Source organism: Celeribacter baekdonensis, from assembly GCF_003047105.1.
Lineage (GTDB): Bacteria > Pseudomonadota > Alphaproteobacteria > Rhodobacterales > Rhodobacteraceae > Celeribacter > Celeribacter baekdonensis_B.
The window spans coordinates 2443395-2501065 of the sequence record NZ_CP028475.1; the positions used below are offsets into that span (position 1 = coordinate 2443395).

At 57.0% G+C, this 57671-nt stretch carries 49 protein-coding genes and 3 pseudogenes (2 of these 52 cut by a window edge); 10 read left to right on the forward strand and 42 right to left on the reverse strand.

The window, feature by feature from the left end:
- From DA792_RS22865 to DA792_RS15730, 8 genes are all read right to left on the reverse strand, one after another.
- Positions 1 to 518, reverse strand: the 5' portion of a protein-coding gene (locus tag DA792_RS22865) for a polysaccharide biosynthesis protein (RefSeq protein ID WP_254679269.1). It extends 457 nt beyond the left edge of the window; 518 of the gene's 975 nt are visible here — the first part of the coding sequence; its start codon is at positions 516 to 518; its stop codon lies off the left edge, out of view.
- Positions 515 to 1417: a nucleoside-diphosphate sugar epimerase/dehydratase gene (locus tag DA792_RS22870; protein WP_254679270.1), complete on the reverse strand. Its 903-nt coding sequence runs from the start codon at positions 1415 to 1417 to the stop codon at positions 515 to 517. Before DA792_RS22870 ends, DA792_RS22865 begins: the two co-directional genes overlap by 4 nt.
- 134 nt (positions 1418 to 1551) lie before the next feature.
- Positions 1552 to 2163, reverse strand: coding sequence for a sugar transferase (locus DA792_RS15705; RefSeq protein ID WP_107720935.1), 612 nt, complete (start codon positions 2161 to 2163; stop codon positions 1552 to 1554).
- Positions 2160 to 3056 (reverse strand): NAD-dependent epimerase/dehydratase family protein, encoded by an 897-nt coding sequence (locus DA792_RS15710; protein ID WP_107720937.1) that lies wholly within the window; start codon positions 3054 to 3056, stop codon positions 2160 to 2162. The genes DA792_RS15705 and DA792_RS15710 overlap by 4 nt, the downstream gene beginning before the upstream one ends.
- Positions 3057 to 3138: 82 nt before the next feature.
- Positions 3139 to 5106, reverse strand: a complete 1968-nt coding sequence (locus DA792_RS15715; RefSeq protein WP_107720938.1) for a MacB family efflux pump subunit — start codon at positions 5104 to 5106, stop codon at positions 3139 to 3141.
- 1 nt (position 5107) lies between these two features.
- Positions 5108 to 6274: an efflux RND transporter periplasmic adaptor subunit gene (locus DA792_RS15720; protein WP_107720940.1), complete on the reverse strand. Its 1167-nt coding sequence runs from the start codon at positions 6272 to 6274 to the stop codon at positions 5108 to 5110.
- Positions 6275 to 6435: 161 nt separating this feature from the next.
- Complete coding sequence (locus tag DA792_RS15725; protein ID WP_107720942.1) at positions 6436 to 8352, reverse strand: elongation factor G; 1917 nt, start codon at positions 8350 to 8352, stop codon at positions 6436 to 6438.
- Between the two features lie 131 nt (positions 8353 to 8483).
- Positions 8484 to 9380, reverse strand: a complete 897-nt coding sequence (locus tag DA792_RS15730; RefSeq protein WP_107720944.1) for a LysR family transcriptional regulator — start codon at positions 9378 to 9380, stop codon at positions 8484 to 8486.
- Positions 9381 to 9541: 161 nt separating this feature from the next.
- Here DA792_RS15730 and ygiD point away from each other — a divergent pair, with 161 nt between their 5' ends.
- A complete protein-coding gene (gene ygiD, locus DA792_RS15735; RefSeq protein WP_107720946.1) occupies positions 9542 to 10360 on the forward strand; it encodes a 4,5-DOPA dioxygenase extradiol in 819 nt (272 codons plus the stop codon).
- A gap of 6 nt (positions 10361 to 10366) precedes the next feature.
- Here ygiD and DA792_RS15740 read toward each other — a convergent pair whose 3' ends face one another.
- From DA792_RS15740 to DA792_RS15755, 4 genes and pseudogenes are all read right to left on the reverse strand, one after another.
- Positions 10367 to 11251: a transglutaminase family protein gene (locus DA792_RS15740; protein WP_107720948.1), complete on the reverse strand. Its 885-nt coding sequence runs from the start codon at positions 11249 to 11251 to the stop codon at positions 10367 to 10369.
- 3 nt (positions 11252 to 11254) lie between these two features.
- The gene (locus tag DA792_RS15745; RefSeq protein WP_107720950.1) at positions 11255 to 13678 is read right to left on the reverse strand and encodes a circularly permuted type 2 ATP-grasp protein; all 2424 of its coding nucleotides are present in this window, start codon (positions 13676 to 13678) and stop codon (positions 11255 to 11257) included.
- Between the two features lie 84 nt (positions 13679 to 13762).
- Positions 13763 to 17205: pseudogene (locus DA792_RS15750) on the reverse strand (DUF2126 domain-containing protein).
- Between the two features lie 147 nt (positions 17206 to 17352).
- Positions 17353 to 18642, reverse strand: a complete 1290-nt coding sequence (locus tag DA792_RS15755) for an Nramp family divalent metal transporter (protein WP_107720951.1) — start codon at positions 18640 to 18642, stop codon at positions 17353 to 17355.
- A 187-nt stretch (positions 18643 to 18829) separates the two neighbouring features.
- Between DA792_RS15755 and mntR the strand changes: the two genes are divergently transcribed.
- On the forward strand, positions 18830 to 19279 hold the full coding sequence (mntR, locus tag DA792_RS15760; RefSeq protein WP_107720953.1) for a manganese-binding transcriptional regulator MntR: 450 nt from the start codon (positions 18830 to 18832) through the stop codon (positions 19277 to 19279).
- A 216-nt stretch (positions 19280 to 19495) separates the two neighbouring features.
- Positions 19496 to 19636 carry a hypothetical protein gene (locus DA792_RS22290; protein ID WP_159075293.1) on the forward strand — a complete coding sequence of 47 codons (141 nt, stop codon included), beginning with the start codon at positions 19496 to 19498 and terminating at the stop codon, positions 19634 to 19636.
- Between the two features lie 136 nt (positions 19637 to 19772).
- Here the strand turns inward: DA792_RS22290 and DA792_RS15765 are convergent, their stop codons facing one another.
- From DA792_RS15765 to DA792_RS15805, 9 genes are all read right to left on the reverse strand, one after another.
- Positions 19773 to 20084 (reverse strand): 2Fe-2S iron-sulfur cluster-binding protein, encoded by a 312-nt coding sequence (locus DA792_RS15765; protein WP_107720956.1) that lies wholly within the window; start codon positions 20082 to 20084, stop codon positions 19773 to 19775.
- 34 nt (positions 20085 to 20118) lie between these two features.
- Positions 20119 to 20829, reverse strand: coding sequence for a type 1 glutamine amidotransferase (locus DA792_RS15770; protein WP_107720958.1), 711 nt, complete (start codon positions 20827 to 20829; stop codon positions 20119 to 20121).
- A gap of 62 nt (positions 20830 to 20891) precedes the next feature.
- Positions 20892 to 21719: an ABC transporter permease gene (locus DA792_RS15775; RefSeq protein ID WP_107720960.1), complete on the reverse strand. Its 828-nt coding sequence runs from the start codon at positions 21717 to 21719 to the stop codon at positions 20892 to 20894.
- Between the two features lie 2 nt (positions 21720 to 21721).
- The gene (locus tag DA792_RS15780) at positions 21722 to 22588 is read right to left on the reverse strand and encodes an ABC transporter permease (protein ID WP_107720962.1); all 867 of its coding nucleotides are present in this window, start codon (positions 22586 to 22588) and stop codon (positions 21722 to 21724) included.
- A 2-nt stretch (positions 22589 to 22590) separates the two neighbouring features.
- Positions 22591 to 23682: an ABC transporter ATP-binding protein gene (locus DA792_RS15785; protein ID WP_107720964.1), complete on the reverse strand. Its 1092-nt coding sequence runs from the start codon at positions 23680 to 23682 to the stop codon at positions 22591 to 22593.
- Positions 23683 to 23749: 67 nt separating this feature from the next.
- Positions 23750 to 24787, reverse strand: a complete 1038-nt coding sequence (locus tag DA792_RS15790; protein ID WP_107720966.1) for an ABC transporter substrate-binding protein — start codon at positions 24785 to 24787, stop codon at positions 23750 to 23752.
- A 92-nt stretch (positions 24788 to 24879) separates the two neighbouring features.
- Complete coding sequence (locus tag DA792_RS15795) at positions 24880 to 26361, reverse strand: glutamine synthetase family protein (RefSeq protein WP_107720969.1); 1482 nt, start codon at positions 26359 to 26361, stop codon at positions 24880 to 24882.
- Positions 26362 to 26418: 57 nt separating this feature from the next.
- Positions 26419 to 27741: a glutamine synthetase gene (locus tag DA792_RS15800; protein WP_107720971.1), complete on the reverse strand. Its 1323-nt coding sequence runs from the start codon at positions 27739 to 27741 to the stop codon at positions 26419 to 26421.
- A 1-nt stretch (position 27742) separates the two neighbouring features.
- The gene (locus tag DA792_RS15805; protein WP_254679274.1) at positions 27743 to 28921 is read right to left on the reverse strand and encodes a cytochrome P450; all 1179 of its coding nucleotides are present in this window, start codon (positions 28919 to 28921) and stop codon (positions 27743 to 27745) included.
- A 147-nt stretch (positions 28922 to 29068) separates the two neighbouring features.
- On the opposite strand from DA792_RS15805, the gene DA792_RS15810 reads away from it, so the two are divergent.
- Complete coding sequence (locus tag DA792_RS15810; RefSeq protein WP_159075294.1) at positions 29069 to 29569, forward strand: Lrp/AsnC family transcriptional regulator; 501 nt, start codon at positions 29069 to 29071, stop codon at positions 29567 to 29569.
- A gap of 82 nt (positions 29570 to 29651) precedes the next feature.
- Here DA792_RS15810 and DA792_RS15815 read toward each other — a convergent pair whose 3' ends face one another.
- The 12 genes and pseudogenes from DA792_RS15815 to DA792_RS15870 all read right to left on the reverse strand — a co-directional run bounded on the left by DA792_RS15815 (position 29652) and on the right by DA792_RS15870 (position 42176).
- Positions 29652 to 30071 carry an acyl-CoA thioesterase gene (locus DA792_RS15815; RefSeq protein WP_159075295.1) on the reverse strand — a complete coding sequence of 140 codons (420 nt, stop codon included), beginning with the start codon at positions 30069 to 30071 and terminating at the stop codon, positions 29652 to 29654.
- Positions 30072 to 30138: 67 nt separating this feature from the next.
- A complete protein-coding gene (locus tag DA792_RS15820; RefSeq protein ID WP_107720978.1) occupies positions 30139 to 31314 on the reverse strand; it encodes an acetyl-CoA C-acyltransferase family protein in 1176 nt (391 codons plus the stop codon).
- Between the two features lie 57 nt (positions 31315 to 31371).
- Entirely contained in the window at positions 31372 to 33174 is a 1803-nt protein-coding gene (locus tag DA792_RS15825; RefSeq protein WP_107720980.1) for an acyl-CoA dehydrogenase, read from the reverse strand.
- Between the two features lie 12 nt (positions 33175 to 33186).
- A complete protein-coding gene (locus tag DA792_RS15830; protein WP_107720982.1) occupies positions 33187 to 34107 on the reverse strand; it encodes an electron transfer flavoprotein subunit alpha/FixB family protein in 921 nt (306 codons plus the stop codon).
- The gene (locus DA792_RS15835) at positions 34107 to 34859 is read right to left on the reverse strand and encodes an electron transfer flavoprotein subunit beta/FixA family protein (RefSeq protein ID WP_107720707.1); all 753 of its coding nucleotides are present in this window, start codon (positions 34857 to 34859) and stop codon (positions 34107 to 34109) included. The genes DA792_RS15830 and DA792_RS15835 overlap by 1 nt, the downstream gene beginning before the upstream one ends.
- Before the next feature lie 16 nt (positions 34860 to 34875).
- Entirely contained in the window at positions 34876 to 35757 is an 882-nt protein-coding gene (locus tag DA792_RS15840) for a 3-hydroxybutyryl-CoA dehydrogenase (RefSeq protein WP_107720984.1), read from the reverse strand.
- Between the two features lie 14 nt (positions 35758 to 35771).
- A complete protein-coding gene (locus DA792_RS15845) occupies positions 35772 to 36698 on the reverse strand; it encodes a branched-chain amino acid ABC transporter permease (protein ID WP_107720986.1) in 927 nt (308 codons plus the stop codon).
- Positions 36699 to 36709: 11 nt separating this feature from the next.
- On the reverse strand, positions 36710 to 37600 hold the full coding sequence (locus tag DA792_RS15850; protein ID WP_107720987.1) for a branched-chain amino acid ABC transporter permease: 891 nt from the start codon (positions 37598 to 37600) through the stop codon (positions 36710 to 36712).
- Between the two features lie 77 nt (positions 37601 to 37677).
- Positions 37678 to 38883 (reverse strand): ABC transporter substrate-binding protein, encoded by a 1206-nt coding sequence (locus DA792_RS15855; RefSeq protein ID WP_107720989.1) that lies wholly within the window; start codon positions 38881 to 38883, stop codon positions 37678 to 37680.
- A gap of 25 nt (positions 38884 to 38908) precedes the next feature.
- Positions 38909 to 39669 (reverse strand): annotated as a pseudogene (locus DA792_RS15860) (ABC transporter ATP-binding protein).
- The gene (locus DA792_RS15865) at positions 39666 to 40427 is read right to left on the reverse strand and encodes an ABC transporter ATP-binding protein (RefSeq protein WP_107720991.1); all 762 of its coding nucleotides are present in this window, start codon (positions 40425 to 40427) and stop codon (positions 39666 to 39668) included. Before DA792_RS15865 ends, DA792_RS15860 begins: the two are co-directional and overlap by 4 nt.
- Before the next feature lie 87 nt (positions 40428 to 40514).
- The gene (locus DA792_RS15870) at positions 40515 to 42176 is read right to left on the reverse strand and encodes an acyl-CoA synthetase (RefSeq protein WP_107720993.1); all 1662 of its coding nucleotides are present in this window, start codon (positions 42174 to 42176) and stop codon (positions 40515 to 40517) included.
- A 159-nt stretch (positions 42177 to 42335) separates the two neighbouring features.
- Between DA792_RS15870 and DA792_RS15875 the strand changes: the two genes are divergently transcribed.
- On the forward strand, positions 42336 to 44300 hold the full coding sequence (locus DA792_RS15875) for a PAS-domain containing protein (protein WP_159075296.1): 1965 nt from the start codon (positions 42336 to 42338) through the stop codon (positions 44298 to 44300).
- Positions 44297 to 45040 (forward strand): response regulator transcription factor, encoded by a 744-nt coding sequence (locus DA792_RS15880; RefSeq protein WP_107720998.1) that lies wholly within the window; start codon positions 44297 to 44299, stop codon positions 45038 to 45040. Before DA792_RS15875 ends, DA792_RS15880 begins: the two co-directional genes overlap by 4 nt.
- Before the next feature lie 113 nt (positions 45041 to 45153).
- Here DA792_RS15880 and DA792_RS15885 read toward each other — a convergent pair whose 3' ends face one another.
- From DA792_RS15885 to DA792_RS15900, 4 genes are read right to left on the reverse strand one after another with little or no spacing between them, the layout of a single operon-like run.
- Positions 45154 to 46176: an extracellular solute-binding protein gene (locus DA792_RS15885; protein WP_254679282.1), complete on the reverse strand. Its 1023-nt coding sequence runs from the start codon at positions 46174 to 46176 to the stop codon at positions 45154 to 45156.
- 38 nt (positions 46177 to 46214) lie between these two features.
- Complete coding sequence (locus DA792_RS15890) at positions 46215 to 47024, reverse strand: ABC transporter permease (RefSeq protein WP_107721002.1); 810 nt, start codon at positions 47022 to 47024, stop codon at positions 46215 to 46217.
- Positions 47017 to 47982, reverse strand: a complete 966-nt coding sequence (locus DA792_RS15895; protein ID WP_107721003.1) for an ABC transporter permease — start codon at positions 47980 to 47982, stop codon at positions 47017 to 47019. Before DA792_RS15895 ends, DA792_RS15890 begins: the two co-directional genes overlap by 8 nt.
- Positions 47979 to 49058 (reverse strand): ABC transporter ATP-binding protein, encoded by a 1080-nt coding sequence (locus DA792_RS15900; protein WP_107721005.1) that lies wholly within the window; start codon positions 49056 to 49058, stop codon positions 47979 to 47981. Before DA792_RS15900 ends, DA792_RS15895 begins: the two co-directional genes overlap by 4 nt.
- Before the next feature lie 112 nt (positions 49059 to 49170).
- Between DA792_RS15900 and DA792_RS15905 the strand changes: the two genes are divergently transcribed.
- Complete coding sequence (locus DA792_RS15905; RefSeq protein WP_107721007.1) at positions 49171 to 49881, forward strand: TetR/AcrR family transcriptional regulator; 711 nt, start codon at positions 49171 to 49173, stop codon at positions 49879 to 49881.
- Between the two features lie 60 nt (positions 49882 to 49941).
- Positions 49942 to 51549, forward strand: a complete 1608-nt coding sequence (locus DA792_RS15910; protein WP_254679283.1) for an amidohydrolase — start codon at positions 49942 to 49944, stop codon at positions 51547 to 51549.
- Between the two features lie 36 nt (positions 51550 to 51585).
- Here the strand turns inward: DA792_RS15910 and DA792_RS15915 are convergent, their stop codons facing one another.
- The 5 genes from DA792_RS15915 to DA792_RS15935 are packed head-to-tail and all read right to left on the reverse strand — an operon-like array spanning position 51586 to position 55763.
- Entirely contained in the window at positions 51586 to 52017 is a 432-nt protein-coding gene (locus DA792_RS15915) for a DUF3237 family protein (RefSeq protein ID WP_159075297.1), read from the reverse strand.
- Between the two features lie 29 nt (positions 52018 to 52046).
- Positions 52047 to 52745: a type 1 glutamine amidotransferase gene (locus tag DA792_RS15920; protein ID WP_107721013.1), complete on the reverse strand. Its 699-nt coding sequence runs from the start codon at positions 52743 to 52745 to the stop codon at positions 52047 to 52049.
- Entirely contained in the window at positions 52742 to 54127 is a 1386-nt protein-coding gene (locus tag DA792_RS15925; protein WP_199908079.1) for an aminotransferase class III-fold pyridoxal phosphate-dependent enzyme, read from the reverse strand. The genes DA792_RS15920 and DA792_RS15925 overlap by 4 nt, the downstream gene beginning before the upstream one ends.
- Positions 54128 to 54139: 12 nt before the next feature.
- The gene (locus DA792_RS15930) at positions 54140 to 54838 is read right to left on the reverse strand and encodes an aspartate/glutamate racemase family protein (RefSeq protein WP_107721015.1); all 699 of its coding nucleotides are present in this window, start codon (positions 54836 to 54838) and stop codon (positions 54140 to 54142) included.
- Positions 54831 to 55763 (reverse strand): 3-hydroxyacyl-CoA dehydrogenase NAD-binding domain-containing protein, encoded by a 933-nt coding sequence (locus DA792_RS15935; RefSeq protein WP_107721017.1) that lies wholly within the window; start codon positions 55761 to 55763, stop codon positions 54831 to 54833. Before DA792_RS15935 ends, DA792_RS15930 begins: the two co-directional genes overlap by 8 nt.
- 195 nt (positions 55764 to 55958) lie before the next feature.
- Between DA792_RS15935 and DA792_RS15940 the strand changes: the two genes are divergently transcribed.
- The gene (locus DA792_RS15940) at positions 55959 to 56717 is read left to right on the forward strand and encodes an SDR family NAD(P)-dependent oxidoreductase (protein ID WP_199908080.1); all 759 of its coding nucleotides are present in this window, start codon (positions 55959 to 55961) and stop codon (positions 56715 to 56717) included.
- A 118-nt stretch (positions 56718 to 56835) separates the two neighbouring features.
- Positions 56836 to 57671 (forward strand): annotated as a pseudogene (locus DA792_RS15945) (aldehyde dehydrogenase family protein); it runs 504 nt beyond the window's last position.

Genomic DNA, 57671 nt, shown 5'->3' on the forward strand with positions numbered 1-57671 from the left:
ACAGTCACGGGACCACCCGCCTCGATTTGCGACTGGAACAGCGGCAAGACAGACCCGGACGAGCCCAACACATTGCCAAACCGCACCATCGCAAATTTGGTCTCCGCTGCTCTGGTTTGAACATCCTGCACAATCAATTCCGCCAAACGCTTTGTCGCGCCCATCACGCTGGTCGGGCGGACAGCCTTATCTGTCGACACAAGGATAAACCGTTCTATGCCCGCAGCCACAGCGGCATCAGCCAATATTTTGGTCCCCAAAATATTATTTCGCGCGCCCTCAAGCTCATTTCCCTCAACCAAGGGCACATGTTTGTACGCAGCCGCATGAAGAATGATCTCAACCTTTTCGGCGTCAATCACTTGGCGCAACCGCACCGGGTCGGTCACGGACCCAAGGCGGGAACATATTTCAACAGAACCAACCTCAGTCCGTTTGATCAGATCAAGATCGGCCACGTAAAGATTGTATTCGCTTTGCTCAAACAAGACGATTTTGGCGGGGCGGCACGCAATCAATTGGCGGCACAATTCAGAGCCAATAGACCCCCCGCCCCAGTGACCATCACAACGCGTCCGGCGTAGCTTTTGGCCACCTCCGGGGTCTCAAGATCAACTTTATTGCGCCCAAGAATTTCATCAGGATCGACAGTGCGCAATCTTTCATTACCCCGGTCCAACAAATCAATGAAGGAGGGCAAAATTTGTACGTCAATATCGGCGCGAATACACATGTCGACAATCGCTTGCTGTCGCGCTTTGGCACTCTCAGGCAAGGCTATGATCAGCTTCGAAATTGATTGGCGAAACATATTGGCAATCAAATCTTTCGGCGGGCAAACAGGTATGCCGCCCATTTCCATCCCATGCATCGTGGGATTGTCATCGAAAAACGCAACGGGACGCATGTCAGACGACTGTCTCAACGCCGAAGCCAATTGAATCCCGGCGGGGCCCGCACCGAACACGGCAACCGTTTGGCGTTTGTGTAAATGTTCCCGAAGCCAACCAAACACTGAAACCGCAACAGCGCGCGCGCCCACCATCCCGGCAAAGGAAAACACCCCAAAAGTCAGGGAAAGAGCCAGCGCATGCGGCACCTCGAGACCAAAAGAAACGATCATCAGACACAGCATGATCGCGAGGTTGGCGCGAGCAATATTAAGCACGTCGCCGGAGCCTAACATCACAAGTTTGATCCGCTGAAGCCGGAAGGCCATGATCAGCGCAGACAGCCCCACAGTGAGGTAAAGCCAAAATATGCCAGGATAGGACACGGGGAAATCCACCCCAAAGAGCATGAAATGTGTTGCTGTGAGGGCAACGAATAAAACCCCGATGTCGTTTGCCATCAAAACGGAGCGCACAACACGCACAGGCAAGGAGGTCAGGCCAGTAATGAGTACTTTTTTGTACACGCGTTCACTCGCTTTAAAAGTGTATTCCCCCGCCTACCTCGCAAAAAGCATAGGCTTGGGAAAGAGCGCAAATCCACAAAAACAAAACTATATGCAAAAAAGTCCCAGATTGGGCGGCGAAGAACCGCCCAGGGTTATCGCCGACGCAGGACCGAAGCACAGGTCAGCACAAGGATTTTCATATCAAAACACACAGACTGGTGTGTTTGATAGATCATATCCAAACGCGCCTTTCGTGGCACGCACCGGCGCGCATAGACGTGGTCCGTTTGCTCTGCACTGACGCATTTGGACAAAAGGCTTTCCTCATGCGCGTGAAAATACAAACTCGCCAGCCCCGTCACGCCGGGGCGATTGTGTAGGACATTTGCGTAGAGATCGGGAAAGCGCTCAACATAGATTCTCAGCGGCGGCCGCGGACCGACAAAGGACATATCCCCGCGCAGAATGTTCCAAAGCTGCGGCAGCTCATCCATCCGGGTTTTTCTCAGAAAGCGGCCGGTCTTTGTCACGCGCGCTGTCTTATCGCCGCCGGATACTCCGCCGTCATTCTGCGCCACAGTCATGGTGCGAAATTTGATCAGTTGAAACCCGGTGTCTGCGGTTTTCATCCGTTCAGACGCATAAAAAATCGGTGCCCCGTCTTGGGTCAGGATCAAAAGCGCCACGACCACAAAGACAGGCCAAAGCAGAGCCGCCAAAACAAGTGCAAATATAATGTCAAAAAGCCGCTTTCGCCCTGTCATAACGCGCCTCTCACCCGCTGCCATTCGGCAACAATATCTGCCGCTGTGTCGGCCAGGGTGACCTGCGGGCAGATGTCAAAAAGAGCCGCACAATTCAAGGTGATGTTTTGATGCCCCGAGACTGGTACGGGCACAGCCGTCCATGGCACCCCGGCCGCCTCCAAAAGCGCATTCATCGCCACAGGATGACGCACTCCCAGGTTGAGAACAGGTGGCAAAGGCTGATCCATGGCAATCAGCCCGCAAAGCAAGCGAAACAGGCTTAGTGGTCCGATATAAGACCGGCGCGGGCCATCGCCATCGGGGAATATATCCAACCGCAACGGCACATCTTTTGTCGCGCGCGCCATAGCGTTGCCCAAAAGCATATCCGCGCCCGCGACATTGCCGATACGAAGGCAACAGATTTCAAGCCCTAAGGCATCCGCACGCCGGGCACACCGCGCCTCCATTTCCACCTTGGCCGCCCCATAGGCGTTGAGCGGGTGGAGCGCATCGGTTTCGACAAAAGGATGCCCCACCCCCGCACCGTAAACCGCAGAAGAGGACGCGACGATGAGTTTTGAAATCCCCGCAGACTGCGCCGCTGAGATTGCCGCATCCACGATCTTGACGTTGGCTTTCATCTCCGCCGGATTGTCTTTGCGCCCGGTTTGGGACACGCCAGCAAAGACCAAAAGCGCCTCCAGCCCGCCGCGCCGCGCGGCCTCATTGATCAAGGGCTGAGGGTCCGTGAGGTCAGACCAGTGAAAACCAATCTCCGGGTCAGGCGGAGGCGCGCGAAATTGCCATGTGATCTGTACATGCTCCGCGGGGTCCACCCGTGATGCCGCACGCAACAGTGCGCCGATCCGCCCAGAGGCCCCGATAAATGCGGCGCGGTGGTTTGGCATACTTGCGTGGTGTCCTGTTCAGATCTTTGATCGCCATGCTACCGAGCCGCGCGCCAAGGTGCCAGTCCCGAAAATCGCCGCCTCACTCACGGCTCAACGCGACAACCGGATCAAGACGCGCGGCATTGCGCGCCGGAAGAAAGCCAAAGGTGACGCCGATCAGGGTCGAGGACAGGAACGCCACGACAATGGCCGTGAGCGAAAAACTTAGCCGCACGCTGTCTACAAAGCGCTCCACCAAAACCCCGCCAACCAAGGCCCCCGCAATCCCAAGCACCCCACCGACAAGACAGACCATCACCGCCTCCAGCAAAAACTGGCTGACGATATCGGAGCGCCGCGCGCCAATGGCGATGCGTACACCGATCTCTTTGGTCCGCTCGGTGACGGAGACCAACATGATGTTCATCACGCCAATCCCGCCGACGATTAACGAAATCACCGCGATCATTGCCACAAGATAGGTCAGAGTTTCAGTCGTCGACGTGATGGTGGCGCGGATCGTGTCGGTGTTGGTGAGAAAGAAATCCTCGGTGCCGTGGCGTGCGGTCAAAAGCGTGGAAATCTGGATTTCGGCCTCGGCCATATCGAAATCATCAATGACCCGAATGCCAATGCTGTCGAGGTTGTTTTGCCCCGACACCCGCGCCATCGCCGTGGTGTAAGGCACCCAAACATTCAACGACGATGGACCAAACGTGGCCCCTGTCGAACGCACAATGCCGATCACCCGGACCGGCACATGGCCCAAGATCAACACCTGCCCTAAAGGATCGACCCCTGTGTCGAAAAACGTGTTTTGGGTGTCCTCATCAATCACCGCGACCTGCGTGTAACTCGTGACATCGCTGTCACTGAACACGGTGCCAGAGACGGTCTCATAGGCATGCACCTGAAAGTAATCGCCGCTCACCCCGCTGATCGTCGCGGAGGCTTCGGTGTTGCGATAGATCACCGAGGCCTGTGTGGAGACAGCGGGAGACACGCTATCAGCAAAGGACATCAAAGACAGGGCATCGGCATCTGAGGGCATCAGCGTTTCGATCCGTCCTGAATCGCGCGCACCAAAGCCCGAACCTGCGCGCACCGAGATCGTGTTGGTGCCCAAAGAGCTGATGCTTTCGAGCACCTTTTCCTGCGTGCCATTGCCAAGCGCCACCACCAGCACCACAGAGGCGATGCCGATGATGATGCCAAGCATGGTCAGAAAAGAGCGGGTGCGGTGCGCCAACATCGCCTTGAGCGAAATGTTGAACGCCTCCCCCAACCGCTGCAATGTCGCGCCGATATGGGCACTGGCAGGTGGGATTTGCGCTTTGTAGGCGGTCTTATTCTCGGGGGCTTTGCCGTCTTGTCGTTGATCCGAAATGATCCGGCCATCGCTGATCTCGATGATCCGATGGGCATGTTTGGCGACATTCGGGTCGTGTGTGACCATGACGATCGTGTGGCCCTTGGCGTTGAGATCACGCAAAAGCGCAATCAAATCATCGCCACTTTTGGTGTCCAGTGCGCCGGTCGGCTCATCAGCGAGGATCACCTCGCCCCCATTCATCAGGGCACGCGCCACCGAGACGCGTTGTTGTTGGCCGCCGGACAGTTCGGTGGGGCGATGATCAAAACGCGCCTCCAAGCCCAATTGGGTCAACAGCTCTTTGGCGTGTTCTCGCCGCGCACTCCGCCCGACCCCGGCATAAATCGCGGGCACCTCAACATTGCCAACCGCATCCAGATCGGACAGCAATTGATAGCGTTGGAAAATAAATCCGAAATGTTCACGCCGCAGCCGCGACAGTTCGTCAGGATCAAGATCCTCAACATCCTTGCCATCAAACATATAGGTCCCGGAACTGGCCCGATCGAGACAACCAAGAATGTTCATCAGGGTCGATTTACCCGAGCCAGATGTGCCGATAATGGCCACCATTTCGCCGGGATAAATGTCGATATCCACCTCGCGCAACACGGTGATGACCTCGTCCCCGGCAGGGAAACTACGGGTCAAACCGCGCGCGGAAATAAGCGGGTTTGGACGCGGGGCATCGGCCATATCAGAACCCCATCCCCGGACCCATGCGGCCAGAACTGCCTGTGGATGCCGCAACGGCTGCTCCGATCACAACCAAATCGCCCTCGTTGACACCAGAGAGGATTTCCGCCGTCACTTTGTCGTTCAGACCCACCTCAACCGGCTGCATTTTTTCTGCGCCGCTGATGGCGTCATACACCACGACAAACCTCTGTCCCTCTACACCCGTATTCAAAGCCGCAGCAGGCACGGTCAACACATCCAGCGCCTCATCCAAGACCACAGACACCTGTGTCGTCATCCCGATCCGCAACACATGATCCGGGTTATCAACCTCAAGAATACCGTTGTAATAAATCGCCTCATCAGTCGAAATCGTGTCGCTGTCCTCGATCTCCGAGGGGGCAGGTTCGATGTCGCGCACCGTGGCGGCAAAAGCGTTGTCGGGTTCACCAAGGATGGTAAAGCTGACCTTTTGCCCCGCCGCGACATGCACCACATCGGCCTCGGAAATTTCGGCTTTGACGAGCATTTTATCGAGATTGGCCAATTTCACCAAGGTCGGCGAAGTCGTGTTGGCATTCACCGTTTGTCCTTCGTCCACGACCACGGCCACAACTGTGCCGCTGATCGGCGCGGTCACCGTGGTCCGGTCCAGTGCGATTTTCGCGGTCGACACATTGACCTCAGCACTCGATTTTTGCGCCCTCAACGCCTCAAGTTCGGCCTCATAAACCGCCAGATCAGCAATCGCGCTTTCGACATCTTCTTGTGAGGCGTAATTTTGTTTGTTCAGTTCGTTCAACCGGTCCAAAGACAGCTGCGCCTTTTTCAAACTCGCATTTTTCGCTGCAATCTGCGCGTTGATATTCGCCAACTCCGCTTCGGCCTGAAGCACGTCATTGTGTTGGTCCTGACTGTCGATCTGTGCGATCAAATCCCCCGCCGACACGGCTTGTCCCAAAGTGACGGCCATGGTTTCGATCTGACCTGAAGTGCGTGCGCCGACGCTGATCAATTGCTTGGCTTCGATCGTACCTGAGGCCAGCACAGTCTCGGACACGCCCCCCCGCATAACACGCGCCGTTTGCGGCGGAGCTTGGTCGTCCTTGTTCGAATACTGGGTCCACCCCCAATAGCCCGCTCCACAGAGCAAAATGATAATCAAGAGGCGAAGGGGGGTTTTCATGTCGGACCTTTCAGATGCCGCGGCGCAGAGAGTTTGAACCTGTATTACGCAGGAGCGTCGGATTTCCGTCGCACTTATCTCGCTGAGGGGCCAAATTCAAAAAAAGCCGCCGAAGAGACCTCGGCGGCTCATATTTTGGTTTGCTGTGCGGGGGCGCTCAATCAGGTCGCCGGGGCCATCGTTGCGACCGCGCCATGGGCCTCTTCATAGTGATCCAGTTCCGCCTCATACCATGCTGTGCCGCGCGACGCGCTGCCCAAGGCTTGAAACAACTCCGCGTCAGATGCGGCAGGCAAAAGGGCCGAAAACACATCCCATCCGGCCACATCGCCTTCGGCCTCAAAGCCCAGAACCTGTCCCTTGAGCCCCGTCACCAAAGGCACCAATCCGCCTGAAAACGGGCTTGGCACATGGATGCTGATCCGGTGGATCGGTTGCAAAACGATGGGTTTCGCCTCCGCCATTGCGTCGCGCACGGCGCCTTTGGCAGCGGTGCGGAAGGCATGATCGGAGCTGTCCACCGCATGATGTTTGCCGTCTTTGAGTGTGACTTTGATGTCCACCACGGGCCAACCGTTTGGCCCCTCGACCAATGCATCGCGCACACCGGCCTCAACCGCCGACATGTAATTGCGCGGCACTGCCCCGCCTTTGACGGTCTCGGCAAAAACAAATCCTGCACCACGCGGCAGAGGTTCGATCTCCATCACCACATCGGCAAATTGCCCGGCACCACCGGATTGTTTGCGGTGGCGATGCTGGGTCTCAACCCGGCGCGTGATGGTTTCGAACAGCGCAGGCGGGATCGCCTCAAGTGTGACCGACACACCAAACACCTCATCGAGTTTTGCCACAACACGGCGTTGATGACGTTGGTCTTGGGTCGCCAAGATCGCCTTGCCGCTTTGGCCGTCCTGCTCAACGCTCAGACCCGGATCAATCTCGGCCAATTTCGTCAAAGCCAAGGACAAGCGTGCGTCATCGCGGTCATTGACGGGCGAGATCAAGCCTCTGTGCTTTGGCGCATGTGCCGTGGCCCAAACCGGCGTGTCAAACGTCTCACTTGCACCATAAACCGGGGTGCGCAGGGACAGGTGATCGGTTTTCACCGTCAATGCGAGCGCACCGGGCGCAAGATGGCCGACCGGCGTTTTGGCGTCGATATCGACGAGGCTGCCGATGCTGCCGCCCGCCACTTCTGTGCCCGCTGAAACCTCTGCGCCCACGGCGCGGATCAATACGGTTTTGCCAAGGTGTTTGACCTGATCGGCAAAAATCCCAACCGCGACGGGAGACGCGCCCAACCGATCCGAGAGCGCCTCAATCCCCGGCACCTCATGGCGCAGGCTTTTCATCAACCGCGTTAGGCCATTGCCCTTTGCTGCCGCGCCCAGAAAGGTTGGGATCAGGTCGTGATGTTGCAGCACTTTGGTCGAGACCTCATAGATTTCATCGCTCATCACCTTTTGGTCCTCGATCAACTCTTCCAAAAGCGCATCATCGAAATCGGCAAGATGTTCGAGCAGATCGGCACGGGCCTCTTGTTCGCGCGCCTGCATATCTTTTGGCACCTCCACCAAGGATGACCGCGCGCCGTCATGAAACGCCCAAGCCCGTTCAGAAATCAGATCCACCACCCCGGTGATTTCGCCATTTTCGCGGATCGGCACTTCGCGCAGCACAATCCCATGGGCCGAATAGGCCTGAAGGGCGGCAACCACATCGCTGGTGCGATCGGTTGCGACATCGAGCTTGTTGATGAAAATCAGCGTCGGCACATTGGACGCCTCCAACAGGCGCAGATAAGGCGCGGCCAAAACCGCAGCGTCCACATCTGCGGACACACACAGCACCGCCGCATCACTCGCGGCCAAAGACGATCCGGTGAGCGACAGGCCCTCAGCACCGCCCGGACAGTCCAGCACAGCCCAGTCCTCATCCAGATAGCGAAACATCGTGACCGCAGCCTCACCAAATAGGCTCAAAGAGCGGGATGTGCCCGCCTCAAGCCCAGCGAGCGCTTTGGCCAAGGTTGATTTGCCTGATTGAGATGGACCTAAAATGGTGACGGTTTTCATGCGGTAATCCTCCGGGTCATCGTCCTTTCACGCCCATTTCAAAAGGCGCGATTGGGGATGAGGCTACGCCCCGGCGCACCGCGTGACCTTGGTTCAGGTCAAACCGGAGCAGAATTATTGACGCCCCCGTGCTAGGCAATGGCAACCTGGCGCATGTCCCTGAGCGCAAAATCAATCAAGGCACGCACCTTTAAAGGCAAAGTGCGCCCTTCGAGGTAAACCGCGCTGATCGGGTGACCGGGGGCGGCAAACCCGTCCAGCAGCGACACCAAACGCCCGGCCTCAAGATCATCATCCAAAACAAAGCGAGGGCAAAAGGCAATCCCTTGCCCGGCCACGGCCAAATCCCGCGCCACCCGTGCGCTGTTGACCATGAACCGACTGGGCACGGTGACCGCATTCTCCTGCGCGCCCTCCACAAACACCCAATGCGCCGGACGTCGGCGGTTGGTGTCAATGATGCATCTGTGGTGCGCCAAATCTTCGGGTCGCTTTGGTGCGGGGTGCTCGGCGAGATAGGCCGGAGAGGCGACAAGTACACTGCGGATTTCGCCCAGCTTGCGCGCCTTCAAGGTTGGTTGATCCGGCGGGCCGATCCGAAACGCCAAATCGACCCCTTCGGCGGCCAAATCGACATAGCTGTCGTTGAGCCTTAGGTCGATGGTGAGGTCAGGGTGCGGGGCAGCGAAGCGTTGCATCAGGCCCTGAACATAGGTCTCGCCAAAGGTCACGGGTGCGGACACCCGCAATGTGCCGGAAAACCCGCGACTGTCCTCGGTCACCGCCGAGAGCATTGCGTCGAGTTCGTCCAAAAGCGCAGGCGCACGGGCCAAAAGTTCTTCGCCCGCCGAGGTGATGCCAACCTTGCGCGTGGTGCGTTGCAACACTCGCACGCCAAGGCGCTGTTCCAACTCGGCCACATATTTTGACGTCAGTCGATTGGACATGCCAAGCCGTTCCGCCGCCGCAGTAAACGACCCGGTTTGCGCCGTCGCGACAAAGGCTTTGAGACCGTCAATCAGGTCCATCGCGTGAACATTAAGAACATTTTATTCTGAGTCATTCCACATCTTCACCATTTCATTCCCTCATATCAAGCGCCATCTTTGGCTCAAGCCATTGGGGCAAAGGTCCCCGAACAGTATTCGCACAGTCTTCAGACAGTATTCGCACAGCAAAGGACATCACGATGAGCCTCTCACAAGACCTTCAGAACCTGAAAGACCGTCTCAAATCTTCGGACCGGATGCCGGTTGTGTTTTTGGGTCACGGCAGCCCGATGAACGCGATTGAGGACAACAGCTATTCGCGCAGTTGGGCCGAATTGGGGTCTTCTCTGCCGCGACCACAAGCGATTTTGGTGGTGTCAGCGCATTGGATGACGCGAGGGTCAACACTCGTGGACGTGTCGCGCTTGCCGAAAACCATCCATGATTTTTACGGCTTCCCACAGGAACTGTTTGCCCAACACTACCCTGCCCAAGGCGCGCCGGATGTGGCCAAAGAAGTCGTGTCACTCCTCGCCAGCCACCACGCGGAGGGCGATGACACTTGGGGGTTGGATCACGGCGCTTGGTCGGTTTTGAAATGGCTTTACCCGGAGGCGGATGTGCCGGTGTTTCAGCTGTCGATTGATATGACCAAAGACTTGCCACATCACCTTGAGATTGGTCAGGCGCTGTCTGAGCTGCGTCATCGCGGTGTGCTGATCCTCGGATCTGGCAACATCGTTCACAATCTGCGCACGATGAAATATGGGGCCGAACCCTATGACTGGGCGCTGGATTTTGACGGACTGTTTGCCGAACGTCTTATGGCACGCGACCATGCGGTGCTCTCGGACCGTGAGGGGCTTGGCCCCCTGTTAAAACTGGCCCATCCGTCGCTGGATCACTACCTTCCGGCGCTGACGATTGCCGGGGCCTCAGACGCCAAAGATGCGTTGATGTTTATGAACTCATCCATCGACATCGCCTCGGTGTCCATGCGCAGTTTCATCTATTATTGACCACGCTTAGGCGTCCTCAAGCGGGATCACATCCACCGCCTGACGGCTTTCTTGCCCGCCTGAGGTCCGCATCACCCCACGCACCGGGGCGACATCACCATAATCGCGCCCGTGGCCCACGGTGATGTAATCTGTTCCGGCAAATTGATCATTGGTCGGGTCAAATTCGATCCAACCCGCCTCCTGACCGACCCATGCGCGCACCCACGCATGCATGGCATCCGCCCCCTCAAGACGCGGCTGACCGGGCGGGGCAAAGGTGCGCAAAAACCCCGAAACATAGCCTGCCGGAATGCCGATCCCTCGCAGGGCCGCGATCATCACATGAGCGAAATCCTGACAGACACCATGGCGTTTCTCAAAGGCCTCCTCAGGCGGCGTGTTCACATCGGTTGCTTCCGGATCAAAGGCCATATCGCGGTGAAGCGCCCGACCCAGCGTTTCGACGACCTGCATCGCGGTCATCTCTGGCGTGACGAGATCGCGGGCATAGGCGGTCATCGCGGGGGACGGTGACACCAGCGGCGAGGCCGAGGCAAAGTGATGCGGAGCATTCGGACCAAGCCCATGCACCGCACTCAAATCCCGTGCGAACTCCGTCAGACGTGGCGAAAAATCAAGCGGCGCGGCTCTGTCAAACCGCTCGACCTTGGCCGTTAGGCTGAGAGAAATCGCATCAATCGGATGATGCCACGCCACCATGCTCATCGCATTGCCAAAAAAATCTACACCATCGCGGCGCTCATCGGGTCGGGGCGTGACCTGAAGCAGGCGTTGCCGAACCTGTTGAACGCCCGTGATATTGGAGGGCAACAGCCGCACCAAATTACGTGCCCGATCTGAACTGGCGGCGTAATTATATTCGATCGTCAGGCTCACATCATACAGCATCGCTCACCTCAAATAGGTCGCGGCGATCAGATCGGAAATCCGCGCCAAATCGGCCCTGATGGCCCTCAACCGCTCCGGCGTCATCTCGACCGGCATGGCACAGGCAATCCCGGTCTCAAGCGGCAAAATCGTGCGCAGCAACTCGGAGGGACGACCGTGCAGATGTGCGTTGGGCAAAGCCTCCGCATGTTGACGCAGGGCGCGGATCAAAAACAACAATGCGCGCGGATTGTCGGCATCCAAAGCCAAAAGATCCACCACGGTGTCACGACTGGTTTCGACCCGGTAGCGGCGCTGATGGGTGATGATCGAATCCCCCACTTCAACCGCCAAATCGAGCGCCCCTTCGGGCGCATCCTCGCCGGTGAAACGCGCCAAAAGCGAGGCCATCGCATCCGCCCGCTCCAAAGCCCGGCCAATGCTCAAAAACCGCCAACCGGCAAAGCGGTACATGTTTTCGTGCACAAGCCCGGTGATCCCGGCAATTTTGCGCACCAAAACCGACATCGCGCGCGCGCAATCATCGCCGGGCTGTGCCGTTTTGGTCATCCGCGTGGCGGTTTTCAACAAATCGCTCAGCGCCGAAATCCCATCCGTCGAAAACCGGTCGCGCACGTTGAACGCACAAGTCCGCGCCGTGAAAATGCGCGCGATCAACGCCTCAGGCACGGTTTGCGACAGATCGATTCCATATCCGGCCATGTAGCTGCGCAGCGCTTTCAAACGCGGATCATTGCGGTTGTCGGTGGCCGCCAAACGCAAATGATAGGCCCGGATCAAACGCGCCGCATCTTCGGTGCGCTCCACATAGCGACCAAGCCAAAACAGGTTATCGGCGGCCCGCGCAGGGAGAATACTGGGGGCGGCACGGCGAAAATTACCATCAGACGGGGCGACTGATTTTGTATGTGGCAAAGGCCGATCGGAGACCACCCAAACGTCCGCCACCGACCCGCCGCGTTGCATCGCGAGGGCGGTGACATCTTCGCTGCGACCAATACGGGCATAGCCACCCTTCATGAACTGCCAGCCCTCAGAGGTCCGTGCAGCAAAGACCCTTACGGTCATCGGGCGCGGCACAATCTGGCCACCGCCTGCGCCATCCGCCTGCCATGCGGGCGTGGTCGAAAGCGTCACCGCCTCTTGCCCAACAAGCCGATCACCTTCGCGTTCCAACCAATCCGCAATAGAGCCCATGGCGGTGCCGCGAAACTCACCGCCCAGCGCCGTGGTCGCCCCAAGATCAAACGGAAGATCCACCGCATCCGCCGGGCTGATCAGCATGTTTTGAGCGTTTTTTTGAACATAGGCCCGCTCTCGCGCGCCACCACACCACCATGTTGCGATGTTGGGCAACGCCAAAGCTTGCCCGGTGAGCACCTTTGACATCCGCGGTAAAAACGCCATCATCGCCCGCATCTCAAGCACACCAGATCCCAGTGCATTGGCCATGCCAAGGTGCCCGCCGCGCACCGCTTCCATCAGACCGGGCGTACCAATTTGGGATTTTGGATTGAACTCAATCGGATCGGCAAAAGCCGCATCAATCCTACGCCACAACATGCCTAGCGGCTGCAACCCCTCAATCGTGCGCACCATGGCTTGGGCGTTTTCGACCACGATATCTTCGCCCTCAAGCAACATCATCCCGAGGTAACGCGCGATGTAAGTGTGTTCGTAATAGGTGTCGTTGGACGGCCCCGGCGTCAGGATGCCGCTCACCCGATGGGGCTCCCCTCGTGGCGAGGCCAGGCGTTCCATCGCGTTGCGAAACGTGCCGAAAAAGCCCGACAGTTTGTGGATATGCGCGCGCGGAAAGCGTTCGGGGAAAATTCGCCCGGTCGCCATCCGGTTTTCAAGCGCAAACCCTGCGCCAGAGGGCGCTTGTGTCCGATCCCCCAGAACAAACCATGTGCCATCCGGCGAACGCCCAATCTCGAACGCAATGAAATGCAGGTAATGCCCACCGCGCGGCTCCACCCCGACCATTGGGCGCAGCCAGTGTGGCGATCGCGCGATCAAAGCCGCCGGGAGGTGATTGTCCGCCACCAAACGCGCCGGACCATACAGATCGGCCATGACCCGTTCCAAAAGATCGGCGCGCTGCGTCAGCCCGGCACAAATCGTGGACCACTCGTCTTCGTGCAAGATCACCGGAATGTGGCTCAGAGGCCAATCGCGTTCGGCCAAGGGATCGTTGGAATATTGGCGATAAAACACACCCGCGTCGCGCAGGTATTGATCACCGCGCTCAAACCGCGCCTCAATCTCGGCCGGGGTGAGACGCGCAAAGCGATCCACAAACCGCCGCCACACCGGGCGCATCTGGCCTTTGGCGTCAAACAACTCATCTGCCACGCCCGGGCGTTGCAGATAGGCGGAAAAGAAATCCGACGTCACGTCAGTGGGCCGAGCTGAATTGGGCATGATGTCCCTTGGGTATCCTCACCTTGCCTTTGCCTCTGGGGCATTTTGCGGGATTAGACTACCGCAAAACGCCCTAAACAAGGCTTAAAGCAGACCGATGGGCCTCCTGAGGTCAAGCGTCAAGGGAAATTCGGGATGCGGGACCTCTGTGACGGGGGTGTATGTGCCCGGCGCATGACCATAGGGTTCAAACCGCGCCAAACGCCGCGCTTCGGCCTCGTTGCCATTGACCGGGAAGGTGTCATAGCTGCGCCCGCCGGGGTGGGCAACGTGATAGGTACACCCGCCAAGCGCCCGACCCGTCCAATCATCATAGATGTCAAAGGTCAGCGGCGCATTGACTGGTAAGACCGGATGCAGCGCCTCCGGCGGTTGCCAAGCCTTGAACCGAACGCCGCCGACAGAGGTGCCGGAGGTGGCGGTGCGCGCCATCGGCACGGGACGTTGATTGCACATGATGCGGTAGCGATCTTGGTGCAGCGTGGTCATTTTGACCTGAAGCCGCTCGACCGAACTGTCGGTGTAGCGCACGGTGCCGCCAATCGCGCCAGTTTCACCCAACACATGCCATGGCTCAAGCGCCTGACGGATTTCCAAGTGGACGCCCTCGGCCTCAATCTGACCACAAAACGGAAAGCGGAACTCGGCCTGTGCAACATACCAGTCCGGGTCCAATTCGAACCCGTGCAGTTTGAGATCCGCCAAAAGCGATAAAAGGTCTTCCCACAAGAAATGCGGCAACATGAACCGATCATGCAGCACCGTGCCCCACCGCACCGGCTTGCCCTCAACCGGGGCGTTCCAACAGCGCGCAATGATCGCCCGCAGCAACACCTGTTGGGCAAGGCTCATGCGTGGATGCGGCGGCATTTCAAAGCCACGGAACTCGACCAAGCCAAGCCGCCCGGTGGGACCATCGGGGGAAAACAATTTGTCGATGCAAATCTCGGCGCGGTGAGTGTTGCCGGTCACATCGGTCAACATATTGCGCAACAAACGATCCACCAACCACGCGGGCGGCACAGCGCCTTCGGTTGGAGGCGTGATCTGCGATAGGGCGATTTCAAGCTCATAGAGCGTGTCGTGCCGCGCTTCGTCCATGCGTGGGGCTTGCGAGGTTGGGCCGATGAACAGCCCGGAGAACAGATAAGACAGCGCCGGGTGACGTTGCCAGATCAGGATCAGCGACTTGAGCAAATCCGGGCGGCGCAGAAACGGCGAATCCGCAGGTGTCGCCCCGCCGACAACAACGTGGTTGCCGCCGCCGGTGCCGGTATGACGCCCGTCGATCATGAATTTATCCGCGCCCAGACGCGACAGACGCGCCTCTGCATAGATCGCCTCCGTGGTGGCCACGCAATCGTCCCAACTGTGCGCCGGGTGAATGTTGACCTCGATCACGCCGGGATCGGGAGCAACCCGGATCACGTTGAGACGCGGGTCTTCGGGCGGGGAATAGCCTTCGACATGGATCGGCAGGCCAAGCTCCTCGGCGGTGTCTTCGGCGGCGGCCAACAGCTCAAGGTAATCTTCGAGCGCCTCACAGGGCGGCATGAACAGGCACAACCGACCGTCGCGCGGCTCAATCGCAATCGCGGTGCGCACTTCGCTTGTGGAGGGATCAATGCCCTGCGCGATCAAAGCCTGGCGTTCGGCCTCTGACGCTTTGGCTTGGCTCACAGGCTGGCTGTGGCCCACGGATTCCTCGGGCAAAAGATCAGCTTTTTCCTTGGCTTCCTGTGCCGCACGCGCCTCTTCCTCGGCGGCCAGTCGAGCGATTTCCGCCTCAACACCCTTACGCCGTTCGGACAGCTTTTCGTGGAAATCCGGCAATGGCCCGTGATCAATCATCGGGTCAGACGGATAGGAATAGGGGAAGTTCGCCGGCGGGATATGCGGCAAAGCCCCCAACGGCAGGCGGAAGCCCACAGGGCTATCACCGGGCACCAAAAACAAATGCCCGCGCCGGGTTTGCCACAGTTCCGAAATCCAATTCGACCCGGCTTTTGATTGCCATCTCTGGATCGGCAAGACGTACCCCGACGGCTCGGTTAACCCGCGTTCAAACACCCGCGCGTATCGGGCGCGGTCTTCGGGATTCTTCAGCTTGCTGTTCTCTGGATTCACGTTCGGCGGCAACAGGGATTCTTTCAAAATCCACTCCGCCGGGTCCTCAAAAGCGGGCTGAGCATTGACCGGATCGACCCCGAGGTTCTCTGCGAATTTCTTCATAAACGCCCCGGCCTCAGTGGCCCCCGCGGGCACAGGCACGTCTTCTTTGGCGATCAGGTCCGGGTTTTTCCAAACCGGTTTGCCATCGCGCCGCCAATAGAGCGAAAAGGTCCAACGTGGCAGGCTTTCACCCGGATACCATTTGCCCTGACCATAGTGCAGGAACCCACCCGGCGCGAACCGGGTTTGCAACCGCCGGATCAATTCATCCGCCAAGGCACGCTTTTGCGGCCCCACGGCCTCGGTGTTCCATTCTTCGCTTTCAAAATCATCAATCGACACAAAGGTCGGCTCGCCGCCCATGGTCAGGCGCACGTCGCCCTCCTCCAGAGCTTTGTCAACCTTATGCCCCAGCGCGTTGAGCCGATCCCATGCGTCATCGGAAAAGGGTTTGGTGATGCGCGGGTGTTCAGAGACGCGTTTGATCTCCATCTGGAAATCAAAGCTGACCTCAGGCGCACCGACCGACGTATAGCCACCCGAAATCGGCGCGGCGTTGCGGTAATGTGGGGTAGCGGCCAGCGGGATATGGCTTTCGCCGGTCAAAAGACCGGAGGTCGGATCGAGCCCAATCCAGCCCGCGCCAGGGATAAACACCTCGCACCAAGCATGAAGATCGGTAAAATCATGATCGGTGCCAGACGGACCATCCAACGCCTCAACATCGGGTTTGAGCTGAATAAGATAGCCGGAGACAAAGCGCGCCGCCAAACCCAAATGGCGCAACACCTGCACCAACAACCAACTGGAATCGCGACACGAACCGGAGCGTTTTTCAAGCGTCTCCTCGGGGTCTGCACCCCCGCTTCCATCCGAATGGTGTAGTTCACGAAATTGGCGATCTGGGCGTTGAGACCGACCAAAAAATCCACGGTCCGCATCTTTTTAAGATCCAGCGTGCCGATAAATTGCGCCAAAAGCGGGCCTTCGGGGTCCGGCGTGCGGTAGATCACAAGATCGTCTTTCAGGTCCGCCGGATACTCAAACGGCCATTCTTCGGCCTCTTCTTCGATGAAGAAATCGAACGGGTTATAGACGGTCATATCGGCGACAAGATCGACCTCGATTTTGAATTCCCGCACGGGTTCGGGGAAAACAAACCGGGTTTGCCAATTGCCATAGGGATCTTGTTGGCGATTGACGAAATGGTTGGCGGGCGAAACTTTGAGCGAATGCGAAATCACCCGCGTACGCGAATGCGGCGCCGGACGCAGGCGGATGATTTGCGGACCCAGCTCGACATTGCGGTCATATTTATAATGGGTGACGTGATGGATGGATGCGTAAATCGCCATGGTCTGTTCGCCCTTTGCCCGAATGCTCGATCCCTATCAGACTATAAGCGCTTGCCCGCGTCTTCACGGGCAAAACGCCTTAGGTCGAGATTTGGCGGGGAAAAATAGGGCAAACGATCATTTTTTTAGCAAACAGCGGGTGCGGTGCTATCCTGCGAGAAACGGCATGCTGAGGCCAAAGAACTCTGCCAAAAGCACGAAATTCAAGCCCAGCACAACAACAGCCCCTACCCCGGCCAAGATGCGCAACCCCGGATGGATCACAAACTCGCCCATAATCTCACGGCGCGATACGAATATGATCAGCGCGATCATCGGCACGGGCAGAGCGATAGAGAGCACAACCTGAGACATCACCAAAGCATCGGTGGCATTCACACCTGCGGCGACAACCGCAAAGGCCGGAACCATCGTCACCAAACGGCGAATCCAAATCGGCACGCGGAAATGCAAGAAGCCCTGCATGATCATCTGCCCCGCCATGGTGCCGACCACCGAACTGGAAATACCCGAGGCAATCAAAGAGGCCAAGAACATCCCTGCAGCAGCCGCGCCCAAAAGCGGCGTCAACGTATGATAGGCCGTTTCAATTTCGGCCACCTCAGAATGCCCCAAGTGAAAGGCGGAGGCCGCCATCATCACCATCGCCATATTGACCATGCCTGCCAACGCAAGCGCGACCACGACTTCGGTGTTGGAGAATTTCAACACTTTGCGCCGCTCGGCTGCGTTACGCACATTGGCGCGCGATTGCGTCAGACCCGAATGCAGGTAAATCGCATGGGGCATCACAGTGGCCCCGATGATGCCAACCGCGATGGTCAGGGCCGCCGCATCGGGCAACTCCGGCGTGATCATCCCCATGCCCGCCGCGCCCCAATCAATCGGCGCGATGATGATTTCGGCCAGGTAACACAGGCCGATGACGCCCACGAGCGCACCAATGATCAATTCCATCGGGCGAAAGCCTTTGCCCTCAAAAATCAGGATCGCATAGGTGATGATGGCGGTGATGATCATCCCGACCATCAAAGGCAGGTCAAACAGCAGGGCAAGCCCGATGGCACCGCCCAAAAACTCGGCCAAATCGGTCGCCATGGCCGCAACTTCGCTGATCGCCCACATGATCCACACCACCGGGCGGGGGAAATTGTCCCGCGACAGTTCGGCCAGATTTTTGCCCGTCACAATGCCCAACCGCGCCGAGAGCGCCTGAAACAGCATCGCAATCAGATTGGCCAGAAGCACAACCCACAGGAGCGTATAGCCATAGCCCGCACCGGCTTGGATGTTGGTCGCGTAATTGCCCGGATCCATATAGGCGACGGAGGCGATGATGGCGGGTCCGGCAAACAACAAGCGTGCGCGCCAGCCACCGCGCTCCCCTGCGAGAACAGAGGAAATACCTTGTTTTGTGCGATCGGTCAGGGAGGGCATGAAAACGCCTTACAAATAGGTTTCAAGCAGATTTATAGCCGACGCTATACTTATTGCAACAGTAAAACTGACCTGAACGACAGCCCTGTCCCCCGAACCCATGTCGTTGGCGCCCCCTGGTCTAAAACGCTGGTGAAAAAGTCACCCCTAGGCTATACAGCATTCCCAACAGAACAGGAGAGCCGTCATGGCCCCATCGCTTTCGCCCGCTCCCTCCCCGGAACACCCAAACACCACACAAGCGGATCGGTTCACCCGCGCCCGCGAGGTTCAGGCCGTGGCACTGTTGGAAGATTATGTTGAGATGATCGGCGATTTGATCGCAGAGCATGGCGAAGCCCGCGTGGCCGATATCGCCGAACGGATGGGCGTGGCGCAACCCACCGCGACCAAAGCCATTGCCCGGCTCAAACGCGAAGGGTTGGCAACGTCACGCCCCTATCGCGGGGTGTTTTTGACCGATGATGGCGCGGCTTTGGCCGATCGGGTTCGGGCGCGTCACCGGACGGTTGTGGCCTTGCTCATCGCCGTAGGTGTGCCCGAAGACACCGCGGAACTGGACGCCGAAGGGATCGAGCACCACGTCTCAGACGGCACTTTGGCGGCGTTTGAGGCCTATCTCGCACAGCAAAAATAGCGGAAAAATAGAGACACTGCGAAACTGCCGCAGGCCTCTTTAGGTCACCCCTATTGGACAACAGCGCAGAATTCCCAAGGCTTTCCTCAAAGGAAAGCAGTATGAAACTCAACGCATTGAAATACCTATTTATTGCAGGATTTATTGCAACCGGACCCGCACTGGCGCAGTCCCCCTATATGTAAGTTGTCGGCCTGTCGGAGGGGGACATATTAAATGTCCGCTCCGGTCCCGGTGCCTCCTATGCCGACATGGGCGATGATCGCCTTTGGCGATCACACTCCGGGGTCCGACCAAAACATCGGCCCCAACGGCGAGCCCGTGCCCGTGGTCCATCCTGCTCAGCGCACCCGATGAGGCCTGGGACATGCGGACCGTCTACGGCTGTTGTGCACTGCAATAAGGGAATTGACCCAATAAAGCCCCCCCCTCTCGCAAGGTTTTATCCTTTAGCGGAAGGGGACGGGGCAATCCCTGACGGATCTGTGGGTGCTTATTCCGGCGCCAGTTCAACCGTCAGCCCGTCAAGCTCGTCGTTAAAGGGGATCTGACAGGACAACCGGGAATTGTCGCGCAACCCGTCGGTCAAATCGAGCATATCCACCTCCGTGTCACTTTGCGCTTTCAGATGAGACAGCCATGTTTCTTCGACATAGACATGGCATGTCGCACAGGAGGCCGCGCCCCCACATTGGGCTTCGATCGCTAGCCCGGCATCGCGGATGATTTCCATGATCGACAGGCCAGAAGATGCATCGAGGTGATGTATGTGGCCGTCGCGATCTTTCACATGAATAAGCGCCATTTGGTGGTTCCTTTGACTTGGTATTGGATGGGGATCACGAGGGACCTCGTGTCCGAAAGACCCGCGCAAAATCTGCGGCAATGCCATCACAGTTCAGATCCGCTGTGAGATCAGGCAGTGCGGCATCCACAAGAGATGCTGGCACCGGATTGCCCCGCCACGCGGTCAGAAAGGCGTCGAAATACGGGGCGGTGAATTCAGGGTGGTATTGAACCGAGAGAGCAGGAAACGCATAGTCGATGCGCCCAATCGGACAACGTGCACTGCCAGACACCGACTTGGCGCTGTCTGGCGCGGTCAAAACTTGGTCTTGATGGACGGCAAAGGCGGATTTGCCCGCATAGGTCTCTTTGCCAACAACCCAGCCCTGATCAGATTTTCGAACCGTTGCGCCAAACGTGTCGGCTATGATTTGATGACCAAAGCAAACGCCACCGAACGGCAGACCGATGTCGCGTGCTTGACGCAGGAAATGTTGCAAATCTTCCTTCCACGCAATCGCGTCATAAACACCGTACCGGCACCCCGACAGCAGATAGCCATCATAGTCCGTCAGGCCCGGAAGACGCCCCGTTTGATCCAGCTTGATCCGCGAAAATTGAGCCTCCGGGAGCGTTGGAGACAGCCAGTTTTCGAACATGTCCCCATAATCCCCAAAGTCAGAAACATGTGGGTCAGACGGGCTGTCGAGTTCAAGAATACAGAGCTTCATGAGGTCAAACCGCCAAACTGGCGTGCCGCCCATCTGTGCACCCCGGCTCTTTGTGTCCGGCAGAAAATCTTAGCGATGTGAAACATGGGAAGGTCCTATTTGCGACGCGCCGTCGTGTCGCGCAGGGTGATGACCGCAGAGGCAATAATCAGAATGAGCGACATGAGAACGATCAATGAGCCGATCGCGTTGATTTCAGGCGTCACCCCGCGCCGCATGGTCGAGTAGATGTACATCGGCAACGTGTTGTCGCGCCCGGTTAGGAAAAAGGTGACGGGAATTTCATCAAAGGACAGCACGAAAGAGAGGGTGCCAGCCCCGATGATGGCCGTTTTGATGTTGGGAAGCGTGACGTAGATAAAGGTCTGAAAGGCCCCCGCCCCCAGATCTGAAGAGGCCTCACTGAGAGATTTTGGGACTCGCTGTAAGCGGGCAAAAATTTGGGTCACGACGACGGCCAAAAGCGCCGTTGCATGGCCCAAAATAACGGTCTCAAGGCTGAGGTGAAAGCCAAACAGACGAAAGGCGTTCAACATCGAAATCCCGGTGACAATGCCCGGCAAGGCGATCGGCAACAACAGCAAGCGCCGGAAAATCGTTTTGCCCGGAAAGCTATATTTATGCAGGGCCAGCGCCGCAGGTATCCCAACCACAAGTGTCAGAACAGTCGAGCACAACGCCACATAAACACTGTTGCCCAATGCGGCCAAAAGCGCCTCGTTGGCAAACAAGGTTTCGTACCAATGGGTCGTGAAACCGCTAAGTGGCCACGTCAAAGATCGCGAGTCGTTGAAGCTGAAAATAATCAGCACCCAAATTGGGATATAGAGAAAGGCCATCAGCAGACAGACGAATGTCATAAAGGCACTGTCGGCCGCCAAACGTTTCACCCTCAGGGCTGTTTTTGAATGTGTCGCGCGCATGTTCAGGCCTCCACCTTGCCTTTTTGCTCGACCCAGTCGCCCAGCGAGATGATTGTCAAAACGATGAACAGCATCACCACGGCCAAGGCCGATCCAAGGGGCCAATTCAGGGCCGCGCCAAACTGTGATGCGATGACATTCGCCACCATCTGTCCGTCAGGTCCGCCCACAAGAAACGGTGCGATAAAATCCCCGAAGCTCAGACAAAAGGTCATGGTGAACCCCGCCACGACCCCCGGCAAAGACAGGGGGAACGTCACCCTGAAAAAGGTGGCCCAAGCGCCCATACCAAGATCGGCCGACGCTTCGGTCAGGTTGTGCGGGATCTTCTCCAGCGCGGTGTAGATCGGCATCACCATAAAGGGGATGAAAATATAGGTCAGCGTCACCACCATTGCCGATTGGCTATAGAGCAGGAAGGACAGCGGCTCTGCAATCATCCCTGTGTTGATCAGAAATGAATTCAGAATGCCCTCCGTGCCCAAAATGGTTTTCCAAACATAGGCGCGCAGCAAATAAGACACCCAAAGCGGCGCAATGACGCCCAAAAACAGAACCGTGCGCCAAGTATGATTGTGCAGTCGGAACACCAAAAAATAGGCGAAAGGATAGGCCAAAAGAAGAGAGGCCAAGGAGGTCAACGCCGCAATTTTCAACGTGCGCAACAGCACCCGGATATATTGCGGATCTTCAATCAGGGTCAAATAATTGCCAAACTGAAACGCCGGTTCAAACAGAGGGTATTTTTTGATCCAAAAACTGTAGGTGAGAAGCCCCGTATAGGGGATCAACATGAACAGAATGATCCATAGGATTGGAATGCCAAGCACCAAGTGCCCCGACATCCGGGTAAGGCTGCGTGGTGCCATGGTCAGCTTTCCTTTTCAAAGACAGAGATGGCTTCGGCGTCGATCCCAAGGCGGACCGTTGCGCCGAGCGCAGGTGTCGTGGAGCGCGCCATCCCACTGGGCAGAAGCGCATCCACCAAAACCTCCTGACCACCGTCCAGACGCACAAGACTGCGCAACCCAAGCCCGTAATAGATGTGCTCCGCCACAGTCCCGGTCAAAACATTGCCCGCACCGCTGTCGCTGTTGAACAAGAACCGCAGCTTTTCGGGGCGCAGCCCGATTTGTATGGGCCGGGCCAGCAATGCCGCGTCAAACTTTGCGACAGTCAACGTTTGACCAGAGGCCTCGACCACCGCCTGTCCGTCAGACTGAGAGACCAGTTTGGCGGGCAGGAAATTGGTCGTCCCGATAAAATTCGCCACATAGGAGGACATTGGGTTTTCATACAAATCCTGTGGTGTGCCGTCCTGAGCAACCACACCTTTCTGCATCACCACAACGCGATCAGACATCACCAGGGCTTCGGTTTGATCGTGTGTCACCATGATGAAAGTGATGCCAATTTTGTCGTGCAGATGTTTCAACTCAACTTGCATCTGTTCGCGCAGATTGGCGTCCAAAGCCGACAGGGGTTCGTCGAGCAAAAGCACTTTGGGGTGGCGCACAATCGCCCGTGCCAAAGCGATACGTTGTTGTTGCCCGCCAGAGAGTTGATTGGGGCGTTGATCAATTTTATCCGGCAACCCAACAAGATCCAAAGCCTCCAACGCCATCCGGCGCGCGTCGGCTTTGCCAATGCCTTTCATCTTTAGGCCATACATTATGTTCTGACCCACGGACATGTGCGGAAACAGGGCGTAATCTTGGAACATCATGTTCACGTCGCGCTTTTGCGGCGGCATGTAAGTGACGTCCTGACCCGAGAGTTTGATCAGACCCGAGGTCGGCGTTTCAAACCCGCCAATCATACGCAACAGTGTCGATTTCCCACACCCGGACGGGCCCAACAATGTGAGAAACTCCCCGTCCTGAACTTTAAGGTCAACGTGGTCAACACCGACCACCGTCCCGTAGTGCTTGCTGATATTGCTGAGTTCTATAACTGGTGGCATCTTTTTCGCTCGCAGGAGTTATGAGACCTCGCACCAACACAGGGTGCGAGGATCAATGTTTCATTTGTCACTGCGACTTCACAGAGTTCCAGGCGTTCGTGTACGCTTCGAGACGCTCACCGAGTGGAGCCCAAAGCAAAAGGCTATCCAAGTAATCCGGGTCATCTTGGTGCAACATTGCGTATTGCTCGGGCGGCATACATGCTATGGCCGCAACCGGGTTTGACACGGAATATCCATTCACATTGGCCACGCCACATTGTCCGTCTTCTGACAGCAACATATTCAACAGCTTATAAGCGCAGTCCGTATTGGGCGTGTCTTTCACCAACATCCAGCTGTCCATCCAGCCTTCCGCCCCTTCGGTGGGAATAAACTCTGTCACCTGGACGTCCTGTTCCGCCAAGAGGTTGGATTGATAACCGCCCCATGTGTTTGACACCCACACTTCACCCCCGGCATACAAATCGACCAACTCGCCCGCTGTGGCCCAATATTTGCGGACAAGGGGCTTCAATTCGACCAAAAGCTCTACGGCCTCGGCCAACTGAGCGTCGGAAAGATTGTAGATGTCCATGTCGCCATTCATACGCGCCGCGACATAGAGCGAAGATTTATCATCCCAGAGCGAAATTTTGCCCGACAAATCCGCTGCAAACACATCGCGCAGCGACATGGGCGGCGTGTCAAATTTGTCGGTGCGATACATGAACGGGATCGACCCCCACGTGTAAGGCATCCCGTAATAGGCGCCATCGCGTTGAATGCCGTCCAGCTTAAGGAATTTTTCGTAGATATTGGCCCATTCGGTGATTTTGCTGGTGTCGAGAGGGTCAACGAACCCCGCATCAATCATCAAAGAGGTTGTGTCGATAGAGGGGGTGATCAGGTCATAAATACCGCCCCCCGCCGCCAGTTTGGGCGCAAAATCGTCATTTGACCCAACATAGGTTGCATTCACTTTACAACTGCTGGTGGCTTCGAAATCCTTGATGAAACTGTCATCGGCATAGCCTTCCCATGTCAGGACATTCACTTCACCCGCCAAGGTGGCCGCCGGGGTCGCCGCTATCAAGACAGCGGTCATCATGTGCTTAATCTTCATTTTTTACTTCCCTGTTGGTTTTTTTCGATGCGCAATCTGGGGAGGAGGCGCGGCAGGTCGCACCGGTTTTGGTCCCTGCCGCTTTGGAAGACTTAGGGAACGCAATGCAGGTAGCGTTCCACATCCCAATTGGTGACCTCGCGCAGGAAACGGGTCCATTCATCGCGTTTGTATTCATCATACAGGTCGTAAAGCCCGCCCGGCATCGCGCTTTTGACAACCTCATCCGCCTTCAGGGCTTCCAAGGCATCATGCAAATTCAGCGGGATCAGTTTCACGTCGCCGCCGTCTTGCCAGACCGTGGTCACGTTGCGGCTCTCCGGTTGACCCGGGTCGATTTTATGATCAATCCCGTCCTGCATCGCTTTCAGCAAAGCGCAGCAGAACAAATGCGGGTTGACCATGCTGTCCACGGCACGGAATTCAAACCGATCCGGCGACGAAATACGAATGGTGCAACTGCGGTTTTGTAGTCCCCAATTGGCCCCGATCGGTGCCCAAAGACCGAAATCGTTGAACCGGCGATACGAGTTCACCGTGGACGCCCCGATGGCGGTCAGCGCATCAATATGCTTGAGCGCCCCGCCCAACAGATGATGCCCCAGTTCGGTCGGCAACCAGCCGCCGTCAGTGTTTTCGAACTCGTTCACTCCGCCCTTGGAGTACATCCAGTTCTCTTCCATGCCGGGCAATTCGCCGTCGACAAGATGCTGAACTTCGCGTGTGCTGCCGGTCCAAACCGAACAGTTGTGGTGGCACCCATTTGCCGCATAGCCCATGAAAGGTTTGGCCATAAAACATGCGATCAACCCGTGTTGACGCGCCACCTCGGCACAAATCTGACGATAGGTCGTCATCCGATCACAGGTGGCCAGCGCATCATCAAATTGATAGTTCAACTCGACCTGACCGGGCGCATCTTCACAATCGCCTTGAATCATATCCAAGCCCATCGCCAAGGCGTAATCCGAGACCTGTTTCCAGATATCGCGGGCAATTTCGAATTGACCGATGTGATAGGCATAGGCCTTGGTGATCCCCTCATAGGGTTGCACCTCGCCCTCCTTTGGTTTCAACCAAAGCATCTCCGGTTCCAACCCAACACGCAGGGTCAAGCCGTTGTTCTTTTCTTGAAATTCCTTTTGGAACCGCTTCAGGTTGCCACGCGTGTCATATTCGTAATAGCAACCCGGTTTTTCCAGATCTTCAAGGCTGTAATACAGCGTGCAAAACACCCGAGCGATGCGTTTGTCCCATGGCAGTTGCACGAATGTGTCCGGGTCCGGCAAGGCGATACATTCCATCGCATTGGCATCAAAGCCAATCAAATCTCCCTTGAAATTCGGGGTCACATCAGCAACCCCACCCATCCAAGTTTGCACCCCTTTTCGCGCTTGCGTTTCCCAATGACGCGCCGGGGCGGCCTTGCCCATGACACGCCCTGTGATCGAAATATATTGGTAGTAGATGTAGTCCACCCCAAGGTCGTCGATTTTCTTGCGCACCCGTTTGACCAATTCATCGCGCTGTGCGTCAGCGACATCCCGGTGATAGTCCGTTTGTGTACCAACCATGGTAAGTTCCCTGTTTTTTTGATTTTTTGATTTTGATTTCAACTTTTGCCCAACGTATCAGGCCTCAAGATATCGACGCCGTTCCTCATCCGGCACAGATTTTCGAAGAGCTGAATCTTCAGCCTTACAAGCCAACGCGAAATTGTCCACGAAAGCGTCGCCAAACAAACGGCGACCGTTTTCACTGTGCTCAAGCCGACTTGCCGCCTCGTACAGATCGCGTGGGAAGCGAGCGCATCCCGCAGGCACATCGTCTGGACCACCCGCCTGAGTGGCAGGGCGATGGGGGAGATCGCGCTCAATCCCATCAAGACCTGCGGCCAGCATCAGGGCCATGGTCAGATAGGTGTTGCAATCCGCCGGAGGAGACCGGAATTCAAGCCGGGCATGCTCCCCAGCCGATGGAACCGACCGGACGGATGTGGTGAACGTATAGTCCTGCCAAGTCACCGCTTTGGGGGCCCAACTTCCGGGGGCCAACCGTCGGTATGCATTGACCGAACTGGTACAGAGCGCATAGCACTCAGGGACGACTTCCATCATTCCGGCAATAAATGTCTGTGCCAACGGGCTGGTTGTCCCGTCAGGGGCAGAGAATTTGTTTTCTCCACTTACCTTGTCATGCAACGACACCGAAAGATGCCCGCCCAAACCCGGGTAGCCCGCTCCCAAAAAGGGCATAAAACTGGCCGTCAAACCCTTGCGACGCGCAAACGACCGCACTGCCAGACGCAGAAACGCTGCATCATCAGCCGCTTTTAATCCGAACTCTGCCCCCAATGTCGTTTCCAAACACCCTGGACCCAACTCGACCCCAAGGCCAAACAGATTGACGCCATAGCCCAAGATTTCGGCCTCCATGTCAGCAATCAGAGCTGCATGGGTCGCCGCCGTAGTGCCTGACCAGCATTTGTTGTCCGGGGCAAATGGTTTGAGATGTCGAAACCCGCTGTCTCGCACCGAAAGATCCGTTTCATCCAGTAGGATCACTTCGAATTCAAAAGCCCCTTTGACCAAATATCCCATGGCTTCGGCCCGCTCCAACTGACGGCGCAAAACCTGACGCGGCATCAGCTCCTTTGCCTCCCCTTCCATCTCCGCGATGATCGCAACCGCACCGGGTTCGGCGGGGTAAGGGCGCAGACTTGAGAGGTCGATGGCCTGTGGGGCCGTGCCATAGGTCGTTCCGGCAAACAGATCATCACCGCTGTCCCAATAGGCCAATGTATTGGAAAACCGCGGATCTTCGGCCCACTCCAAAAACTGATCCTTGCGCAGGCGACGTTCGCGGAAAATCGAGGCGGTGTCGAATTGCCCAACATGGACAACCTCGGCCTGATGTTCGTCCAACTTGGCTTTCAATGCTGAGAGATCACGCATGTCAAAGCGCCTTGTCGAACGCGATTGGCAGGCTCAGCGGGCCGGTATTGCCACTGTCGGGCAACCATTCGGCAGCCCCATTCAGTCGCGGATTTAACAGCCGTTGTGACAGCAGTTTCAGCGCCTCGGTCATGTCACCGCGTGCAATGGGAGAACCAATGCAATGGTGCTTGCCTCCGCCAAATCCGAAATGCGGCTTGCGCGTTTTGGTAATGTCGAACCCGTCTTCGAAATGCTCGGGATCCGTGCTTGCGGCGGCAGAGAACAAATGCACAGTCGTCCCCTTTTCGATCCGCAAGCCCCGATACTCGAAATCTTCGGCCGCTTCGCGTGTCACCCATGTCGTCGTGGGGCGGGTGCGCATCACCTCTTCGACCGCCGCGCGGCCCAAATCGGGGTTTTGACCCAAAAGCGCCCATTGATCCGGGTGCTCCAAAAAGCTGCTCATAGCCAAACCGATCTGGTTGCGCGTGGTGTCAACACCGCCAAAGATCGTCAAAACGATCATATCATACAGCTCTTGTTCTGAGAGTTGCCCGCCGACGCCACTTGCAGCAATCAAATTGCCAACAAAATCATCACGCGGCGCCGCGCGGCGCTCCTCAACCAACGCCTTCGCATAATTTATCAACTTGGTGGCCGCAGCATCCACGCGGGCTTCGTCACGTTTATAATTCACCCCCAGCGCATACCCCATCTCCACGGCCAAATCCGCGAATTCTCGCCAATTTTCATCGGAGAGGCCGACCAGTTGACAGATCACGCGAGTCGCATATGGCTCCGCGAAATCGGCCATAAATTCGCATTCTCCGCGCGCCTCAAACTTTGAGATCAATTCGTCCGCCAAGGCTTGGAAGCTGGGCAATAAGGATTTTACCAGTTTGGGCGCAAAGGCGGGCTGACCGAGACGGCGAAGACGCGTGTGATCCTCGCCTTCCTTGTTGAGCATAATCCGCTTCCACCACTGCGCCCAGACACCGTGGGTGTCGTTGTGATCTGGCCACTTATAGGACCCCTGCCGCAAAGATGGGCTCATCACCAATTCCTTAACGGCATCATAGCGCAGGGCGGCAATGCCGTAAGGCGTGTAGGCAAACCAGCTTTTGGCACGCGCATCGGCCACTTCCTGCGACCGCATGGAGAAACCTGGTTTCGAAATGTCGAGGCGTGGAGCGTCCATGATATCGTTCATTGTGCTATGATCTCGTTTTTGGTTCGGCGAAGTCAGGAGATGTCTGTGCAAACTTCGGCAATTCTCTGGACTCAAATGTTGCATTGATACATAATTCGTCGCAACCGAATGAATTTCGATGATTGGGCGAAGGTTATGGAATTAGACCGTACAGACTACCAGATTATGGACCTTTTGCAGAATGATGCTCGTTTGATGAACAAACAAATCGCTGCCGAAGTGGGATTGGCTGCGTCATCTTGCCACGAGCGGATCAAACGATTGTGGGCGGCGGGCGTTTTAAAGGAGACCAAGACCATCGTTGAGCCCAGTATGCTTGGGTATGAGCTCTCCATTGTGGTGATGGCAAAAATCTCCAAGCATGGCCAAATCAACATTGATGCTTTGATGGATCGGTTGATTGCCCTGCCCGAAATTCAACAGGTGCATCTGGTGACAGGGCAGTTCGATCTGATCGTCTACATGATCGCCAAAAATATGAACCACCTCAAAGAGGTCGCCCGTGCCGCGTTCAGCGATACGGAAGATATTTCAGCCTACGAAACCTCAATCACCTTTGACTCTCGCACAGATTTTGGCGTGCCGTTGCGGCCCGATGAAACGTCAAATCGCGGGGCGACCCAAAGGGGTGTGTGATAAGATTGCGATCGGAGTGACGAGGGGCATCCTAAAAGCTCAGCCTCAATGCATTTGAGATCTTCTCAAATGGCTGAGGCGCTTAGCCAATCCACGGAGCAATCGCCTTGGCGAGCCAATCAGGCGGCGCTTGTTTTTCCAGCGTGTCCATTGAGGTGAACACACAGGTGTAGCTGCCCTCAAAACAGATCGCATCGTTTTGTTTGCCGATCACGGAAAAGACAATCGAGGTGCGTCCAAGACGGGTTGGCGCAACATGACAGATCAGCTTGTCACGCGGCGTGGCCGGTTTGCGAAAGTCCACGGTCACATTGACAAATGGCGTCGCAAGCTTGTGATCCGTGCAAAATTCGAACCACCCGCGCCCAACCACCTGTTTGTAAAACTCGTCAATCGCCTCAACGCCATAGTTGAGCAGACGCCCGGTGTAGACGATGCCGACAATATCGCAGTCGCCAAAAGCGATGCGTTGTTCGACGGCAATGGGCTCTGCTTGGGTCATCTTTATAGGTCTTTCGAAGGGATCGTTCAAAGCCGGGACCGGAGTTTGATCTCCGGCCCCGTGTGTTTTACAGGCGCTCAATGGCAAGGGCGATGCCCTGTCCGCCACCGATGCACATCGTCGCCAAACCATAGCGGCCACCAATGCGCTCAAGCTCATACATCAGTTTCAACGTGAGGATCGCGCCCGTGGCCCCAATCGGGTGACCAAGCGCGATCGCCCCGCCATTGGGGTTCACCCGCGCGGGATCAAACCCCAACTCGGTGCTGACCGCGATCGCTTGCGAGGCAAAGGCTTCGTTCGATTCAACCACATCAAAATCACCCGCCGTCAGGCCGGTTTTCTGCATCAAATTGCGCACAGCCGGGATCGGGCCAACCCCCATCACCTCGGGGCGCACGCCAGCGTGGCCATAGCCGACGATGCGGAATGTCGGGGTCAGACCCGCCGCTTCGGCGGCATCACGACGCGCCAGAACAATCGCCCCTGCCCCATCATTGAGGCCCGAGGCATTGCCCGCCGTCACAGTCCCGTCTTTTTGGAACGCAGTGCGCAGACCGGCCAGCGCCTCAATGGAACTTGGCTTGGGGTGCTCATCGGTGTCAAACACGGTGACGCCCTTGCGAGTCTTGATCTCGAGCGGGGAGATTTGGCTGGCAAACCGCCCCTCGGCAATCGCCCGTGCGGCGCGGTTTTGACTTTCAAGCGCAAAGGCATCCTGTGCCTCACGGGTGATACCGTGTTCCGCCGCAACATTTTCGGCAGTGACCCCCATATGCCCTGTGCCAAATGGACAGGTCAGCGCGCCGAGCATCATGTCGGTCGCACCTGTATCCCCCATCTTTTGGCCCCAACGGATCGCAGGGACAATATAGGGCGCGCGGCTCATACATTCCGCGCCACCGGCAAGACCAAACTCGGCATCGCCAAGCATCAGGGATTGCACCACGGACACGATGGCCTGAATGCCCGAACCACAGAGCCGGTTCACGTTCATCGCCGGGGTCTCAACCGCCATCCCGGCCTCAATCGCGGCGGCACGGCTGAGGTACATGTCCCGCGGCTCAGTGTTCAACACATGACCAAAGGCCACCGTGCCGATCTGATCCGGCGTCGTGCCCGAGCGCTCCAAAGCGGCCTTGGTCACATGGGTCGCAAGCGCAATCGGGGACATCCCTGAAAGAGCGCCGCCAAAGGTGCCAATCGCGGTCCGGGCCCCGCCTAAAATTACAATATCCGTCATCTCTCAATCCTTATGTGAAAGGCCCCGCACCCTCGCTGCGACGGGGCCAATATTCGATCAGCTTGCCTGTGCCAACATGTCAGGCTCAAGCCCGATCACGCCCAGCGACCCATTGCGCATGGTGGTCAGCCGCGCCTGTGCCATTGGGAAAATATGATGAATGAAACATTCGGCCAAGGATATCCGATAGCGCCAAAACGCAGCGTCACCTTCGCCCGCCACAAGATGGCGGGACGCCGCCGCTGCACTGTCAATCAAACACCACGCCGAAAGGCTCATGCCGAACACATCCATCACACTTTGCGCGGCGGCCAGCGGCAAAGCGGCATCCGTAACCTGAGCCGCAAGCAGCCATTCACAGGATTTTTCAATCAGATCAGCGGCTTCATGGGCGCTGCGACGCATCAGGTTGACGTCCAGCGCACCCTCGCCCTCACCAGAGAGAGCGTTCGCACTGGCGCGGATGTCGGATATGATTTCACTCACCGCAAGCCCTTGGTCTCGCAAAATTTTACGCCCAACAAGGTCCATCGCCTGAATGCCGGTCGTGCCTTCGTAAATCGTGGTGATCTTGGCATCGCGGTAAAACTGCGCCACGCCGGTTTCCTCGACATAGCCCATGCCGCCATGCACCTGCACCGCCTGAGAGGCCACGGTAACAGCCATTTCGGTCGACCAGGCTTTGACCACCGGGATGAGCAAATCCACCCGGCGTTGATGACGGGCACGGATGTCCGCGTCAGAGGCGCGTTCGGCCATATCAATGGACAAAGCGGCGCGCAGGGCCAGAATCCGGGCACCTTCCGTTTGCGCTTTCATCACGCCCAGCATGCGTTTGACATCCGGGTGCTGGATGATCGGCGCAGGCGAGGTGCCATTTGTGATCGCGCCCTGTTTGCGTTCGGAGGCGTACGTTGCTGCGGTTTGAAACGCGTGTTCAGCGACGCCGATGCCCTGAAGCCCGACGTTCAGCCGCGCGTTGTTCATCATCGCGAACATATACTGCAAACCACGGTTCGGCTCACCAACCAAATAGCCGATCGCACCCTCATTGTCGCCATAGGCCATGGTACAGGTTGGGCTGGCGTGAATGCCCAGTTTATGTTCGATCGACACACAACGCAGGTCATTGGCGACCCCCGGCTGACCCTCGGCATCCGGCAAGAATTTTGGCACCACGAACAGGGAAATGCCTTTGGTCCCTTCCGGCGCATCGGGCAGACGCGCCAAGACGAGGTGGACGATGTTGTCGACCATATCGTGCTCACCGTAGGTGATGAAAATCTTCTGACCGCTGATCAGATAATGGTCGTCCTTAGGCACCGCTTTAGAACGCACCTGAGACAGATCGGACCCGGCCTGAGGTTCGGTCAGGTTCATTGTCCCCGCCCATTCGCCCGACACCATCTTTTCAAGATAGATCGCCTGAAGCGCAGGATCGGCATAAGCGGCCAGTGCTTCGATGGCGCCTTGGGTCAGCAAAGGGCAGAGTTGGAACGAGATATTCGCGCCGTTGAACAGCTCTTGGATACAGGTGTTGACCAACACCGGAAGCCCCATACCACCGAACTCAGGTTCTGCGGCGGGGCTGTTCCACCCGGCCTCCACCAAGCTGGTGTAGGCCTCTTTCCACCCGCGTGGCATGGTGACCTTGCCATCTTTGAACCCAAGACCATCGACATCGCCCTGATGATTCAAAGGCGCCAGAACGTCATTGGCGAATTTTCCGGCCTCAACCAAAATGGCTTCGATCGTTTCGGGCGTGAAATCCTCAAACCCGTCCAGTGCAGAAAGCCCGGACAGGTTACACAGATCTTCAAGGATAAAGTTAATTTCGCGCAAGGGGGCGTGATAGGTCATGGCTCAATCCTTTTAGAGCTTCCCGGTCAATTCCGGAACGGCTTGGAACAAATCTGCGACGAGGCCGAAGTCGGCGACCTGGAAGATGGGGGCCTCTTCGTCCTTGTTGATGGCGACGATGACTTTGGAGTCTTTCATGCCGGCGAGGTGCTGGATCGCGCCGGAGATGCCGACGGCGATGTAGAGCTCGGGGGCGACGACTTTTCCGGTTTGGCCGACTTGCCAATCGTTCGGGGCAAAGCCCGAGTCGACCGCCGCGCGCGAGGCCCCGACGGCGGCGCCGAGTTTGTCCGCGAGCGCCGAAATGATGGCAAAATCTTCTTCGGAGCCGACGCCACGCCCGCCGGAAACGACGATTTTGGCGGAGGTCAATTCCGGGCGATCATTGACCGCGACCTTGTCCTCGACAAACTGTGACAGGCCCGCATCCTCCGCGCCAGAGATGTCCGACACCGCTGCTGCACCCGACAGGCCCGCCGCCTCAAACGTCGAGGTGCGGAAGGTGATTACCTTTTTTTCATCTTTCGAACGTACCGTTTGAATTGCGTTCCCGGCATAGATCGGGCGCGTGAACGTATCGGCATCCACAACGGAGGTGACATCGGTCAAAATCATCACATCCAAAAGCGCTGCAACCCGCGGCAAGACGTTTTTGCCCGTGGTCGTGGCGGGCGCGGTGATATGCGTGTAATCCCCCGCCAAAGACACGATCAAAGCGGCCAGATTTTCGGCCAGGCCATTGGTATAAGCCGCGTCATCGGCGCGCAAAACCTTGGTCACGCCGTCAATTTTCGCGGCCTCATCGGCAGCCGTCGCAGGGCCACAGACCAAAACCGTCACATCGCCAAGTTGGGCGGAGGCGCTCACCGCTTTGGCGGTGGCATCCATCGCAACTGCGCCAGAGGCGACTTCAGCAAGACACAAAACAGCCATCAGACAAGCCCTCCTTCTTTGAGTTTCGCGACCAGTTCATCGACCGATCCGACCTTGATGCCAGCGTCGCGGCCTTTCGGCTCGTCGGTCGACACAACGGTCAAACGCGGCGCGGTGTCGACGCCGTAATCTGCGGATGTCTTTTCATCCAAAGGCTTTTTCTTCGCCTTCATGATGTTCGGAAGCGAGGCATAGCGCGGCTCATTGAGGCGCAAATCGGTGGTCACAATCGCCGGAAGCGCGACCGAAATGGTCTGCAACCCGCCGTCGACTTCGCGGGTCACAACCGCTTTGCCCGCTTCGATTTTGACCTCAGAGGCAAAGGTCGCCTGGCCCCATCCCAAAAGGGCGGCCAGCATCTGACCGGTTGCATTCATGTCATTGTCGATCGCCTGTTTGCCGAGAATGACCAGCTCAGGCGCCTCGTCTGCCACGATCTTGGCCAAAATTTTGGCCACGGCCAGCGGCTCAATCTCGACGCCCTGATCCTCAACCACAAGAAGGCCGCGATCCGCCCCCATGGCCAGCGCGTTGCGGATCGTATCGGTGGATTTCTTCTCGCCGATCGACACAATGACGATCTCGCTGGCCACGCCGGCCTCTTTCAGACGAATGGCCTCTTCAACCGCGATCTCATCGAACGGGTTCATCGACATCTTCACATTCGCAAGATCAACACCCGTGCCATCGGCCTTTACTTTGACCTTCACGTTGTAGTCGATCACGCGCTTGACTGGTACGAGTACCTTCATTTTTACGCTCCTTGTGTTAGCGGGTCGGTGTGGGAGGCACCGTGCTATAATCATAAAAACCGCGACCGGCTTTGCGGCCAGTCCACCCGGCCTCGACGTATTTCACCAACAGCGGGCATGGGCGATATTTGCTATCCGACAGACCGTGGTAGAGCACATTCATCACCGCCAGACAGGTATCGAGCCCGATGAAATCGCCAAGCTCAAGCGGGCCCATCGGGTGGTTGGCCCCGAGTTTCATCGCTTGGTCAATCGAAGAGACACAGCCGACACCTTCGAACAACGTGTAGACCGCCTCGTTGATCATCGGGACCAAGATACGGTTGACGATAAAGGCCGGGTAATCCTCGGCCACGGCGGCAGTTTTGCCGATCCGTCTGACGACCTCGTTGATGGTGTCAAAGGTCTCATTGCTGGTGGACAAGCCCCGGATCAATTCCACCAATTTCATCACCGGCACGGGATTCATGAAGTGAATGCCCATGAACCGATCTGGCCGATCGGTGGCCGAGGCGAGCCGGGTCACCGAAATCGACGAGGTGTTCGTCGTCAGAAACGTTTGCTCCTGCAAGTGCGGCATCAGACCTTCGAAGATGCGCAGTTTGAGGGCTTCGTTTTCTGTGGCGGCCTCAATCACCAGATCCGTAGCCCCCACCCGCGCCATGTCATGCGTGGTCGAAATCCGTGCAAGAGCCTGATCCCGGTCTTCGGCTGTGATCTTTTCGCGCTCGACCTGACGGTCCAGATTGCGGCGGATCAACGCCATTGCCGCGCTCAACGCATCGGCACTGATGTCGCTCAGAACGACATCCATCCCGGCCTGCGCCATGACTTGGGCAATCCCGTTGCCCATCTGCCCGGCACCAATGACCCCTGTGGATCTGATCGTGGTTGTCATATGAGGTATACCTTTCAGTTGAAGGACTTGCGCAGCACAGCCTGAAGCTCACCGACGATCCCTTTGCGGAACGCCAAGACGCAGATGATAAAGATCAACCCCATGATCACGGTGACCCACGCCCCAAGAGGCCCAGAGGACAGCGTATTTTGCAGCGTCACGATGAGGCCTGCACCAACGGCGGGGCCGAAGATCGTGCCCAACCCACCCAAGAGTGTCATCAACACAACCTCGCCTGACATGTGCCAGTGCGCGTCGGTCAAAGAGGCCAATTGGAACACCACCGACTTGGTCGCACCCGCAAGCCCGGCAATCGTAGCGGAAATCACAAAGGCCAAAAGTTTGTAACGGTCGATGTTATAGCCAAGAGATGTGGCGCGGGGTTCATTGTCGCGGATCGCACGCAGCACTTGGCCGAAAGGCGAATGCACCGCGCGGGCAATCACGCCAAAGCCGATGAGGCAGACCCCCAGCACGAAATAGTACATCGCGCGGTCGTTGCTCAAATCAACGAGCCCCAAAAACGTGCCGCGCGGAATGCCTTGCAGGCCATTTTCACCGCCGGTGAAGCCGGAGCGGATAAAGACGAAATAGACCATCTGCGCCAAGGCCAAAGTGATCATCGCGAAATAGATGCCCTGACGGCAGATCGCCAAGACGCCCACCAAAAGCCCAAGGACCATCGCCGCAGCGGTCCCGGTCAGAATGCCGAGTTCAGTCGGCAAGCCCCAAACTTTGATCGCGTGACCTGTGACATAGGCCGCGCCACCAAAAAAGGCCGCATGACCAAAGCTGAGCAGACCGCCATAGCCGAGGATCAGATTGAAGGCGCTGGCAAACAGCGCAAAGCACAGCACCTTCATCAACAGCACCGGATAAAACAGCAGCGGCGCGACCAGCAACAGGGTGAGAAGGAGTGCATAAGCCAAATATTTCTTCATGTTCCCAGCTTTCAGTTGGTGCGACCGAACAGTCCGGCAGGGCGCAGGACAAGCACGACGGCCATCACGATGAAAATGATTGTGGAGGACGCTTCGGGCCAAAACACTTTGGTCAGACCTTCGACCACGCCCATGGACAGGCCGGTGACGATGGCCCCCATAATGGACCCCATGCCGCCGATCACCACCACGGCAAAGACCACGATGATCAGGTTCGATCCCATCAAGGGATTGACCTGTGTGATCGGAGCGGCCAGCACCCCGGCAAAGGCCGCCAAAGCAACGCCATAGCCATAGGCCAACGTGGTCAAAAGCGGCACGTTGACACCGAAAGCCTGCAACAGTTTCGGGTTTTCCGTACCTGCGCGCAGGTAGGCCCCGATTTTGGTGCGTTCAAACAAATACCACGTAAAGGCACAGACCACCAAAGAGGCCACAACCACCCAAGCCCGGTAATAGGGCAGGAACATGAACCCAAGGTTCACCCCCCCATTGAGGGCTTTTGGGGCGGCGAAAGGTTGACCCGATGCGCCAAACATTTTGACGAAAAGGCCTTCGATCAACATTGCCAAGCCAAAGGTCAACAGCAAGCCATAGAGGTGATCTACCCCGGCCAAGCGGCGCAGCAAAAATCGGTCAAGCACCACGCCGATAAACCCGACGATCAGCGGGGCGAGTATCAGCGCGCCCCAGTAGTCGATATGCAGGTATTTCCCAAGCAACCAAGCGGCAAAGGCCCCCAACATATAAAGCGCACCATGCGCAAAATTCACGATGTTCAGCAGCCCGAAAATCACCGCCAGACCCAAGGACAAAACGGCATAAAACGACCCGTTGATCAGGCCCAGCAACAGCTGGCCAAACAGGACTTGGGGCGCGATGCCCAGCAGGTCGGAAAACATTGAGTGATCCCATTTCTTTAATGCGTGACCCCCGCCAGAGCCGTGACCCCGGCGGGGAAGTGGACCTTATCTTGGGCTTATTTTGTCGGGCAGGTGCTCTCGGACAGCGGCCCATAAGCCTCTTCGCCCGGAATGACGCGCACGATCTTCAAATAGTCCCACGGACCCGTAGATTCTTCGGGGGATTTGACCTCAGCGAGATACATGTCATGCACCATCCGCCCATCGGAACGCAGCACACCGTTTTGGGCGAAAAAGTCGTTTACGGGCATCTCGCGCATTTTGGCCACAACCGTATCAGTGTCGTCCGAGCCGGTGGCTTCGATGGCTTTGAGGTAATGCGTGACCGACGAGTAGACCCCGGCCTGAACGCCCGTGGGCATCTTGCCCGTGCGCTCATAAAACCGCTGCGACCACGCGCGGGTTTCGTCGTTCAAATCCCAATAAAAGCTGGTGGTCATCAACAGACCCTGTGCCGTCTCAAGCCCAAGTGCGTGGACGTCTGAGAGGAACACCAAAAGCCCGGCAATTTTTTGGCCTGCGCTGACGATACCGAATTCATTGGCGGCTTTGATCGCGTTGATCGTGTCGCCACCGGCATTGGCAAGGCCAATGATCTTGGCGCCAGAGGCCTGTGCCTGAAGCACAAAGGACGAGAAATCGGAGGCCGGGAACGGGTGCTTGGACGCGCCCAAAACTTTGCCGCCGCCCGCTTCGACCACCGCGGTCACATCCCGTTGCAAGGATTCGCCAAAGGCGTAATCCGCGGTCAGAAAATACCAGCTATCGCCGCCTTCTTTGACAATCGCGGAGCCTGTGCCAACCGCCAAAGCGCGGGTGTTATAGGTCCAATGCAGGCCGCTTGGGATGCAGGCGTCATTGGTCAGCGGCGACGAGGCCGCCCCAGACACCAAAGCAACTTTGTTCTGTTGTTTGGCCACTTCGAACACGGCCATAGCAACCGATGTGGTCACCAGTTCGGCAAAGGCGTCCACCTGTTGGGTGTCGCCCCATTCACGCGCTTTATTGGCGGCGACGTCGGCTTTGTTTTGGTGATCAGCGGACACCAATTCGATCGGCGCGCCCGCAACTGTGCCACCGAAATCTTCAACTGCCATCTCAGCGGCAGTCACGGTGCCCGGACCCGCCACGTCGGAATAGGTGCCCGACATATCGGTCAACACGCCGATTTTCACGACACCATCGCTGATGTCGGCCTGCGCCGCACCCGCACTCAGAGCCAGCGCAGATACGCCCACCATAAAGTTTTTCAGAAATTTCATTGGGTCTCCTCCCTTTTGAAACATGTCAAACACTCAAATATTCATCAAAGACGGCTTGTTTTTCTTGCAGCTCGCTTTGCAGGACACAGTCGACGATATGCCCGTGGTCCATGATGAAATGTCGGTCGGCCAAGGGGCCGCGAATTGGAAATTTTGCTCGACCAGAACGATGGTAAAGCCGCGCTCTTTGAGCAAGGTCAGCACATCACCGAGCTTATCGACGATCACCGGGGCCAGACCTTCGGTGATTTCATCGAGCAACAACAGCGTCGCACCCGTGCGCAGAATGCGCGCCATCGCCAGCATCTGTTGTTCACCACCCGACAAGCGCATGCCGGGGCTGGTACGCCGTTCGGCAAGGTTCGGGAAAATCTCGTAGAGTTCCTCGACGCTCATGCCTCCGGGGGCGACATGCGGCGGCAACAACAGGTTTTCTTCCACTGAAAGGCTGGCGAAAATGCCGCGTTCTTCGGGGCAATAGCCAACACCCAGCCGCGCGATTTCATGCGCATTGGCTTTGATCACCTCTTTGCCCTTCAACATGATTGACCCGGACCGAGACCCGATCAGCCCCATCATCGCCCGCAGTGTGGTGGTCCGCCCAGCGCCGTTGCGCCCAAGCAAGGTGACCAACTCGCCTTGATAGACCGTCATGTCGATCCCGTGCAGCGCGTGGCTTTCGCCATAAAACGCATGCAAGTCGGTGATGCGCAGATCTTCGATCTTTTCGCTGCTGTGTTCGCCGCCAATCTCAATCCCGGCGCTGTATTTTCCTGCCGCGCTCATGCTACCGATTTCCCCATATAGGCTTCTTTGACCCGAGGGTCGGACGAGACTTCGGCGTAAGCGCCTTCGGTCAAAATCGCGCCGCGCTGAAGCACCGTGATGCGGTCACACAGGGTCGAAACAACCCCGAGATTGTGCTCCACCATCAAAATCGTGCGGCCTTTGGCGACGCGGCGGATCAGCTCGGTGATCCGGTCCACATCTTCGCGGCCCATGCCTTGGGTCGGTTCGTCCAACAGCATCAGTTTCGGTTCCATCGCCAAGGTCGTGGCAATCTCAAGCGCGCGTTTGCGGCCATAGGACATGTCGGCCACCTCATCATTGGCAAACCGCAACAGACCGACCAAATCCAACAGCTCATCGGCGCGCTCATTGAGGACGCTCAAAGAGCTTTCCGAACGCCAAAAATGAAAGGACGTGCCAAGCTGACGCTGAAGCGCGACGCGCACGTTTTCACGCACAGTCAAATGCGGAAACACCGCCGAAATCTGAAACGACCGGATCACGCCTTTGCGTGCAATCTGAGTTGGCCGCGCCGAAGTGATGTCCTCGCCATCCAGCAAGATTGTGCCACTGCTGGGCGTTAAAAATTTAGTCAACAGATTGAAAACAGTGGTTTTCCCAGCACCATTTGGTCCGATCAGCGCATGGATCGTATGGCGTTCGACATTCAGGTCCACCGAGTCCACGGCAATAAAGCCAAGAAAGCCTTTGGTCAGCTTCTGCGTTTGCAGAATGAAATCTCCCGACGCGTTCATCTGCGATCCTCCCTTGATCTGGCCTTAATCTGGCTTGTGTGGCGCAGGCGAGGGACCCCCGCCCGCGCATCCGATGTCGGACCGTGTTTATTCAGAGGTGCTTTCGACCTCTGCCTGAGCCATTGCGCGGGCTTGATCCCGCAGGACGAATTTTTGGATTTTGCCGGTCGATGTTTTAGGCAACGTGGTGAAGACCACCGTTTTGACCGCCTTGAACCGCGCCATATTCGCACGACAAAACTCGATGATCTCGGCTTCGGTTGTGGTCGCGCCCGCCCTTAATTCGATAAAGGCACAAGGCGTTTCGCCCCATTTCTCATCCGGCTTGGCCACCACGGCCGCCAACATGACGGCGGGATGTTTGTACAACACATCTTCGACCTCGATCGACGAGATGTTTTCGCCGCCAGAGATGATGATGTCCTTCGAGCGATCCTTGATTTCGATGTAGCCATCGGGATGGCGCACGGCGAGATCGCCGGAGGCAAACCATCCGCCACGGAACGCCGCATCGGTGGCCGTGATGTTTTTCAAATACCCCTTCATCACGTTGTTGCCGCGCACAAACACTTCGCCGACGGTTTCACCATCGCTTGGAACGGGCGCCATCGTGTCAGGCTCCGCGACCATCAAATCGTCAAGCGCCATGTTTTTAACGCCTTGCCGCGCTTTGATCCGCGCCCGCTCGGACAGGGGGAGGTCATCCCATTCAGAATGCCACGAACAGAACACAGAGGCGCCGTAGGTTTCGGTCAACCCATAGCCGTGGGTCACGTCAAACCCGGCGTTTTCCATTTTTTCGATCACGATTGCAGGGGGTGGAGCACCGCCGGTCAACACTTTGACCTCATGCTCAATGCCCTCTTTCATCTCGTCAGGGGCGTTGCCCAAAAGTCCCAACACAATCGCCGCGCCACAGAAATGTGTCACTTTTTGCGATTTGATCAGCTCATAGACTGTGCTGTCGCGCACCGCGCGCAAACAGACCGACGTTCCCGCATGCGCCGCGACCGACCATGGAAAACACCAGCCGTTGCAATGGAACATCGGCAAGGTCCAAAGATAGGTGAAATGGCGCGGCACATCCCATGTGTTGATGTTGGAGAGAGCGTTCAGATAGGCACCGCGGTGATGGTAAACCACCCCTTTGGGGTTGCCCGTTGTGCCGGAGGTATAATTTAGGCTGATGGCGTCCCATTCGTTGGCGGGCAAAGACCAGTCATCGTCTTCGTCCCCCTCGGCGAGCAACGCCTCATAGGTCAAGGCACCGACTTTTTGTCCGCCCTCAAAACTTGGATCTTCGATGTCGATCACCAAACGATCCCCACCGGCCATGTGGAGCGCGCGCTCCATGACCTCTGAAAACTCGGGGTCGACGATCACAACCTTGGCTTCGGCATGGTTCAAGATGAAAGCAATGGCTTCGGCATCAAGGCGGGTGTTGATCGCATTCAACACTGCCCCCGACATCGGCACACCAAAATGAGCTTCGAACATCTCAGGGATATTGGCCGCGATAATAGACACCGTGTCACCCTTTTCGATGCCACGTTTGGCCAATGCGGACGCAAGCTTGCGGCACCGCCGATAGGTCTCTTCCCAGTCACGCCGCAAGTCATTATAAATGACAGCAGTCTTTTTAGGATAAATAGCAGCCGTGCGCTCAATAAAACTGAGCGGTGACAGCTGCGTAAAGTTCGCTGCGGTCACATCCAAGCCATGGTCATAGATATTATGAGATTTCACCATCGGTCTCCTCCAAAACGCGATTTCGGATTCACTATCGTGTTATGTTTTCCGAAAGATTTCTGAATTGATACGAATTGTAACAGTGGCACGACTTGGCCTTTCGAAGTCACGCAAAATCGCGCACACACTTGGCTAAGGCGTCTTTATCCGAGGTGATCTGTGACAACGACATGGCCCGACCAACCGCCACACGACAGCCTGACACAGGCAGCCCTTGATCATATGTCAGAGGGGTTGGGTGTCTTTGACGCTCAGTTGCGGCTGGTGTCGTGGAACAGAAAGTTTCAGGACTTCATAGGCTTGGGGGATGTCGCGCTTCAGGCGGGGACGCCGCACGAAACCTTGTTCACCCATGCTTTGACCCCGAAAGACACATCGCTGAGTAGGATTTTGGCCAGAGTGCGGACCACTATCGAAGCGGCGAGCAATGGCGAAAGCCACTCCATCAATTGTGAATTGCCCGATGGTCGCGCCATCCGTTTTAGCGCAGCCCCCCTGCTCGGCGGTGGCGTCGCAGCCGTCTATTCCAATATCACCGAGCAAAATCAGCGCGAAACCGATCTGGCCCGACGTGTCCATGAACGCACGGCCGCACTGCAACTGAGCGAGAACCGCCTGAACATCATCGCCAATGAAGTCTCCGCTGGGATCGCCCATGTCGATAAAAACATGCAGTTCTCCTATGTGAACACCCGGTTCGCGCGTGCGTATGGCCTACGGCCAGAGGATTTCATCGGCAAACCCTGTAGTGCCATTCTTGCGCCTGAGACCCTTGGCAAATCCAACCATTTCTTTGAACAAACCCGGCGCGGTGCGGCGGTGGATTTTGCCATGACCGTTCGCCTACCTGATGGCCGCGACAAGGAAATCAGGACGTTTTTGCGACCCGAGCAACCGTCGCGCGGCGAGGTGATCGGGTTCTTCCTGTTGTCGATCGACATGACCCGGCAAAAGGCCGCAAATGCCGCGCTATTGCAAAGCCAAAAGATGGATGCGCTGGGACGTCTCTCAAGCGGCATTTCGCATGATTTCAACAATTTGCTAACGGTCATTTTGGGCAATCTCACGCCCTTGGCGGATCGACTGGACCAACCCGATCTCAATGAGGAATTTTTGGCCCCGGCCATTGCCGCCGCCCGGCGCGGCTCGGATTTGACCCGGCGTCTGTTATCCTTGGCCCGCAAGCAACCGATTGATCCCCAGCCGGTTACGACAGACGACATCCTCGATGGGCTGGTCAAACTGTTGCGGCCCACCATTCCCGAAACCATCGAGATTTCGGCCCAAAGCGCAACAGATCTACCGCTTGTCTTTGTGGATCTGGCACAGCTTGAGATGGCGCTGTTCAATCTTGCGGTGAACGCCCGCGATGCGATCGGGGCCAGCGGAACGATTGAGCTGCGCCAGGACGTTGTGTTTCTCTCCCCGACCGAAGCCGAGCCGGACCGGCTTGCCAGTGGGCATTTCCTTCGACTTCAAGTCATCGACAGTGGCGAAGGCATGACAGAGGACAGCCGCGAGCGTATTTTCGAACCGTTTTATACGTCAAAAGATGATGGGGCTGGATACGGGCTTGGGCTGTCCATGGTCTATATGTTCGTCAAACAATCCAATGGTGCCATTCGTGTCGAAAGTAAGCGCGGTTTTGGCAGCACCTTCACCATCCTCATCCCTGCGGTTGACGCCTCCGACCTACCAGAAGCCGATACAGGCGAAAGTCCGGGCACCCAGCTTTTGTCCGCACAAGAAAGACCCGTGACGTTGCTGGTTGATGATGATGCCGATGTGCGGCGGGTTTTGCGCCGGCAACTTGTGGACGAAGGATATCCCGTGATCGAAGCGGCCAACGCCCAGGACGCGCTGGATTTGTTGCAACACATGTCTGAGATTCGCCTGTTGATCAGCGACATTGCCATGCCCGGCGGAATGTCCGGTCTTGATCTGGCCTGCGAGGTTCTCAAAGGCCCCAGCCGCGTTGGTATTTTGCTGATGACGGGACAGGCCACTCCACCCGATCAAAGTTGTCTTGGCGTTAAACTGCCCATTCTACGCAAACCTTTTGATCCGGCGCTCTTACAGCAGGCCATCAAACAAGTTTTAAAAATCAGCGGGGAGGACACATGAGCAAAACCGTCTATCTGCTTGAAGATGACCCCGGCGTCGCCGCTGTCATCGAACGTGTTTTGGTCAACAACGGATTCACCGTCCAGTGGTTTCAATCTCGCGTCACAGTGCTTGCGGCGCTAAGGCAGGCTAAACCTGACGTTTTTCTCGTGGATTTGGGTCTGCCGGATGCGGATGGGTTGAACTTAATCCGCGAAGAGATTGGCCAAAGCGGCACGCCGATCATTATTGTCAGCGGCAGAGGTGATATCATGGACCGGATTGTGGGTCTCGAACTGGGCGCTGATGACTATATCGTCAAACCCTTCGAACCACGCGAGCTTGTCGCCCGAGTGCGTGCCGTTCTGCGGCGCAGTCAGAGCCACTCACCCGCCACCGAAGGCATACAGGACATCGCCAAATTCGCCGGATGGACCGCCTATTTTGCCTCCTCCCTTTTGGTCTCCGATACGGGCGATGAAATCCATTTGAGCACAGCCGAAAACACGCTTTTGCGTATTTTTGTACAGGCCACGGGTCGCATTTTAAGTCGTGAAGCCCTTTTGAATCTTACGGCAGGCGACCGTCTTGAGAACTTTGATCGCAGTGTTGACGTCCGGGTGTCCCGGCTGCGTCGCAAATTGAAACATTGCGACAATCAGCAAGAGATCATCAGAACGATCTATGGGGCTGGATACGTGTTCGTCGCGCACGTGGAATGGTGCTCAACGAACACATTGGATCATACGCGCCCGGAGTAAGGGCGACTGATCTTTGCGAAACAAGAGATGCGGCCCTCACATCCTTCGCCCGGCTTCGGCGTATATTGGGAAAGGGCCGATCCCTCTGGGACCGCCCCTTTCATCTGCCTGTCTTATTTCTGAATTTCGGTCCAGATCCGGGTATACAGTTCCTGCGTTTCCGGCGCGCAAAGTTCGGTGAAATACCCCGCATCCTCAAGCCCTTCAGGGATCACCAATTCAGGCGCACCGATCAAATCCGGGTCCATAAACGGTTCGGACCCGATCGTCCCATTGGCATAGCGGCCAAAGTTCGAAATCAAAGCCGCATTTTCCGGGTCCATGACGAAGTTTTGGAACAGCTTGGCATTCTCCGGATTGCGCGCATCTTTGAGCACGGCAATGGTGTCTTGCCAGACCGGATAGCCCTCTTTCGGGTAGCCATAGGCGAAGTTGGGATTGTCCGCCCGGATGCGCATCGACGCCCCGTTCCAGAACACGGACCCCAAAATATCTTCGTTGATGAACTTCTCAAAGGCTGGATAGTCGATCCCAATCCAGTCCTTTTTGGCTTCCAACATCCCGTCACGCACTTTTTTCAAAAGCGTCAGATCGTCAGTGCACATCTCGCCGCCATAGTAAAAGATGGCAAGGTTCATCACATCCTGCATTTCCGGCACAACGTTGATCTGGCCTTTCAACTCTTCTGGCGGATCAAGGAAGACCGCGGACGTGTTGATGTCGCCGTCATACGTACCGGTGTGAACCAACACACCCGTCGTGCCCCATTGATACGGCACAGTGTAATGGCGGCCCGGATCCCAATCGACATCCACCCAGCGCGGGTCCACGTTGGAAAAATTTTCCATCTGATCCGGGCGCGTTTCCAACAACAGGCCCTCGCTGATGAAAACAGGAACAAAGCTGTGGGTCGGCACAACAATGTCAAACCCGTGACCGCCGGCTTTGACTTTCGCAAGCGCCGCATCATTGCTGTCGTATTCGGTCAGGGTCACCTTGACATCATAGGTGGACTCAAACTTTTCGATCAATTCAGGTGAGGTGTAGTTGCCCCATGTGAAAATGTTGAGCTCGCCCTCGGCAAGAGCGGATTGAGCGGTCAGAGTGAGAGCGATCACACTGGTCTTAAGAAGCATTGTAGAGCGCATAATAGGGTGGTCCTCTGTTGGTCTTATCAGTCTTGTTTTTTGCTGAGTAGGAAGATGCTGGTCACGATGACGACACTCAAAGCGAGCATCATCGCGGAGACCGCATAGACTTCCGGGGATGTGCCACGGCGCAATTGGCCGAGCATAAAGGTGGGCAATGTTTCCTGCCCTGCCGATTTCACAAATTGAGAGATCACCACGTCATCCAAAGAGATGACAAAGGCGAGCATGAAGCCACTGACAATGCCGGGCAACAAAAGCGGCAAGGTCACGCGGCGAAAGGTCAGCAAAGCCCCAGCATAGAGATCCGCCGCGGCCGCTTCCAAATTGCTGTCCATGCCCTCAAGCCGCGCCCGGATCGGCATATAGGCGAAGGGGATACAAAAGGTGGTGTGCGCCGCGATGATATACCCGAGGCCGCTCCACCCTGTCGCCCCTCGGATCAGGGCAAAGAGGATCAAAAGCGCAACCGCCAAGACAATTTCTGGCACCATCAAAGGTTGGCTGATGATCAGATAAATCCCTTTGCGCGCTTTGAACGTGGTCGAGCGTGTCGTGGCAAGACCCGCCATCGTCGCCACAATGGTTGCAATGCTGGCCGCCACCGAAGCGATCAGCAAGGAGCGCAAAGCGGCGTCGATGATCGCCTCATCATGTAACGCGCCAGAATACCAACGCCACGAAAACCCTTCCCACCGACCAAGCACATCGCCCGCACTAAAGGAGTAAAAGATCAACACCGACAAAGGCAGGTAGAGAAAGAGGAACCCCGCCAGTGCAATCGGGGTGATGCCCGGCATGTAACGCACATTGAAACGCGTGGGAGCCTTACTCATGGGATGTCTCCTCCTTGCCTGTCACCGCAACATAGTAAAACAGAATACCGATAATCATGAGCATCAGGGTCAGCGACAACGCAGCCCCCAAAGGCCAATTGCGGCCTTGGCCAAATTGCAGCTCAATCAAGTTTCCGATCATCAGATTGCCGCCCCCGCCAAGAATGCGCGGGGTCACGTAATCACCAAGAGAGGGCACAAAGACCAGAATGGCGCCCGCAATTACACCGGGTTTGATCATCGGCAAAACGACGCGACGAAACGCGGTCCAACGGGTGGCGTAGAGGTCGTAGCACGCCTCCAAAAGGTTGAAATCCAACCGCTCAACCGAGGCATAGACCGGCAATACCATCAGCGGCAAATAGACATAGGTCATGCCCATCCCAATGGCGAAATCCGTGAACAGGATCTGGACCGGTTCATGGATGATACCGATTTTCATCAAGGTCGCATTGATGATGCCATCTTTGCGAATGATCTCCATAATCGCGATGGTGCGGATCAACAGGCTGGTCCAAAACGGGATGGTGATCAGAAACAGCCACAGGTTACGGATGCGCCGGGGTCGGGTTGCAATGAAATAGGCGATCGGCACACCAACCATAAGCGTGAGAGTGGTGGTGATGAGCGACAGTTTGATTGAGCGCCAAAAAATCGACAGATGCGCATCGGCAAGGCTCAGAGTGCCATCGAAAATATCGCGCTGTGCGATCACTTCCAACCATGCTGCGCCAGAAAAATGCCACACGACACCACCGTAGGTGTCTTTTTCAAGAAGTGAAAAAGCCAACACCACGCCCAAAGGCACAAGCGATAAAAGCGTGACGATGATCAAAGCCGGGGCGGACAAAAGCCACCGGCGGCGGTGATCCGTCTTTTCGTGTTCTGCCTCAGCACGCGACAGACGACGTCTTGCGCCTTTTGCGGGGGAGGACAGTTCGGCTGCAATATCGCTCATCCGTGTACGAGCCTCACGGCTTGACGCGGCACACTCAGTTGCGTGCGATCCCCCTGCGCAAGCGTGGTCAACAACGGGTTGGCGTTTTGCAACCGCGCCACCATCGGGAAACCATCATCAAGTTTCACATGCACCTGCGTGTCCGTGCCGATGTAGACAATATTCTCGACCGTGCCGTCAAAACACATGCAATCGCTGCCCTCAATCGGACTCCCAAGACAGATTTTTTCGGGCCGGATCAAGACTGACAGATCACCGGTCTCATGGCTGGAAATCGTCTGTTGCATGCGGTGCCTACCTGCAATCAGCAACTCCGCATTGTCGCCCGTTTGGGTGACGATTTTGGCGTCCAAATAGTTGCTTTCCCCGATAAAATCGGCAACAAAGCGATCTTCGGGGGCTTCATACAAAGTGCGCGGAGCCGCGATTTGATGGATATGCCCGGCTTTCATCACCGCGATCCGATCCGACATTGTCAGGGCTTCTTCTTGGTCATGGGTCACAAAAACAAAGGTGATCCCCGTCTCGACCTGCAACCGTTTCAATTCGATCTGCATCTCTTTGCGCAGCTTGAGATCCAAGGCTGACAGCGGTTCGTCGAGCAATAAAATACGCGGGTGCGGCGCCAAAGCGCGGGCCAGGGCCACACGTTGCTGTTGCCCGCCAGAGAGGGCCGAAATTTTGCGATGACGCAGATGATCCATCTGCACCAACTCCAACATCCGATCGACCGTCTCGGTGATTTCTTTGCGCGGCTTATGGAGAGTCTCAAGGCCAAAGGCGATGTTTTCCGCCACGGTCATGTGCGGGAAGAGAGCATAGTTTTGAAAGACAGTGTTGATCGGACGCTTGTTCGGCGGAAGATGACTGATGTCCATTCCGTCCAAAATGATCTCACCACCGCTGGGTGCTTCAAACCCCGCGATCAAACGCAACAAGGTTGTTTTACCACAGCCCGATGGACCTAGAAGCGTAAAGAACTCCCCCTCGCCAATCGTGAGATCTGTATTCTGTAGGGCCTGATAAGCCCCCGGTCCCGTTCCGTAGACTTTGGAAACCGTCTTGAGTTCAATCATTTTTATACCCGTGAACCTTACGGTCCCCTTTTTCCCTGTGTTGAAAATTCGTATTGACGCAAATGTTTTTAGTCAATAAAAAATTTTATATGATAAACAAATTGGACAAAACATGACGCCGGTCACGCCGCAGAATGCTGAAAATATAAGCGCCGAAAAACCGCACGCGCCCGGCTTGCGGGATCGTAAAAAGGCAATGCGTCGTGAAGAAATTCTCTCTCACGCCAAACACCTGTTTGCGGAACAGGGCATCAATGCCACGACGATGGGAGACATTGCCGAAGCCGCAAACGTCTCGCCGCCCACTGTGTTCAACTATTTCGGCAACAAAGACGGCATCCTGATCGCACTGATCACCGAAGGCTCGCGAAAAGCCATTGCACATGACATCTCGATGGTGCCACGCACGGACGCGGATTTTGCATCCATTGTCATGGACACGTTGGTGACGGTCTCCACCGGCACATTGGGCATCGCTGGCAAACGCGTTTGGCGCTATTCCGAAGCCGCCACGATCCGCCACCCAAACACTGAACTCGCACGCGAATACACCCGTGTTGACAACAAACTTCTACACGCTCTGAAACAGTTTATCGGCTATTATGACATCACCCTGCGTGCCGGGACGCCTGCAGACACGGACTTCCTCGCCGAATTGATTTTTGGCGTCTGGAACGCTGAATTCTTTGCCCTCATCAAAGACGAAGAGATGGATATCGCCACCCACAAAGAGCGACTGTCCGCCCGCATCCGCCCCCTCATTCAACTGCTGTTCGACGATGCGTTTCTCGCCTCGCCGGTTCTCAAACCAATAAGGCTCTGACACATGGCCACCGCCGACCTAATCCTTTGCAACGCCCGCGTTTTGACCATGGATTCTGACATGCCCCACGCGGAAGCTGTGGCCCTCTCTGGACATAAAATCCTTGCCGTTGGCACAACATCTGAGATCGAAGCCCTGGCTGGGCCAAGCACGCGCCGCATCGACGGCATGGGCAACACGCTTTTGCCCGGTTTTGTTGAATCTCATCTACATGTCTTTAGTGGCGCTTATGGTCGAAAGTTGCTTCAACTTGCCCCTATTACGGGCCGCGACGCGTTGCACAAAGCCGTGCGGCAATTCTCCGATGCCAACCCTGACGAAGGCCTGTTGATCGGACAGGGCACCCCCTACGGCATCCTCGAAGAGGACGGGCCCATCACCCGTCAAAAACTCGACGAAATGGAGCCGGTGCGCCCCCTTATCCTTATGGCGTTCGATTTCCACACTGCTTGGGCCAACACGCCCGCATTAAAAGCGGCCGGCCTCTTTAACGGTCGCGATGTGGGCCCAGGCAATGAAGTTGTCGTCGACCAAGAGGGGCTTGCCACCGGAGAATTGCGCGAAAAAAACGCCTATTTGCCTGTGCTCAACTTGCGCACCTCTGGTGGGCGCGAAATGTTGGGCATGTCGGGGGATGAACCCGAAACGCCGCCCTCCGCGCAAGAGCGTGCCGATGACATCGCCGTCCTCAAAGAAGGTCTGCGCTATTGCGCCGCCCAAGGCATCACTGCCGTCCACAATATGGATGGCAATCGCTATATGATGGAGCTTTTGCGCGAGATTGAGCTTGAGGGTGAAATGGCCTGCCGGGTCGAAGTGCCCTACCACTTCACCGAAGGCAAACCGCTTCCCATCCTCGAAGAGGCCAGCCGCATGAGCGCGGATTTCAACAGCGACATGCTCAAATCCGGGCGCGTTAAAATCTTTGTCGATGGGGTTTTGGAAAGCGGCACGGCCTATATGCTTGACGATTACGCCAATGCCCCCGGATGGAAAGGCGATCCGATTTTTGACACCGAGGCCTTCGCCAAGGCGGCGATCGAGATTGATCGGCGCGGCTTGCAAATCTCCGTTCACGCGATTGGCGATGGCGCGGTGCGGATCGTGCTTGATGGCTATGAGGCCGCACAAAAGGCCAATGGTGCGCGCGACAGCCGTCACCGGATTGAGCACATCGAGGTCTATCATCCCGATGATCTGCCACGTTTCGCAGAGTTGGGCGTCATCGCCTCCATGCAGCCGCAACACCCGCCGGGCACCTTGGGCTTGCCGTTGGAACCCGGCATCTCCGCCATCGGGCGGGCGCGCTGGCCCTATGCCTATGCGTGGCGCGATATTGTCGACACCGGCACGGCCTATTGTTTTTCTTCGGATTGGCCGATTGTCGCCGTCGAACCGCTCATCGGCCTTCAGGCGACGCAGATCCGCACCCCTTGGGCCGACGACATGCCAGATCAACGCGTAAGCTTGCACGAGGCGCTCGAGGGCTACACATGGCGTGGCGCCTATGCCAGTTTCATGGAGGATCGCACCGGGCGCATTCGTCCCGGCATGCTGGCCGATCTGGTGCTTCTGGGTGGGGATATTGAGGCGGTTGTGCCCGATGCCTTCCCCGCGCTTGGTCCGGTGCTGACCATCTGCGACGGTAAAATCACCTTTGAGGCGTAAGCCGCAAATAAGGCCAAACACAAAAATGGGACGCGATCAAATGACCGCTTCCCACAATTCGATATAGACATGCTCATCGTCGCCGGGTTCCGCCATCGCCGTGCCGAAAAACACCGCTTTGCCAAGCCACTCATGCGGACCTTTGGGCACTTCAAACGAAGCACGCGTGCGTCCCAAAAAGGCACCGTCTTCTTGCTCGACCATTCGGCCAGCGTTCAGGATCGACACCACCGTACCATCGCGCAACCGGATCAGATAGCGCGCCTCAACGGCGTAGGAGCCATCCGGCAATCCAATCGCCCAATCCGCCCCGCCTGAGATGATCTCTCCTTCAAGACCGTCCCCCTTCAAAACACCCCCTGTGATCGGGAAAAACGCGCGTTTGGTGCCGTGGCTGGTTTCGAATTCTTCCGCCGGACCAAGATCCGCGCGAATGGCCGCGCGGAACACCATCTCTGGCTTGGTCAATGGACGATCAGCTCCCAGATCAACACAGCTCATGAGGCTTTTTTGCTCACAGCCTGCCGCGGCCGTTTGAAAAACTCGGTGAACATATCCGCCAACTCAGTTGTCGCCAAATCAGAAGACAGCCTATCCTTGGCCGCTTGCGCCACCTCAGGCGGCAACACCTCGCCGCGAGAGGCCAAAAGAGCGGCCATGAAAGGGGCGTTAAACTCGGGATGTGGCTGCACGGTCAGGGCCTTGTCTCCATAGGCCAACATCGCATTGGCACAGAAATCGGTTTTCCCGATCACCTGCGCCTCTGTCGGAGCGACTGTCACCTGATCTTGGTGCCATGCCATCAGACGCTTTGGCCCTGCGTCGCTGTTATAGGTTTCAGTCCCAACGGACCAGCCGCCATCAAACTTTTCGACTTTGCCACCAAGCGCCTGCGCCAAGATCTGATGACCGAAACACACGCCAACAATCGGACGGCCCGCCGCATAGGCCGCGCGCAAAAACTCTTCGAGCGGGGCGATCCACGGGTGATCTTCATAGGCGCCAAAGCGCGACCCGGTGATCAACCAGCCATCGGCATCATCAATCGAGTTCGGAAACACCCCGTCCAACACAGGATAGGTTTCAAAGGTAAACCCCCGCCCGGCCAAAAGCGTGCGAAACATACCGTCATAATCGCCATGTTCTGCGATAAGATCATCCGGGGCACGACCAGTCTGCAGGATGCCTATTTTCATGTCATCAAAGCCTCTAATTCAGGGGTGGCAGCGTCAAGCGCGCGGGCATAGCGATCCGCCGCTTCGATGATTTCCTGTTCTGTCACACAGAGCGGCGGAGAAAAGGATGTCACCGGCAAGAACGGCAAAGCCCGCGTCAACACGCCCATTTTGGCTGCATGTTTGGCAACGATTTTATGCGGGGCAGCGCCCTCTGGGAAGCCGGAGAATTCAACCGCGATCATAAGACCCACACCGCGAATATCACCCACAAACGGGCTATCGCCCACGCGAGATCGCAGCGCCTCAAGCAACACCGGACCTAAGGTGGCGGAGCGGTCGACCATGTTCTCTTTTTCCAACACATCAAGGTTGGCCAAAGCAATCGCCGCCCCGACCGGATGGCCCGAATAGGTGAACCCGTGCATGAGGACACCCATTTCCTCAGAGGCGCCTTCGAACACCTCCCACATCCGGTTCGAGATGATCGAGGCAGACATCGGGAAATAGGCGCTGGTCAGGCCTTTGGCGAGGGACACAATGTCCGGGCGCATGCCGCAGGTTTCTGAGCCGAACCATTTGCCCGTGCGGCCAAAGCCGGTGATCACCTCGTCGGCAATCAACAGAATATCGTGTTTGTCCAACACCGCTTGGAGCTTCTCGAAATACCCCTCCGGCGGCAGGAACACACCCCCCGTGCCCATGACAGGCTCGGCGATGAACGCACCGATGGTATCGGCCCCTTCCGCGGCAATCATCGCTTCGAGATCTGCAATCAAACGGTCGGTATATGCGACCTCGCTTTCACCCTCTTTGCCGTATTTGAAATAATGCGCACAGCTGGTGTGGCGCACCGTGTCGAGCGGCATGTCAAAAGCAGTGTGATAAGATTTGATCCCGGTCAAACTGCCCGAGGCCAAGGTCAGACCATGATAGGCCCCTTCACGGGCAATGATCTTTTTCTTACTCGGTTTGCCGCGCAGATTGTTGTAATAGTTCACCAATTTGACCGCAGTATCATTGGCGTCTGAGCCGGACGTGCCAAAGAACACGCGGGCCATATCGGACCCCGGCACAGTGTCGCGATAGAGGTTCAAAAGTCGATCCGCCAAACGAATGGTCGGTTCCGCCGACGCCCCGGCAAAGAAGTGCTGAAAACTCAGATTTTGCAGGGCTTCGGCACCGGCCTCAACCAATTCTTTGCGCCCGTAACCCACATTGACGCACCACAGACCCGCCCCCATATCAAGCTGGGTTTCGCCGGTGTCACGCGTCACCGTCACGCCCTTGGCGGAGGTGTAAATCGTTGGGCCGTTCTTTTGCAGATCGCTGATCGAACTGACCGGATGGAAAAAGCTCATCTGGTCCATTTGGATCAAAGAAAGATTTGCGCGTTCAGTCATACTGCGGTCCTTTCAGGGCAAAGAGACCAGCCGGCGCAAAGCACGCACAGCACTGTCGGGGGTTGTGATCACGGGACAATCGACCTGCGATTGCAAAAGGGGTGCGGCGCGGGCCAGACTGAATTGCCCAAGCAAGATAACATCTTGCGTGCCAAGATCGCGGCAGGCCGCAAGGACAGTGGCGTCATGCCCAGCCCCATCACCCGCCTTGAGCGCGGCCAATGCGCCCTCAGCCAAAATCGGCGTTATGTCGATGGTCTTACCCTGTGTTGCTGCCATTTCCTCAAGCTCACGCGACAATGCGGGCAGCGAGGGCGGAAAGGTCACGACCAAGGCGATGCGCGTGCCGATGCCGAGCGCCTCAGCAAAGGCCGCCTCATTGGGGCGGAACACAGGAATGTCGAGGTCGGATTTCACCGCCTCAATTGCCGGACCAAAAGCCGAACAGGTGAACAGAATTGCTTGGGTGTCATTGGGTCCAGTGCCCGCAGCGGCATAGCGGCCAAGGGTCAAAAACCGATCCATCATGGCCTGATCCAACTGACCCGCCTCGGCCAAATCCCCGGACAGAGACGCGTCCAACAGATCGGCGGGCTTGGCCTCAGGCCAGAGCCGCGCAAACGCATCGCGGATCGGCAAGACCGATTCTTCGAGCGCATGGATCAACCCGATCCGGGGGCCAGATGGAGAGGGCGTTGTGACATCAGACATGCGGTGCCTCCTTGCGGGTTTGGAGTGTGGCTATCAACGCCTTGTCGCGCATAGCTTCCAACTCTGCAATACTGCGCCCCGCGGTTTCACGATCCACACCCGCGACCAAATCGGCCTGCACCTTGGCACTCAATGTTGGTGCACCAAGCGCAGACCAGCGGCGTTCTTGGCTTGGGCCGAGATGGGACAGATAGCCCGCCATACCGCCCGCGCCGCCACCCAAATGATAGGTCATATGCGCGCCCAGCACCGACCAGCGCAGGCCCGGACCGTTGACCAAAGCCGCATCAATGGCCTCAACATCAGCGATACCCTCTTGCACCATATAGACCGCTTCACGCCACAGCGCAGAGGCCAACCGATTGGCGATATGTCCGGTTGCGTCCTTTTTCAGGCGCACCGGCACGCGCTCTGCCCGGCGATAGATGGCTTTGGCGCGGGCCACGCGGGCCTCGTCCGTACCATAGATTTCCACCAAAGGCACAAGATGCGGCGGGTTGAACGGGTGCGCCGTGATCAGTTTTGATGGGTCTTTGAGACCGGGGCTTAAATCAGACCAAGTGAGCGCCGAAGTCGACGAGGCCAATATGGCATCGCGCGCCATCAAGGCCTCGACTTCGGCATAAAGCTCATGTTTCACCGCGATGTTTTCCGGTGCGTTCTCTTGGATGAGATCAGCCCCTGTCACCGCCTCCGCCAACTCAGTGCACAGCGTCAGCGTCCCGCGCGGCCCCGCATCCGGGGCCAATTCAGCCAAGTGCGCAAACGGGCCAGTCATTCGCGCCTCGACCTCGTCCAACGCTTGCGCACGCGGGTCCCACACGCGCACATCCGCGCCGTGGTGCAAAAAAAGAGCCGCCCAGCCTACGCCAATAAGGCCAGCGCCAAGAACTGCGACTTGATCTGCGTGCGTGGGGGACATCATTGGATTTCCTATGTTTTGCGATCGCATTTTTTCACAATCAATGTCTTTTGTAAAAGTAAATTTATTTTCATTAAAATAAGTATGTTAGTTCATTTTTTAAAGAAAACGATGCTTTTTAATCTCCATAATTGACTTATGAGATCGCAAAAGTTAGCCATATCAAACGCCAACACCAAGGATCGAAGGACACGTGACATGATGAACCCGACACAAACATGCGCGATCGTAACCGGCGCTACCTCTGGCATCGGCACGGAAATTGCCCGCGAACTTGGAGCACAGGGTCACACGTTGCTTTTGGTGGGGCGTCGTAAAGCCGCCGGAACTGCGATTGTTGAGACCCTCAAAGCCGACGGGATTGTCGCCAAATTCCATGCCGCTGACCTGTCCGAAGACAACGCGCCAGCGGCGGTTGTTCAGGCGGCGCTCGACACGTTTGGGCGCATCGACATTTTGATCAACAACGCCGGACTTTTGACCAAAGGCACCGCCGAAGAAACCACAGACGCGACGTGGGACCAGATGATGGACGTCAATCTGCGCGCGCTCTTCCGTCTCTCACGCGCCGTCCTTCCGGCCTTGCGCGCCTCGCGTGGCGCGATTGTCAACATCGCCTCGGATTGGGCCCTTGTCGGGGCCAAAGGCTATTTGGCCTATGCGGTCTCCAAAGCCGCCGTAGCCCAATTGACCCGCTGCATGGCCCTGGATCACGCCCCCGAAGGCATCCGCGTCAACGCGGTCTGCCCCGGCGACACAGACACCCCAATGTTGGCCCCGGGCCTCACCGGGTCGGAGCGCGCCGCACGGCTGGCCGAATATGGTGCCGATGTGCCCTTGGGGCGCGTGGCAACCCCGCAAGACATCGCGCGCGTCACGGCCTTTTTGGTCTCTGAGGGCGCGGCATACATGACCGGGACTTTGATCCCGGTAGACGGCGGCATGACCGCAGACTGAGTGAGCTGGAGAGAGACCTATGGGCGAGATTTACCAAAACTTGATCGGTGGCACCTGGCGCAAAGCCGACGATGCCTCTGAGAACCGCAGCCCGTCTGACATCACGGACCTGATCGGCATGTATGCCCGTGGCGGCGCGAAAGATGTGACCGAGGCCACAGATGCCGCCGAGCTCGCCTTTCCGGCGTGGTCGCGCTCCAATCCGCAGGTGCGGGCCGATCTGTTGGATCGGATTGCGACGGAAATCACCCGTCGTGAGGCCGAAATCGCCCTGATGCTGGCCCGCGAAGAGGGCAAAGTGCTACCCGAAGCGTTGGGCGAAACCCGCCGCGCCGCGCATGTGTTCCGCTTTTTTGCCGGGGAAACATTGCGCCTCAAAGGTGATGCGGTCGCCTCTGTGCGGCCCGATGTGGATGTCGAGGTCACCCGCGAGCCTTTGGGCATCGTCGGCCTGATCACGCCTTGGAACTTTCCGATCGCCATTCCAGCATGGAAAATCGCGCCCGCTCTGGCCTATGGCAACTGCGTGATCTTCAAACCCGCCGAACAAACTCCCGGCTCTGCACATCTCTTGGCACAGATCATTCATGAGGCAGGCTGTCCGGCCGGGGTGTTCAACCTCGTCATGGGCCGCGGTTCTGTCGTCGGCGAAGCGATGACCTCTGATCCACGCATTTCCGGCATTTCCTTTACCGGCTCCGTGCCTGTGGGACGTCATTTGGCCGGGGCCTGTGCCGCCAATATGAAAAGCTTCAGATAGAAATGGGCGGCAAAAACCCGATGATCGTGATGGATGATGCGGATTTGCAAACGGCGGTCTCCGTGTGCCTGAACGGCGCGTTCTATCAAACCGGGCAACGCTGTACCGCCTCCTCGCGGCTCATCGTGCAATCCGGCATCCATGACGCCTTTGTTGCGGAAGTGGAAAAGCAACTTAAAGCGCTCAAAATCGGC

What these genes read in the sequence shown, in the direction of transcription:
- DA792_RS15820 (WP_107720978.1), bottom strand. Translation starts at nt 31,314, where the DNA reads ATGACGGATATTGTAATTTTAGGCGGGGCCCGGACCGCGATTGGCACC.
- DA792_RS15800 (WP_107720971.1), bottom strand. Translation starts at nt 27,741, where the DNA reads ATGCGTGATCTCTCAGCATTGAAAGCCAAGTTGGACGAACATCAGGCC.
- DA792_RS15715 (WP_107720938.1), bottom strand. Translation starts at nt 5,106, where the DNA reads ATGGCCGATGCCCCGCGTCCAAACCCGCTTATTTCCGCGCGCGGTTTG.
- DA792_RS15805 (WP_254679274.1), bottom strand. Translation starts at nt 28,921, where the DNA reads ATGGACGCTCCACGCCTCGACATTTCGAAACCAGGTTTCTCCATGCGG.
- DA792_RS15825 (WP_107720980.1), bottom strand. Translation starts at nt 33,174, where the DNA reads ATGACCTATCACGCCCCCTTGCGCGAAATTAACTTTATCCTTGAAGAT.
- mntR (WP_107720953.1), top strand. Translation starts at nt 18,830, where the DNA reads ATGGCCCCATCGCTTTCGCCCGCTCCCTCCCCGGAACACCCAAACACC.
- DA792_RS15865 (WP_107720991.1), bottom strand. Translation starts at nt 40,427, where the DNA reads ATGAACGCGTCGGGAGATTTCATTCTGCAAACGCAGAAGCTGACCAAA.
- DA792_RS15840 (WP_107720984.1), bottom strand. Translation starts at nt 35,757, where the DNA reads ATGACAACCACGATCAGATCCACAGGGGTCATTGGTGCCGGGCAGATG.
- DA792_RS15890 (WP_107721002.1), bottom strand. Translation starts at nt 47,024, where the DNA reads ATGAGTAAGGCTCCCACGCGTTTCAATGTGCGTTACATGCCGGGCATC.
- DA792_RS15910 (WP_254679283.1), top strand. Translation starts at nt 49,942, where the DNA reads ATGCCCCACGCGGAAGCTGTGGCCCTCTCTGGACATAAAATCCTTGCC.
- DA792_RS15905 (WP_107721007.1), top strand. Translation starts at nt 49,171, where the DNA reads ATGACGCCGGTCACGCCGCAGAATGCTGAAAATATAAGCGCCGAAAAA.
- DA792_RS15785 (WP_107720964.1), bottom strand. Translation starts at nt 23,682, where the DNA reads ATGCCACCAGTTATAGAACTCAGCAATATCAGCAAGCACTACGGGACG.
- DA792_RS15935 (WP_107721017.1), bottom strand. Translation starts at nt 55,763, where the DNA reads ATGATGTCCCCCACGCACGCAGATCAAGTCGCAGTTCTTGGCGCTGGC.
- DA792_RS15870 (WP_107720993.1), bottom strand. Translation starts at nt 42,176, where the DNA reads ATGGTGAAATCTCATAATATCTATGACCATGGCTTGGATGTGACCGCA.
- DA792_RS15920 (WP_107721013.1), bottom strand. Translation starts at nt 52,745, where the DNA reads ATGAAAATAGGCATCCTGCAGACTGGTCGTGCCCCGGATGATCTTATC.
- DA792_RS15775 (WP_107720960.1), bottom strand. Translation starts at nt 21,719, where the DNA reads ATGCGCGCGACACATTCAAAAACAGCCCTGAGGGTGAAACGTTTGGCG.
- DA792_RS15855 (WP_107720989.1), bottom strand. Translation starts at nt 38,883, where the DNA reads ATGAAATTTCTGAAAAACTTTATGGTGGGCGTATCTGCGCTGGCTCTG.
- ygiD (WP_107720946.1), top strand. Translation starts at nt 9,542, where the DNA reads ATGAGCCTCTCACAAGACCTTCAGAACCTGAAAGACCGTCTCAAATCT.
- DA792_RS15925 (WP_199908079.1), bottom strand. Translation starts at nt 54,127, where the DNA reads ATGACTGAACGCGCAAATCTTTCTTTGATCCAAATGGACCAGATGAGC.
- DA792_RS15745 (WP_107720950.1), bottom strand. Translation starts at nt 13,678, where the DNA reads ATGCCCAATTCAGCTCGGCCCACTGACGTGACGTCGGATTTCTTTTCC.
- DA792_RS15790 (WP_107720966.1), bottom strand. Translation starts at nt 24,787, where the DNA reads ATGAAGATTAAGCACATGATGACCGCTGTCTTGATAGCGGCGACCCCG.
- DA792_RS15940 (WP_199908080.1), top strand. Translation starts at nt 55,959, where the DNA reads ATGATGAACCCGACACAAACATGCGCGATCGTAACCGGCGCTACCTCT.
- DA792_RS15900 (WP_107721005.1), bottom strand. Translation starts at nt 49,058, where the DNA reads ATGATTGAACTCAAGACGGTTTCCAAAGTCTACGGAACGGGACCGGGG.
- DA792_RS15815 (WP_159075295.1), bottom strand. Translation starts at nt 30,071, where the DNA reads ATGACCCAAGCAGAGCCCATTGCCGTCGAACAACGCATCGCTTTTGGC.
- DA792_RS15885 (WP_254679282.1), bottom strand. Translation starts at nt 46,176, where the DNA reads ATGCTTCTTAAGACCAGTGTGATCGCTCTCACTCTGACCGCTCAATCC.
- DA792_RS15765 (WP_107720956.1), bottom strand. Translation starts at nt 20,084, where the DNA reads ATGGCGCTTATTCATGTGAAAGATCGCGACGGCCACATACATCACCTC.
- DA792_RS15845 (WP_107720986.1), bottom strand. Translation starts at nt 36,698, where the DNA reads ATGAAGAAATATTTGGCTTATGCACTCCTTCTCACCCTGTTGCTGGTC.
- DA792_RS15755 (WP_107720951.1), bottom strand. Translation starts at nt 18,642, where the DNA reads ATGCCCTCCCTGACCGATCGCACAAAACAAGGTATTTCCTCTGTTCTC.
- DA792_RS15810 (WP_159075294.1), top strand. Translation starts at nt 29,069, where the DNA reads ATGGAATTAGACCGTACAGACTACCAGATTATGGACCTTTTGCAGAAT.
- DA792_RS15740 (WP_107720948.1), bottom strand. Translation starts at nt 11,251, where the DNA reads ATGCTGTATGATGTGAGCCTGACGATCGAATATAATTACGCCGCCAGT.
- DA792_RS15835 (WP_107720707.1), bottom strand. Translation starts at nt 34,859, where the DNA reads ATGAAGGTACTCGTACCAGTCAAGCGCGTGATCGACTACAACGTGAAG.
- DA792_RS15895 (WP_107721003.1), bottom strand. Translation starts at nt 47,982, where the DNA reads ATGAGCGATATTGCAGCCGAACTGTCCTCCCCCGCAAAAGGCGCAAGA.
- DA792_RS15880 (WP_107720998.1), top strand. Translation starts at nt 44,297, where the DNA reads ATGAGCAAAACCGTCTATCTGCTTGAAGATGACCCCGGCGTCGCCGCT.
- DA792_RS15710 (WP_107720937.1), bottom strand. Translation starts at nt 3,056, where the DNA reads ATGCCAAACCACCGCGCCGCATTTATCGGGGCCTCTGGGCGGATCGGC.
- DA792_RS15725 (WP_107720942.1), bottom strand. Translation starts at nt 8,352, where the DNA reads ATGAAAACCGTCACCATTTTAGGTCCATCTCAATCAGGCAAATCAACC.
- DA792_RS15780 (WP_107720962.1), bottom strand. Translation starts at nt 22,588, where the DNA reads ATGGCACCACGCAGCCTTACCCGGATGTCGGGGCACTTGGTGCTTGGC.
- DA792_RS15930 (WP_107721015.1), bottom strand. Translation starts at nt 54,838, where the DNA reads ATGTCTGATGTCACAACGCCCTCTCCATCTGGCCCCCGGATCGGGTTG.
- DA792_RS22290 (WP_159075293.1), top strand. Translation starts at nt 19,496, where the DNA reads ATGTCCGCTCCGGTCCCGGTGCCTCCTATGCCGACATGGGCGATGATC.
- DA792_RS15770 (WP_107720958.1), bottom strand. Translation starts at nt 20,829, where the DNA reads ATGGGCGGCACGCCAGTTTGGCGGTTTGACCTCATGAAGCTCTGTATT.
- DA792_RS15795 (WP_107720969.1), bottom strand. Translation starts at nt 26,361, where the DNA reads ATGGTTGGTACACAAACGGACTATCACCGGGATGTCGCTGACGCACAG.
- DA792_RS15705 (WP_107720935.1), bottom strand. Translation starts at nt 2,163, where the DNA reads ATGACAGGGCGAAAGCGGCTTTTTGACATTATATTTGCACTTGTTTTG.
- DA792_RS15720 (WP_107720940.1), bottom strand. Translation starts at nt 6,274, where the DNA reads ATGAAAACCCCCCTTCGCCTCTTGATTATCATTTTGCTCTGTGGAGCG.
- DA792_RS15850 (WP_107720987.1), bottom strand. Translation starts at nt 37,600, where the DNA reads ATGTTTTCCGACCTGCTGGGCATCGCGCCCCAAGTCCTGTTTGGCCAG.
- DA792_RS15830 (WP_107720982.1), bottom strand. Translation starts at nt 34,107, where the DNA reads ATGGCTGTTTTGTGTCTTGCTGAAGTCGCCTCTGGCGCAGTTGCGATG.
- DA792_RS15730 (WP_107720944.1), bottom strand. Translation starts at nt 9,380, where the DNA reads ATGGACCTGATTGACGGTCTCAAAGCCTTTGTCGCGACGGCGCAAACC.